General features: G+C 54.8%; 45 protein-coding genes and 1 tRNA gene (1 of these 46 running past the window's edge). 24 read left to right on the plus strand and 22 right to left on the minus strand.

The features are described from left to right. Nucleotides 1–119: 119 nt before the first annotated feature. Nucleotides 120–1,583 carry an amidohydrolase gene (locus tag DJ70_RS08515; RefSeq protein WP_094531960.1) on the minus strand — a complete coding sequence of 488 codons (1,464 nt, stop codon included), beginning with the start codon at nucleotides 1,581–1,583 and terminating at the stop codon, nucleotides 120–122. A gap of 183 nt (nucleotides 1,584–1,766) precedes the next feature. Here DJ70_RS08515 and DJ70_RS08520 point away from each other — a divergent pair, with 183 nt between their 5' ends. Continuing rightward, nucleotides 1,767–3,434: an HTTM domain-containing protein gene (locus DJ70_RS08520; RefSeq protein ID WP_245810771.1), complete on the plus strand. Its 1,668-nt coding sequence runs from the start codon at nucleotides 1,767–1,769 to the stop codon at nucleotides 3,432–3,434. Between the two features lie 213 nt (nucleotides 3,435–3,647). On the opposite strand, the gene DJ70_RS08525 is transcribed toward DJ70_RS08520, so the two are convergent. Continuing rightward, nucleotides 3,648–4,469 (minus strand): SWIM zinc finger family protein, encoded by an 822-nt coding sequence (locus DJ70_RS08525; RefSeq protein WP_094531962.1) that lies wholly within the window; start codon nucleotides 4,467–4,469, stop codon nucleotides 3,648–3,650. 242 nt (nucleotides 4,470–4,711) lie between these two features. On the opposite strand from DJ70_RS08525, the gene DJ70_RS08530 reads away from it, so the two are divergent. After that, nucleotides 4,712–5,722, plus strand: coding sequence for a tyrosine-type recombinase/integrase (locus DJ70_RS08530; RefSeq protein WP_094531964.1), 1,011 nt, complete (start codon nucleotides 4,712–4,714; stop codon nucleotides 5,720–5,722). Nucleotides 5,723–5,730: 8 nt separating this feature from the next. On the opposite strand, the gene DJ70_RS08535 is transcribed toward DJ70_RS08530, so the two are convergent. The 4 genes from DJ70_RS08535 to DJ70_RS18110 form a co-directional block, all read right to left on the minus strand. After that, nucleotides 5,731–7,227, minus strand: a complete 1,497-nt coding sequence (locus DJ70_RS08535; protein ID WP_094532098.1) for a deoxyguanosinetriphosphate triphosphohydrolase family protein — start codon at nucleotides 7,225–7,227, stop codon at nucleotides 5,731–5,733. Between the two features lie 11 nt (nucleotides 7,228–7,238). Then, the gene (locus tag DJ70_RS16835; RefSeq protein WP_143420984.1) at nucleotides 7,239–7,505 is read right to left on the minus strand and encodes a hypothetical protein; all 267 of its coding nucleotides are present in this window, start codon (nucleotides 7,503–7,505) and stop codon (nucleotides 7,239–7,241) included. 361 nt (nucleotides 7,506–7,866) lie between these two features. Beyond that, nucleotides 7,867–8,385 (minus strand): hypothetical protein, encoded by a 519-nt coding sequence (locus DJ70_RS08540; RefSeq protein WP_094531966.1) that lies wholly within the window; start codon nucleotides 8,383–8,385, stop codon nucleotides 7,867–7,869. 322 nt (nucleotides 8,386–8,707) lie between these two features. Beyond that, a complete protein-coding gene (locus DJ70_RS18110) occupies nucleotides 8,708–8,860 on the minus strand; it encodes a DUF7837 family putative zinc-binding protein (RefSeq protein ID WP_449272195.1) in 153 nt (50 codons plus the stop codon). Nucleotides 8,861–9,398: 538 nt separating this feature from the next. Between DJ70_RS18110 and DJ70_RS16840 the strand changes: the two genes are divergently transcribed. From DJ70_RS16840 to DJ70_RS08545, 4 genes are all read left to right on the plus strand, one after another. Next, a complete protein-coding gene (locus DJ70_RS16840; RefSeq protein ID WP_143420985.1) occupies nucleotides 9,399–9,842 on the plus strand; it encodes a hypothetical protein in 444 nt (147 codons plus the stop codon). Between the two features lie 319 nt (nucleotides 9,843–10,161). Continuing rightward, nucleotides 10,162–11,505: a helix-turn-helix domain-containing protein gene (locus DJ70_RS16845; protein ID WP_143420986.1), complete on the plus strand. Its 1,344-nt coding sequence runs from the start codon at nucleotides 10,162–10,164 to the stop codon at nucleotides 11,503–11,505. Between the two features lie 77 nt (nucleotides 11,506–11,582). After that, nucleotides 11,583–13,307 (plus strand): homing endonuclease associated repeat-containing protein, encoded by a 1,725-nt coding sequence (locus tag DJ70_RS16850; RefSeq protein ID WP_143420987.1) that lies wholly within the window; start codon nucleotides 11,583–11,585, stop codon nucleotides 13,305–13,307. 458 nt (nucleotides 13,308–13,765) lie between these two features. Next, the gene (locus tag DJ70_RS08545) at nucleotides 13,766–14,830 is read left to right on the plus strand and encodes a hypothetical protein (protein ID WP_218827799.1); all 1,065 of its coding nucleotides are present in this window, start codon (nucleotides 13,766–13,768) and stop codon (nucleotides 14,828–14,830) included. Nucleotides 14,831–15,159: 329 nt separating this feature from the next. Here DJ70_RS08545 and DJ70_RS16855 read toward each other — a convergent pair whose 3' ends face one another. The 3 genes from DJ70_RS16855 to DJ70_RS16860 all read right to left on the minus strand — a co-directional run bounded on the left by DJ70_RS16855 (nucleotide 15,160) and on the right by DJ70_RS16860 (nucleotide 17,919). Next, nucleotides 15,160–15,381, minus strand: coding sequence for a hypothetical protein (locus DJ70_RS16855; protein ID WP_143420988.1), 222 nt, complete (start codon nucleotides 15,379–15,381; stop codon nucleotides 15,160–15,162). A gap of 458 nt (nucleotides 15,382–15,839) precedes the next feature. Next, nucleotides 15,840–16,817, minus strand: a complete 978-nt coding sequence (locus tag DJ70_RS08550; RefSeq protein ID WP_094531968.1) for a hypothetical protein — start codon at nucleotides 16,815–16,817, stop codon at nucleotides 15,840–15,842. 202 nt (nucleotides 16,818–17,019) lie between these two features. Next, entirely contained in the window at nucleotides 17,020–17,919 is a 900-nt protein-coding gene (locus tag DJ70_RS16860) for a hypothetical protein (protein WP_143420989.1), read from the minus strand. Nucleotides 17,920–18,074: 155 nt separating this feature from the next. Here DJ70_RS16860 and DJ70_RS08555 point away from each other — a divergent pair, with 155 nt between their 5' ends. Continuing rightward, nucleotides 18,075–19,190 (plus strand): tyrosine-type recombinase/integrase, encoded by a 1,116-nt coding sequence (locus DJ70_RS08555; protein WP_094531970.1) that lies wholly within the window; start codon nucleotides 18,075–18,077, stop codon nucleotides 19,188–19,190. Next, nucleotides 19,190–20,734 (plus strand): recombinase family protein, encoded by a 1,545-nt coding sequence (locus tag DJ70_RS08560; protein ID WP_094531972.1) that lies wholly within the window; start codon nucleotides 19,190–19,192, stop codon nucleotides 20,732–20,734. The genes DJ70_RS08555 and DJ70_RS08560 overlap by 1 nt, the downstream gene beginning before the upstream one ends. Nucleotides 20,735–20,797: 63 nt before the next feature. Here DJ70_RS08560 and DJ70_RS08565 read toward each other — a convergent pair whose 3' ends face one another. The 3 genes from DJ70_RS08565 to DJ70_RS08575 are packed head-to-tail and all read right to left on the minus strand — an operon-like array spanning nucleotide 20,798 to nucleotide 23,567. Continuing rightward, complete coding sequence (locus DJ70_RS08565; protein WP_321169298.1) at nucleotides 20,798–21,733, minus strand: recombinase family protein; 936 nt, start codon at nucleotides 21,731–21,733, stop codon at nucleotides 20,798–20,800. Continuing rightward, a complete protein-coding gene (locus tag DJ70_RS18045) occupies nucleotides 21,730–22,500 on the minus strand; it encodes a transcription initiation factor IIB family protein (protein ID WP_094531974.1) in 771 nt (256 codons plus the stop codon). Before DJ70_RS18045 ends, DJ70_RS08565 begins: the two co-directional genes overlap by 4 nt. Next, entirely contained in the window at nucleotides 22,500–23,567 is a 1,068-nt protein-coding gene (locus DJ70_RS08575; RefSeq protein ID WP_245810772.1) for a CRISPR-associated protein Cas4, read from the minus strand. Before DJ70_RS08575 ends, DJ70_RS18045 begins: the two co-directional genes overlap by 1 nt. 136 nt (nucleotides 23,568–23,703) lie before the next feature. On the opposite strand from DJ70_RS08575, the gene DJ70_RS08580 reads away from it, so the two are divergent. From DJ70_RS08580 to DJ70_RS08610, 8 genes are all read left to right on the plus strand, one after another. Next, a complete protein-coding gene (locus tag DJ70_RS08580; protein ID WP_094531978.1) occupies nucleotides 23,704–23,952 on the plus strand; it encodes an HTH domain-containing protein in 249 nt (82 codons plus the stop codon). A 221-nt stretch (nucleotides 23,953–24,173) separates the two neighbouring features. Next, nucleotides 24,174–26,057, plus strand: coding sequence for an ATP-binding protein (locus DJ70_RS08585; RefSeq protein ID WP_094531980.1), 1,884 nt, complete (start codon nucleotides 24,174–24,176; stop codon nucleotides 26,055–26,057). After that, nucleotides 26,050–28,182 carry an AAA family ATPase gene (locus tag DJ70_RS08590; protein WP_094531982.1) on the plus strand — a complete coding sequence of 711 codons (2,133 nt, stop codon included), beginning with the start codon at nucleotides 26,050–26,052 and terminating at the stop codon, nucleotides 28,180–28,182. The genes DJ70_RS08585 and DJ70_RS08590 overlap by 8 nt, the downstream gene beginning before the upstream one ends. 6 nt (nucleotides 28,183–28,188) lie before the next feature. Beyond that, nucleotides 28,189–29,628, plus strand: coding sequence for a hypothetical protein (locus tag DJ70_RS16865; RefSeq protein WP_143420990.1), 1,440 nt, complete (start codon nucleotides 28,189–28,191; stop codon nucleotides 29,626–29,628). Nucleotides 29,629–30,429: 801 nt separating this feature from the next. Then, nucleotides 30,430–32,484, plus strand: a complete 2,055-nt coding sequence (locus DJ70_RS08595; protein WP_094531984.1) for a DEAD/DEAH box helicase family protein — start codon at nucleotides 30,430–30,432, stop codon at nucleotides 32,482–32,484. 48 nt (nucleotides 32,485–32,532) lie between these two features. Further along, nucleotides 32,533–32,715: a hypothetical protein gene (locus DJ70_RS08600; RefSeq protein ID WP_094531986.1), complete on the plus strand. Its 183-nt coding sequence runs from the start codon at nucleotides 32,533–32,535 to the stop codon at nucleotides 32,713–32,715. Further along, nucleotides 32,712–34,682 carry an AAA family ATPase gene (locus DJ70_RS08605; protein WP_094531988.1) on the plus strand — a complete coding sequence of 657 codons (1,971 nt, stop codon included), beginning with the start codon at nucleotides 32,712–32,714 and terminating at the stop codon, nucleotides 34,680–34,682. The genes DJ70_RS08600 and DJ70_RS08605 overlap by 4 nt, the downstream gene beginning before the upstream one ends. Beyond that, entirely contained in the window at nucleotides 34,679–35,134 is a 456-nt protein-coding gene (locus DJ70_RS08610; RefSeq protein WP_094531990.1) for a hypothetical protein, read from the plus strand. Before DJ70_RS08605 ends, DJ70_RS08610 begins: the two co-directional genes overlap by 4 nt. Nucleotides 35,135–35,185: 51 nt before the next feature. Here DJ70_RS08610 and DJ70_RS16870 read toward each other — a convergent pair whose 3' ends face one another. Next, on the minus strand, nucleotides 35,186–36,808 hold the full coding sequence (locus DJ70_RS16870; protein ID WP_143420991.1) for a homing endonuclease associated repeat-containing protein: 1,623 nt from the start codon (nucleotides 36,806–36,808) through the stop codon (nucleotides 35,186–35,188). An 83-nt stretch (nucleotides 36,809–36,891) separates the two neighbouring features. Here DJ70_RS16870 and DJ70_RS08615 point away from each other — a divergent pair, with 83 nt between their 5' ends. Then, nucleotides 36,892–39,798, plus strand: coding sequence for a DNA methyltransferase (locus DJ70_RS08615; protein WP_094531992.1), 2,907 nt, complete (start codon nucleotides 36,892–36,894; stop codon nucleotides 39,796–39,798). Nucleotides 39,799–39,928: 130 nt separating this feature from the next. On the opposite strand, the gene DJ70_RS08620 is transcribed toward DJ70_RS08615, so the two are convergent. Together DJ70_RS08620 and DJ70_RS08625 are read right to left on the minus strand one after the other, a co-directional pair. After that, nucleotides 39,929–40,249 carry a hypothetical protein gene (locus DJ70_RS08620; RefSeq protein ID WP_143420992.1) on the minus strand — a complete coding sequence of 107 codons (321 nt, stop codon included), beginning with the start codon at nucleotides 40,247–40,249 and terminating at the stop codon, nucleotides 39,929–39,931. A gap of 65 nt (nucleotides 40,250–40,314) precedes the next feature. Further along, nucleotides 40,315–41,181, minus strand: coding sequence for a DNA adenine methylase (locus DJ70_RS08625; protein ID WP_094531996.1), 867 nt, complete (start codon nucleotides 41,179–41,181; stop codon nucleotides 40,315–40,317). A gap of 167 nt (nucleotides 41,182–41,348) precedes the next feature. Here DJ70_RS08625 and DJ70_RS08630 point away from each other — a divergent pair, with 167 nt between their 5' ends. After that, entirely contained in the window at nucleotides 41,349–41,558 is a 210-nt protein-coding gene (locus DJ70_RS08630; RefSeq protein WP_094531998.1) for a hypothetical protein, read from the plus strand. A gap of 4 nt (nucleotides 41,559–41,562) precedes the next feature. On the opposite strand, the gene DJ70_RS08635 is transcribed toward DJ70_RS08630, so the two are convergent. The 4 genes from DJ70_RS08635 to DJ70_RS08650 form a co-directional block, all read right to left on the minus strand. After that, entirely contained in the window at nucleotides 41,563–43,110 is a 1,548-nt protein-coding gene (locus DJ70_RS08635) for a DNA-methyltransferase (protein WP_094532000.1), read from the minus strand. A gap of 567 nt (nucleotides 43,111–43,677) precedes the next feature. Then, nucleotides 43,678–44,451 (minus strand): hypothetical protein, encoded by a 774-nt coding sequence (locus DJ70_RS16875; protein WP_143420993.1) that lies wholly within the window; start codon nucleotides 44,449–44,451, stop codon nucleotides 43,678–43,680. A 312-nt stretch (nucleotides 44,452–44,763) separates the two neighbouring features. Beyond that, nucleotides 44,764–44,836 (minus strand) — tRNA-Arg (locus tag DJ70_RS08645). Between the two features lie 50 nt (nucleotides 44,837–44,886). Next, nucleotides 44,887–45,495 carry a TetR/AcrR family transcriptional regulator gene (locus DJ70_RS08650; RefSeq protein ID WP_094532004.1) on the minus strand — a complete coding sequence of 203 codons (609 nt, stop codon included), beginning with the start codon at nucleotides 45,493–45,495 and terminating at the stop codon, nucleotides 44,887–44,889. 242 nt (nucleotides 45,496–45,737) lie between these two features. Between DJ70_RS08650 and DJ70_RS08655 the strand changes: the two genes are divergently transcribed. The 4 genes from DJ70_RS08655 (at nucleotide 45,738) to pepF (ending at nucleotide 52,314) form a co-directional block, all read left to right on the plus strand. Continuing rightward, nucleotides 45,738–47,414: a COG1361 S-layer family protein gene (locus DJ70_RS08655; RefSeq protein WP_094532006.1), complete on the plus strand. Its 1,677-nt coding sequence runs from the start codon at nucleotides 45,738–45,740 to the stop codon at nucleotides 47,412–47,414. Next, complete coding sequence (locus tag DJ70_RS08660; protein ID WP_094532008.1) at nucleotides 47,415–49,901, plus strand: efflux RND transporter permease subunit; 2,487 nt, start codon at nucleotides 47,415–47,417, stop codon at nucleotides 49,899–49,901. A 43-nt stretch (nucleotides 49,902–49,944) separates the two neighbouring features. Continuing rightward, on the plus strand, nucleotides 49,945–50,418 hold the full coding sequence (gene rimI, locus DJ70_RS08665; RefSeq protein WP_094532010.1) for a ribosomal protein S18-alanine N-acetyltransferase: 474 nt from the start codon (nucleotides 49,945–49,947) through the stop codon (nucleotides 50,416–50,418). A 96-nt stretch (nucleotides 50,419–50,514) separates the two neighbouring features. After that, the gene (gene pepF, locus DJ70_RS08670; RefSeq protein WP_094532012.1) at nucleotides 50,515–52,314 is read left to right on the plus strand and encodes an oligoendopeptidase F; all 1,800 of its coding nucleotides are present in this window, start codon (nucleotides 50,515–50,517) and stop codon (nucleotides 52,312–52,314) included. Nucleotides 52,315–52,403: 89 nt separating this feature from the next. Here the strand turns inward: pepF and DJ70_RS08675 are convergent, their stop codons facing one another. Beyond that, the gene (locus tag DJ70_RS08675) at nucleotides 52,404–52,793 is read right to left on the minus strand and encodes a DUF2237 family protein (RefSeq protein ID WP_094532014.1); all 390 of its coding nucleotides are present in this window, start codon (nucleotides 52,791–52,793) and stop codon (nucleotides 52,404–52,406) included. 264 nt (nucleotides 52,794–53,057) lie between these two features. Between DJ70_RS08675 and DJ70_RS08680 the strand changes: the two genes are divergently transcribed. Beyond that, nucleotides 53,058–54,194 carry an aminopeptidase gene (locus DJ70_RS08680; RefSeq protein ID WP_094532016.1) on the plus strand — a complete coding sequence of 379 codons (1,137 nt, stop codon included), beginning with the start codon at nucleotides 53,058–53,060 and terminating at the stop codon, nucleotides 54,192–54,194. 45 nt (nucleotides 54,195–54,239) lie between these two features. On the opposite strand, the gene DJ70_RS08685 is transcribed toward DJ70_RS08680, so the two are convergent. Further along, nucleotides 54,240–56,450, minus strand: a complete 2,211-nt coding sequence (locus DJ70_RS08685; protein ID WP_094532018.1) for an LUD domain-containing protein — start codon at nucleotides 56,448–56,450, stop codon at nucleotides 54,240–54,242. Beyond that, on the minus strand, nucleotides 56,451–56,957 hold the full coding sequence (locus DJ70_RS08690) for a LutC/YkgG family protein (protein WP_094532020.1): 507 nt from the start codon (nucleotides 56,955–56,957) through the stop codon (nucleotides 56,451–56,453). A gap of 181 nt (nucleotides 56,958–57,138) precedes the next feature. Here DJ70_RS08690 and DJ70_RS08695 point away from each other — a divergent pair, with 181 nt between their 5' ends. Further along, nucleotides 57,139–57,671: the beginning of an L-lactate permease gene (locus DJ70_RS08695; RefSeq protein WP_094532021.1), read on the plus strand. Its footprint extends 1,180 nt past the window's final position; 533 of the gene's 1,713 nt are visible here — the first part of the coding sequence; it begins with the start codon at nucleotides 57,139–57,141; its stop codon lies off the right edge, out of view.

Here is a 57,671-nt window from a genome sequence, read left to right on the forward strand (position 1 = left end):
CGCCGCGGGGCTCGCCGTCGTCGGCGTCGGACAGACGGTCGGGATCGTCGCCGCGACCCTCGGGGAGTGAGTCGGTGCGGGGAGTGAGTCGGTGCGGGGAGTGAGTCGGCGCGCGGCGTTCAGTCGTCGTCCGCGGCGCCGGCGGCCGCCGGATCGGCCTCGAGGGTCGGCTCGAAGTCGGGCCGCTCGACCCCGAGCAGCTCGTAGGGGTCGGCGTCGTCCGGCATCGCCGACTCGTACCCGTCCGCGCCGCCGCGCTCCTCGAACTCGGCGACGACCTCGGCGCGGAGCTCCTCGTCTGTGAGCAGCCGGAGGAGCGTCCCGCCGATCGCCTTCGAGGCGTACAGCATTCCCTCCGTGCCGGTGGAGCCGCTTGCGGCCACCGCCTGCCAGGAGTGCGGCGGCGTCCCGACGGGCCACGTCGCCGTCGTCATCCGCCCGAGCGGGACGATCTGGCTCACGTCGCCGGAGTCGGTGGAGTACGACCCGACCTCGCCGGCGTCGAGCGCGTCGATCGGCTCGGTGAAGTACGCCGAGTCGCGGGCGCGGTCGCGGTGATCGGGATCCAGCTCCTCGAGCTGTCCCGACACGTCGCCGAGCGACTCGCGGAGGTCGTCGGCGAGCGGGTCGTCGACGGAGAACGGACCGAGGTCGCCCATCGTCTCGCGGATGGCGTCGCCGAGCGTCTCGTTCGGCCGGACGCCGTAGATCCCGCTGATCTTGGTGACCTCGACGTCGACGTCCCCCATCAGCGCCGCGCCCTCGGCCGCCCTGCGGAACCACGCGGAGACGTCGTCGACGAGGTCGCGGCTCGGCGCGCGTACGAGGTACTCGCCCGTCGCCTCCGGCGGGACGACGTTGGCCGCGTCGCCGCCCTCGGTGATCACGTAGTGAAGCCGGACCGGGTCGGGGACGTGCTCGCGCATGTACTCGACGGCGGTGTTGAGCAGCTGGAGGCCGTCGAGCGCGCTGCGACCCGCCTCGGGGGAGGCGGCGGCGTGGGATGACTCGCCGTTGACGGTCACCTCGAAGCCGTCGACCGCCAGACACGACCCCTTCGTGGGCGCGTTGTACCAGCCCGGATGCCAGGAGACCACCGCGTCGACGTCGTCGAACGCGCCCGCGCGAGCCATGTACACCTTCCCCGCCCCGGCCTCCTCGGCGGGCGTGCCGACGTAGACGACGGAGCCCTCGAGGCCCGCGTCGATCGCGTCGGCGACCGCGAGCGCGGCCCCGAGCGAGCCGACTCCGAAGAGGTTGTGGCCGCATCCGTGGCCGTTCCCGCCCGCCTCGATCGGCTCCTTCGTCGCGCTCGCGCGCTGTGAGAGGCCGGGGAGCGCGTCGAACTCGCCCATCGTGCCGACGACCGGGCCGTCCTCGCCGTACCGGGCGACGAAGGCGGTCTCGACGTCGCCGACGCCGACCTCGACGTCGAAGCCGCGCTCCGCGAGGACGCCGATGAGTCGGTCCGCCGCGTACGTCTCCTCGAAGGCCGTCTGCGGGTGCTCCCAGATGTCACGGGCGAGGGCCGTGAGCTCCTCCCGTCGGGCCTCGACCGCGTCGGTCACCGTATCGAGTTCCATGCCAACGGATGGCGAAGACCCGTCAAAAAGGGTTCGGACGCGGCGAGACGGACGGATCGGCGGCCGGCTCGACCGCCGGCCGGACCGCCACCGTCCACGGGATTCGACGACGACGGTCCCAACAAATATACATACGGTCTTCGCGACACACTACCCAATCGGTCGTCTCTCCACCGAGATCGCATGCTGCCACCAGACATCCCACCCGCGGACGACTCCATCTCGCCCGACGACGACTCCACTCCGTCCGCGGACGACTCCATCTCGCCCGGTGATGACCGCATGTCCGCCGCCGACTCCACGACTCCGTCCGGCGGGCGCCTCGGGCGGGCGTGGGACCGTCTGTCCCCGGTCCGCGAGCGGGTGCGCAAACGGTTCGCGGTCGACACCCGCTCGCTCGCGGCCGTCCGGATCGCCCTCGCGCTGGTGATCCTGCTCGACCTCCTCCATCGCTCCCAGGACCTCGCGCTGTTCTACACCGACGCGGGCGTCTATCCGGTGGCCGCCTACGAGGCCACCTACGGTCAGTACACCGGCGTCTCGATTCACGCCCTCTCGGGCGACCTCTGGTTCCAGGCGGTGCTGTTCGTCGTCGCGGGGGCGTTCGCCGTCGCGTTCCTCCTCGGCTACCGCACGCGGCTGGTCGGGTTCGTCTCGCTCCTGCTCCTGTTCTCGCTTCAGGCCCGGAATCCGGCCGTCCTCAACGGCGGCGACCGGCTGTTCCGCGTGCTCCTGGCCGTCGCGCTCGTGACGCCGCTCGGCGAGCGCTGGTCGATCGACGCGCTCCGCCGCGGGTCGGCGCGGGAGCGGGTGGCGAGCTTCGGGACCGCGGCGCTGCTCGTCCAGCCGGTCGTGGTGTTCACGGCGAACGCGATCCTGAAACACGCCGGCCAGGAGTGGTACGCCGGCGACGGCCTCGCGATCGCCTTACACAACGACGTGATGACGACCGCGCTCGGCAAGGTCGTCGTCGACTTCCCGACGCTCCTGACGCTGCTCAACTACGGCTGGGTGGTGTTGCTCTCGGGCTCCACGCTGTTCCTCCTAGGAACGGTCGGCCGCGCCCGGATGCTCGCCGCCTTCACCTACACGAGCGCGTTCGTGGGGATGCTGTTGACGATGGCCGTCGGGCTGTTCCCCCTGCTGTTGATGACGGCGATGCTCCCGTACCTTCCCGACCTGTTCTGGGACGAACTCGCCGGACGGGTGCCGTCGGCGTGGCACGACCGCGTCCCGTCACCCGAGGCGGCAGCGGCCGCGCTCGGGCCGCTCGGGCGACCCCCGATCGAACGTCGGATCCTCGATCCCGACCGCGAGGGATGGTACGGGGAGGCGTCCGACTACGCGGTCGCGTACGCCAGGTCGCTTCTGACCGTCCTGGGCTTTTGTGTCCTGGTGTGGATCCTCGTGTTCAGCGCGAGCAGCGTCAGCGGCCAGGACGTGCCGGAGCAGATCGACTACGAGCATCTCGACCAGCAGAAGTGGGGGCTGTACGCGCCCGACCCGACGGAGTCGTACAGCTGGTACCCGTCGCGGGCGTACCTCGCGAACGGCTCGATGGCGAACGCGTTCGGCGGCGGCGAGTTGACGTTCGACCGTCCGCCGAACCCCGCGGCCGAGTACCCGAACTTCCGACACCGCAAGTTCATGTCGGCGGTGAACCAGGCCGGGCCGGACGGGATCATCGCGGAGAGCTACGCCGACTGGGTGTGTGAACGCGCCGCGGCGGTCCACGAGGAGCCGGTGAAGCGCGTGACCGTCTACCGGGTGTACCAGCTGAGCCCGATCGACGGCGAGTACGAGGATCCCGGCCGACAGATCGTGATCGAACGCGACTGTTCTGCGGCCTGATGGACCCGAGCGAGCGGCAGGCTCCGAGTGCCTTCGGACCGTTCGCTTCTCCGCGACGCCGTGTCACCTCCTTCGGCCCCTCGTTGCCGATCGTTCCCTCGTCGATGCTACCGAGCGTACCGCGCTCAACGTGACGGCCGTCTTTCATTTATGCCGTCGACGCGCTTGGCAAGCGAGTCTGAAGCGCGGCCGAAAAGTGGGGACAGCGGAGAACTACTGATCTCGGCGCTCGGCGAGCGTTTCCTCCAACTCCGCTGCTGCGCGCTCGAAGTGCTCACCGAGCACCGACGTTCCGGATGCCGCCCGGTCCTCGAGGAACGCGACGGCGTCGGCGGTCTCGTCAGCGTCGACGTCTCCCGTCGCCACGCAGTCGACGTACCCGTCGAGTGCTCGCCTGAACCCCTGTGAGAAGTGATCGTACGCCCCGTCGACGCGTTCCATGTTGTCGTCGAGTGATTCGACGAGGGCACGGTACACCGTCGCTGCCGACGCGTACCGTCCCTGATCGCGATGCTCGTTCGCGAGGCCGAACCATTCTGTGAAGTCGATCGGCTCGAAGACCACGAAGTAGTCGGGATTCGTCTCCTCGAACTCCCGATCGATCGCGGCGCGCAGATCCTCGACCGATCGCGTCGGCGATTCACCGAAGCGGGCGAAGAAGCGTTCGCGAATGCCAGCGTCGGCCGCCACCGTCTCGCGGAGGAAGGCCTGGAGATCGTCGGCGTCGGCAGCCTCGAGTGCGGCGTCGAGCCGATCACCCTCGTCCGTAGGGCAGTCGTCGACGCATCGAAGCAACACGGCGACGACGTGTTTACACGCCTTCGGCCCGTCGTACGGGCAGCCGCACCACGGGTCGAAGCCGTCGACCGCGAGGTCGACACGCACGTCGTACTGACGGCTGCCACTCACGACGGCGGTCACGGTGGTGTCAACGCGATGAATATCGAGGACGCGACCCTCAGCAAGGTACCGCTCGCCGCGTTCGAAAACCGCGTCGGTACATATCCCCAGAACCGTTTCCTCCGTCACGTCCATGAGTGTGAGCAGTGTTTCGTCGCGGTCCGGAAAAAATCGACACATGAACCTCCCCTTCGTTCGAGATCGTAACGCTCTCGATCCGAAGGAAGTCGCCATTCCACCACAGTTACGCGATTGGAACGGTACGGGCGCGACGGGCGCGCGTTCCAGCTCGTAACGAATCGTCCTTTCAGGCCTAACACGCCGAAAATCGGGCAGCTCAGATCGGGGTCAGATCGTGATTCGCGCCAGCAAGCGCGATGAACCTCGAACCAATCGACCCGGAAACAGCCGTAGAACTGTACCTCGCCGATCGCGAAGCCGAGGTGGCCAAGGCAACGCTGTACTCGCACAGCTCTCGTCTCGGTCACTTCGTTCGCTGGTGTGACGAGGAAGACATAGACAATCTGAATGAACTGAGTGGACGGATCCTACACGAGTACCGTCTGTGGCGGCGTCGCGATGGGGATCTCGCACCCGCCACGGAGAAGACCCAGATGGACACGATTCGCGTCTTCGTGAAGTGGCTCGAGAGTATCGACGCCGTTGTCGACGATCTCCACACGAAGGTCCGGTCGCCCGTGTTGCGAGACGGGCAGAACGTCCGTGACGTGATGCTTGAGTCCGATCGTGCCGAAGAGGTTCTCGGCTATCTCTCGAAGTACGAGTACGCGTCACGCCCTCACGTCGTGATCACGCTGATGTGGCACACGATGATGCGGACTGGTGCAGTACACTCGCTTGACGTCGATGACTACGACCCAGAAGGGCAGTATATCGCCGTCGTCCACCGTCCTGAGACCGGCACAACGATCAAGAACGGAACGGATGGAGAGCGACTGATCGCGTTATCGAACGAGGTATGTGGGCTTATCGACGACTGGATAGCAAATCGGCGGCCCGATGTTGACGACGAGTTCGGCAGACAACCACTAGTGTCGACATCGAACGGACGCGCGCATCGATCGACGCTTCGGGGAGACTGTTACAGATACACAAGGCCCTGCGTTTCCACTGGGGAGTGTCCACACGATCGTGATCCAGACGATTGTGACGCGATGGAATATACGGCCGCATTCGACTGCCCCTCAAGCATGAGTCCTCACGCTCTCCGACGTGGTGGGATCACTCACCATTTGAACAGCGATGTTCCGAAAGATGTCGTCAGCGATCGTGCGAATGTGACACCGGGTGTTCTCAACGAACACTACGACCGGCGAAGTCAGCGTGAAAAAATGGAACAGCGACGGGGACATCTTGATAATATCTAGAATCTAACCTAGCCAATAATATTGTTTTGAAGCGACCCGGGAGAATCTCCGCATAATCGCTTGTGAAGCCTAAGCGTCTGCTTCTCTGTTAGCGATGAAATTAAGTCTGCCACAAGTCTCGTCCGCGATGTTCCTGACTCACCGATATTTTTTAAACGGTCACGATACGGCATAGGTATCGCGCTTTTTGTAACCTTTTCTGGGTCTGCCTCCCCGTATAGTGCTTCGAATAGCTCAGAAAGAACCCTTCTTTGACCGTGTTGCTGCTGCATAAGCGTGGGATTAGATATCACGTAGAATTCAGTCAACGCTTTCAGCAGTTCAATGTGTACCCTATACCTCTCTGTATTGAGGTTGAACCCATCTTCATCTGTGGGAATCGATTCTAAATAGACTGCTTGTGGGTTTTCTTTGCGATCGGCTTCCAGAAACTTAGAAATGAGCTGGCTCGTGAATTCATTCAACTCGCGTCTCTCTGCGTCGGTTCCTTCAAATGGAGTCACAAGCGCCTTGCTGGATCCGTCAAACTCCATCGCAAAGCTAGCGAATATCTCCGCAACCTCTACCTCATTCGGGTCAATATCTGATTCTGTCTCTAGATAGTCTTCAAAATCATCTAGGTGATCTCGTGAACTGACACTATATCTCTTAAGATCATCTGGCCTACGCTTACTACTAATTTCATCTAACGATTCCCGGAATATCTCATGGAGGGGTATAATTCCACTACGATAGAAGTCTTCTAAGTCATGAACGGCATACGTGAGATCATCGGCATAATCCATTATTTGTGCTTCTAACGTCTGCCTTTCTTTTTTTAATGGACCACTGGTACGATAATCATCCAAACCATTACGTGCCCATTCAAACGCATCAGAATCTGATGGATAATATCCCCATTTCTCATCGTTATTTTCCATGGCATCGTCTCTTCTGCTCCATGGGTATTTCAACATGCCATTCAGTGTGGCACGGGTAACATTTAATCCAGAGTTTGCATCTCGATGCGCTGCAAGTCTGGTAACAACACGAAACGATTGGGCATTTCCTTCAAATCCAATCTCTGCTATGTCTTCTTCTGTAGTAGAGTAATGCTTTACAAGTCTATTCAGTTCACTCTCACCGGCGTGACCAAATGGCGGGTGGCCAATATCATGAGCATGGGCAGCAGCCTCAACGACATATGGGTCAAGAAATTTACCTAATTTATCACTCTTGTCTGGAAAATTTATCCCAGCAGTTACCTCAGGGGAAACATCACTACGTTCATGAAATATCTTGACTAATGAAGAGGCCACCTGTGCTACCTTGAGAGAATGACTCAGTCGGTCATGATACAAGTACGATTCTCCAGCGTGAGCAACTTGTGTAACTGCCTTTAATCGACGAAACTCACGTGAAAATCGCACTCTGTCTCGATCTCGCCTAGATGGTGTTCTGAACAGCCCCTCACTACCATCCTTTTGACGCTGGTATCGCTGCTTAGTTGACAGTGAGAGAGTCACAAATCGGAAGTCTAACGATCATCAGACGGCTTCTTTTGTTCTTGCTCACCCAAAAATTCATACTCGAAACTCGGGAGAGAGGCTACCATCCGGTTCTTAGATAGTTTATTCATGCTAGATCGGACTTCCTCGTGGTCGGCATCAAGTTTTGTCGAAATCTCCGATATTCTCATAGACCCTTCGTCTTCCAGTAGTTTAGCGACTTCCAGCTCGGATTCACTTAGCTTCTTGTCATACTTATCTTCGAATCTTTCAGATCCGGATTGGTTGCTGGACATCGGGGATATACTCAGGTAGTGTCTCAATATACTTAATTATATTCGAGTGTTTCTACTGGAAACATATCTGCCACACTCATAAATAATACTATATAAACATATTGTGTAAGAAGCCCCAATTACGGTTTCAGGAGCTTTCTAAACCAGTATCACACTGAAGATTCCAAACATAACAAAATCCCAACTAGTTCTCTCGATATGAAACGGTGGTTAATAATATAAGATAATGGATATGGCTGCCGGGGCCGTCAAAATATACATATGTGGCTCTGTTGAAATCCTATTCTTCAGACAGGTTCTCGTGTGAAATAGCCGGTCAGTGGAACTGCGAATTGATCGCAGCAACATCCACCGGAGGCAGTCAATGCTCGGTGACCGCTCGCTCGTGAATCCAACCGCTGACGGCGCCGATGGGAAGGGTCAGCCAGAACGTGGTGAGGAATCCGACGATGCCGACGAGCAGACCGAGCTCCACGGACGCCCTCGGCTGGGTGGGGCTGCTGGCGATCAACAGGGGGACGACCAGCAGCGTCGCGAAGACGCAGGTCAGCACCGTCGCAAGCAAGCTGGCGAGAGGTCCGCGGTACGATATTGACTCGGGAAGCAGTCGCCACGCCACGACGCCACCGGCGAAGGCGGCCGGGACGACGAGTGGAATCGCCAGCAGCCCAACATACGTGAGTTCGCCCGTGACCGCAATTGGCCCGCCAAACAGCAGCGTTTGGATGCCGGTTAGGACGACGAATGCCATCGCTGCGGCTAGTGCCGCCGTGGCGACGGCGTAGCCGGCACCGACGGCCGGTCGGCCCGCGCCGGGCAACCGACCCGGACCGTAGCGTTTACACAACGCACAGACCGTCTCCACAGCGGTCGTGCCCATACCGGTGTATTCTCTTCCACCGCGTATATTCTCACCGGCGGGACTGTTGGACGGCGCTGAGACACAAACGAGACGGTCGTGATTTTGAATGCTCTATGTCCGGAATCGACCACGTTAATCCCGATAAGCTTGGATAGTCCCAGATTTTGTGGACTGCGAACAGTCTCCCACGAATAGATGCTGTGCTGTATCGATCCGATGTATTGAGCGCAATCGAATTGAGACGGATTATCTGCTGAGGCTCTCAACAGAGTCGCTTCACACTACTCGCAGTCTTATACCGGATACGCGACGAACAGCACTTTATTCTGCTGTCTGCCGGCTACTCCGGCGCTACAACGTCCCCACACGCCGGACACTCAGTCCACACACCCTCGGTGCCGTCGTTCTTTTTATACTCAACAAGAATCCACGCTTCCGATATGTCCTCACCACACACCGGGCAACGACCGAGAGACGATTCGTCAGCGTTCATGGAAGGGGGGAAGGAGCGTGTGACAGCGTTCCTTCCAAACGAATTTCGTTCGCGGGAGAACGTAAGCCTTTGGCGGGTTTATGGGTTGAGCGCGCCGGATTTCCTGAGGATACATATCGCCAGTAGCATTAACTCACAGCCACCAAAATATCGGACTCATGAGTATCCGCACAGTACTTACTCGGCTACTGCCCGGTGACGAGACAGAGGTGATCGTGGAGTGTCGTCAGTGCGGTGAGAATCTTGCGTCGAGCGCAGATGAGTGTCCCCAGTGTGGATCAGATGAGATAGAACACTTTCAGATTTCAGAGTAGATAGCCGCATTCGGCATACCTCAGTATTCTTCAGACAAATCATCGTCCGAACGGCCGGTCACTGAAGAGTGCGAACTGATCGGTGGGAGTCCCTACCAGTCCGAAATGATGTTCTGAGCGAGGTACGGGATACAGGTATCTCATCGATTACGGTCTATACAGAAACGTACTAATATCCATTTTGTGGGTCAACTTGATTAATACGGGGCAGTAAATCAATTGATATGACGGGAGTAATGGTAACATGGGACCAGCATGAGATCCAAGCAATTGATGAAGGCGACTTTGAGTCTACAGTAGTAAATGTAATTGAGGAGTTTTTTGCTGAAGTTGATGAATACAATGGTGTTACCGTTGATTGGCGAACTCCATCAAGAGATCACGGTTCAGTATATACAGTCACTCAAGAACCACTGGTTCATCTGGATCGGAGCAGATGCTTTATTGACATAGTTGGCAAACAGCAAGGAGGAGAATACAAGATCGATTTGAAACCTTCGGGTTTCGAGATCGAAACCAAATCCACGGGATATACCGAGGAATTAACCTATCTACACTTGCGGCCCGAAGGTATTGCGGCTGATGCAAAAAATGAAGAGATGTTTCTCTCCAATATTCCAGAATCTGTTAAGAAACGAATTGTTGAGCCAATAAGGAATAGACGTTAACCGTGTCAGTGAATACAATATTGTATCTTAGAGTGGATATATTATCAGTAAGTGGATTGTCCGGAGGTTTCAGCGGTTCGTCGTTTAATTGTACTGAGCGGCCCGCTAGTTTGACAACAAGATATCTGAACTACTCCACACCACCCTCGCATCACAAAGGACTTCACGGGATGATCTATCTCTTGGTACCATAGACGTTGCTGAGCATTTGATTGCCACGGATGGGGGCATGTGGTTCTTTAGAGTAAGACTGTTTTTTATCGACATACAGAGAGCACATCCTGAGAGACGGAATGTCATCAAGGAGTTTGGACATCATATGTCTGACGAGAAACTCTACCAAGATGAAGACTGGCTTCGTGAGCAGTACCACGAACTTGGAAAGTCACAAGGCGAAGTTGCCGATTCAGCAGGCGTTACTGAGAGCACAATCAGAAGGTGGATGGACGAACACTGTATTGAGCGGCGTTCCATGTCCGAAGTGAAATCCGAGGGTGATACTGACCTCTACACAGATCCTGATTGGCTTCGGAAACAGCACTGGGAACGTGGGAAGACGATGGTTGAGATCGGTGAGTTGGCGGGTGTGAGTGGAACCACGATTAAATATTGGATGGACAAGCACGGCCTTGAGCGTCGGTCAAACTCTGAAGCACAATCTGACGGCGATAGAGAATTATACACGGATGCTGACTGGTTACGGGAGCAATACTGGGACCAAGAGAAGACAATTGCCGAGATCGGTGAATCAGCGGGTGTTAGTGACACAACAATTAAACGGTGGATGAATAGGCATGATATTGAGACTCAATCGTTCTCAGAAGCTCAGACTGACGGTAATCTTGACCCGCTGAAGGATCCTGAGTGGTTGGAAGATCAGTACTGGGGTCATGAGAAAACACTGGTTGAGATTGGGGACGAACTGGGTGTGACGGATGTAACGGTTAATGCTTGGATGGAAACACATGGAATAGGGCGTAGAGATACTACCTCATCGGAAGTTCAGTCAGACGGTAATATTGAGCCATTAAAAGACTCTGAATGGCTGAGAGAGCAGTATATTGAGAATGGACTGAGTGCAGGTGAGGTTGGTGAGAAGCTGGGAGTCTCGAAAACGCCAGTACTGAATTACATTCACGAACACGGTATTGAACCACACTCGATTGCCGAGAGAAATTCTAAAGGCGACGTTACGCCGCTTAGAGATGCTAATTGGCTCTATAAGCAATACGTGGAGAAGGAAATGAGTCAATATGAGATTGCAGACGAACTCGGTATATCTGCTCCCACTGTGCGTAATTGGCTGAATAGACATAGCATAGAGGTACGCTCTAACGAGTTTGACCCTGACCACCTCTCTCATCGTGTTCGATCGACTTGGGAACTAGCAGTAGCAAATCTGCTACGTGACGCTGGTTTAGACTACGAATATGAATCAATAGAAATTGAATACGGCGACGGGCGCACTTACACTCCCGACTTTGTGACAGATGACTACGTGATTGAGGTCAAAGGTCATATCTACTCAAACGAGTTCAAGAAGGCTAGAGCGGCGATGAAACACCTAGATACAAGAGAATATGTTGTGGTTGGGAGAGAGCTTCCCGCACATATACATATTGAATTGGAAGAACGAGCGGCGCTCCACAATCTGTTTGAGTAACCGCTTCTATTGGGGCTCCCGCCCAAGGGACTTATTGGCATACATGATGTCATTAATCATAACTGAGTGAGTCGGGTGTGAGCGATCAGTTAACCATCTCTGATTTTCAGCCCGAATCAAGTCGTGAATCTGAGATATACAAGTGCGAGATATGCGACAGAGTGTTTGGTTCAAGCAAGGGCAAGGGGATTCACAGAGCCAAAGCCCACGGTGAAGACGAGATCAAGCAGGAAATGCTCGCAGAGCTTCAGAGACTTGCTACCGAACTGGGTAAAACCCCTAGCCAGCGCGAGATGGATAAGCAGGGTTGCTTCTCGGTAAAAGCCTATCAGAACAAGTTCGGAACGTGGAACCAGTCTCTGAAAAAGGCTGACCTAGCTTTGAACAAGCAAGGCAACGTATCAGACTCCGACTTGTTAGCAGAACTGAGGCGTCTTTCCGATGAGATTGGTGAAACGCCAACGTCCAGAGATATGGCTGAGAAAGGAAAATACGCATCATCTACGTACTCGATAGCATTTGGAACATGGAATGACGCCGTCAGAGAGGCTGGTCTTGACACAATAAGACTCCGCGAAGTTCCAAATTCCGAACTACGAGATGAACTTGAGCGTCTTGCGGACCAGTTCGGACAAACTCCGACGAAAGACCAAATGGAGGAACATGGCCGTTTTGGAGCCAGTACATATTCGAGTGCGTTCGGATCATGGAATGACGCACTTAGGGAAGCCAATTTTGAACTAAACAGGGAGAAAGATGTGGATCGCAAAAGACTCCTTGATGAAATAAGACGACTCAAAGAGGTCTGTGGTAAAGTCCCCACGGCAAATGAAATGGAGCAATACGGTTGCTTCGCAGCCACCACATACAATAGAAGGTTTGGCTCATGGAATGAGGCTCTCCAAGCAGCTGGCTGCGAAGTTAATAATCGAAGTAATATACCCGAACCCGAACTATTAGAAGAAATCAAGCGGCTCAAAGAGGACCTCGGGCAAGTCCCTAGGGCGGTAGATATGGAAAAAGAGGGCCAGTTTGGTTGGGCTACATACAAGACTACGTTCGGATCGTGGAATGATGCTCTCCGAAGAGCGGGATTTGAGCTTAATAACCGTACAGAGATACCGAAGTCAGAACTGATCGGAGAGCTTGAATCTCTTAAAACACAACTCGACAGGACACCAGATCGGCGCGATATGGATCAGCACGGTCAATTTGACTCAACCACATATGCGTCTGCTTTTGGAACATGGAATGAGTCACTTCGAAAGGCTGGCTTTGAGCCGAATAAGCGACGAAATATACCTGAATCAGAGTTACTTGAAGCAATCAGAAGTCTTGAGCATGAGGTCGGTCGGACCCCCATACGAAGTGATATGAATAAGATCGGTGAGTTCAGCGGCTCTGTGTACAAACACAGGTTCGGCTCATGGAATGATGCCATTATTGCAGCTGGACTTGACCCTCACAAGATACTCCGTCCGAGCCACTTGGATCACGTAGTTCGTTCCACTTGGGAGGCGGATATTGCTGAGTTACTCTTAGATGCTGGCGTTGATTATGAGTATGAGTCGCTAGAAGTCCACTACGGAGAAGGTAGCACGTACACCCCTGATTTTGTCACGGACCAGTACGTGATTGAGGTGAAAGGGCATCTGTATGAGCCTGAGAAAGTCATAAAAAAGGCCCGATCAGCTATGTCTGACTTAGACAATAGTCAATATGTCGTCATTGGAACTGCGATCCCTGCAGATATTCATATCCCGTGGGAGAACAGGGGCCAGATCACCGAACTGTTTGACTAACCTGTTGAGCGGGACGTACTTGACACGACGTATTAGATGACTTGAATCCAAGTAAGGAATAGAAAAAGTATTGCGGAAGCCTTCCCATACCCAACATCGACTGCTCAATATCACCCTGTACTGGGCAATCCAGTCACCCGTGATCAGGAGACAACTCTATGCCACATTCGCGCGCTGTATTCAGCACGGCGCGCCAAACCTACCACCATCTGAGGATTTCAGTAGACCTATATATTGTTGTTTTATTATCGCCTCACAACTGAATTCGTAGGTTCAGAGATGTAGCTGCCAATATTAAGATCGATATTTTGATCGGTTGCATTTTTTGATAGCTGTTAGATATAGCAGGTATGGCTCGTGGACAAGATCTGTTATTCGCACACCACGGAAGTTCAAATGAAGATAATGCGACAAAAAATTTCTGTTGGCTTTTGAATCACCTCCCACAGGACGTTTCAATGAGCCTTCTACGCCCAATTGTAGAGCCGTTTGGCGGATACCAACTCTTTGAGGAACTGGACCCAAAAGAGGACGTTGAGATCGTTGCTCAGGAGAGTGCGGAGGTGACAAAGACAAGAAATGGTAGAAAGGTACTGCTCGGTCTGGCAACAGATGGTCATGCGTATTCGGAAATAAAAATAGACGAGTTCTCCCCAGAGAGTGATATTACGACAAGCAAGAGCATCCCTGATTTGGTGATTCAGTTGGGTGGTAAGCTCGTTATTGCCATTGAAGCAAAAGATGGCGGGTTTAGTCGAACTCAGTTGGAAAATCATGCTCGGTGGTTGGGAGCTGAATCGTTTGAAACGGTCACATGGCGAGATTTAGCCGGACATCTTGACTCACTACAAAATCCTTCGTCAGGGGTAGAGAGTGAGACCAAAAGCATCAATGGAACTACCATTCCTTCAAACAGCGTCAAACTACTCCTACGTCAGTACGAACGTGTCCTTCGTACTCAATTGGTCCCCGAGAGTAGGGTGATTGCCAGTTCGGAGTATTCTACTGGTGAAAATTATGTCAAATACCAGAGTGACGTAGGTAATAAACATCTTAATGACTGGGTTGGGGATGACTCAATTGACTCACCCCCAGTTCCGGTTGCCATCTGTTTTAGAGCCTCCGGAGAGAATACTAATGGCGATCGATTATGGTTCACTCGCGAAGAGTGGCTTTCGTTATTAAAATCAATCAACAAGCCTGCGTATCATCGTGGACTGTCTCAGGGGGACTTGAGTAGCATTGTTACGGACTATAATCCGAGCAACGATGAGGACATTACCATAGCACACATTGAGGACTCGGCTGGGAATGAGAAAATGATTCGCTACGGAACCGGTGGTGGGGACAGAGACTCTGCTCTACTGTATATGACCCGATCGACAGCACAAAACTCTCCACTTCGTCAACCCCCAATGTATAATGTAGATGAATTTGATAAACTCATTGCTGATAATCTACAAATAAAACATTTGTTTACTAATCCGGAGAAAGTATTTGACGAGCTTCAGTGCAAAGTCTAGAAACACGGATAGAATTCTGCCTTGTTTGGATTACAGGCTGATATGCCCTGCTGAATCTTCCTTCTGGGGATTCAGGACGTATGAAAGCCTGCTAACACAACAACTCACATCTGCGATACAATATTTCCGCTAGGATCGGCGCGATCGTGTCCACGGGGAGAGCTACAAGCAGTTACAGTGCCAGCTTAGAAACCGATCGGCAGGCGGTCAAAATGTGAACGCGTTGACTATGGTTCAAGTCCACTACAATCGACTGATGAGGGCCACTGGGCCGACTCCCCTCAGTAACTCATCCCTTTTGACAAGGCATAGAGTTCATAAGAGACTATTTATATGTCCTCATGCCGACGGTCAGGTGGATAATATTCAATCCGTTCGTCCTCAACTTCCACGCGGTTGATAGCACCTTCCTTCGAGAGTTTACGAAGTGCACCATACGGCGTTGTATCAATATTAAGCCCGTCACCGAGTTCACTTGATGTGCAACCCGGATTCTTTTTGACATAACGACGCACTCGCCGTTTCGTTTCTCGTCTTTCTTTTCTGTTCATGCGTATGCTCCCTGTGCGGTATTTATTATAATTTTATTGTGTATGATTTGTTTGGTTTTATAATGCTATTCAAATGAGGGTTGAAACGTGGTGGAGTCACTGAGACTACGAATGACAAATTGAAATCATTTCTACCCAATAATCCTCTACGTTCATGGGGTATGATAGTATAGATGGACGGCTTTGTTGAAATCCTCAGAAAATGATATACCTGAATCGAGTTCTGGTCCGTACCGGGACTCACAGGCCAGAGTCAGTCTACACCTCTCACACTTCTGTTATGAACGCGTTGCGAAGTAAAGAGGATCTATGCAGCAGTCGGCTACCAGCAGTTTCACACCAGCTTGGATGAATCAGTCGGTCAGTAGACTTGCTCATGGGGTACTACAGTGAGGAGCAGAAGCGTCTCGCGGTTGAATTGACGCTGGATAAAGCCGGGCACAGGCGACTCCCCTCGCTCACTCCCGACCACCCCCTACCTCTGTCTCTGTCTCGGTTTCCGCATCGATCTCGCCCTCCTCATCAGGATCCACCGAACCACTCTCACTGCCTCGTCCCGTCCACTCAACCACCTCCTCCTCATCACTAGGTAACTCAGCGTCATCCGGAACCGACACAAACGCATCTAAATACCGAACTGACTCTGCAACGTCCTCTGGCGGCTCCCCGATTTCCTCAACGAGCTCCCCGAACTCCATCCTCGACGCTTCCTGCACCGTCTCTAACACATTCTGATGGCGCTTCGCTCGTTTTCTCTGTTCCTTGCGCTTCTGCCGTTCCCGCTCTTTCTGCTCGTCCGTCTTCCCTATCTCCTCTAAATGCGTATTCGCCGTCCCCAACTCGTCCTCGATACCCTCGACAGCAGACACAATCTTGTCCTCATTGCTATCGCGAATAATCTGACTCATATTCTCCACGACATCGAAGTACTCGATCTCCTCGTGTTCCTCGTACTCCGTCCCGAACGGGCTTTCAAACTCAGTATCGACGTGCAAGATACCCCCGGAATCGCGCTCTTCTAGCTTCGACTCAATCCCGTGCATGTTGGTGGTGAAGGGCTTGTCGTCATCAAGCGGAAACCCAAGTTCGTACGATTCACCGGGCTGGAGTATCGACATGCGGAACTCCTGAGGATCGTCGTCGGTGTCGGCGAAATCAAGCGTGGCGTGCAAGTCGTGTGCCGCAGCATTTCCCGTGTTCGTGATTTCAACCACGAGACTGGTCGGGAACATGTTAGTGATACCGCCGCGTACTACCGGCTGGTTCGACATCTCTCGCGTGTCTGCCATTTCGTCAGTTTGTTGCTTGGTAAAGTACGTGTACGCGACTGTGACCACCACGAGCGCGGCTGAAAGGGCTATTTGCGTGGTCGAACCGGGGTTTGTGAGGATATACGACCAGACTTCGCTAAGCTGCAACACGACGGAATGAACCATTTCTGTCGGAGTTCGGTCGGTTGTATATTTTTCTTTGTGGTGACCGATACACGCCCTGTATTCAGCAAAACGTTGAGAACATATCCCCCGTTGAGAATCTCAACAAAGCCGGATGTAACTCTCATTTATAAATCACAACCGGATCAGCATACACCAGTTGTTGAGTACCCCAACAAAGCCTGAATAACAGGAACGAAGGTGCTTATTCGTCCTTTGGAACGCCCCAATGCTTCAGATTAAGCCGAGTTGGATCTTGAGTAGTAGGTGCCGTTTCTGCATAGCTGGGGATCTCCTCTTCATCAGGGAGAATTCCCTCCTCGTTCAAATAATCACGGAATAATTCTATGTATTCTCGGATATACCAGTCAGGGGGACGAGTGTCAGTTCCGAAATATGGTCTTACGAGATCCACGCGCGGGTTGGCAAGATCAAGTGAGAGCGCTTCTGCCCTTTCTCTGCTGTTCTTTATAGCGTGTTTTGCTTCTTGCACAAGAATCGGCGGTCGAGTCACGGAATTGTCTGCTTCCTTAATTGTTGTATAATCCTCATCTAATTCGATCTTATCTAGATCCGTATTGAGTATTTGCTGGAAATATTTCTCAATGAGGAGAATCTCGTTACCGTTAATCATAAAAATCCGTCTGAGGCGTTCTTCTTCGTCTTCCGGAGGTGTTGCTAGCTGTTGGTTTAGCAGCCCCATGTCACTATTTAGGAGATCTCCTCCTTCGGTACACTCAATTTTAGCTAACAGCCTTTTGGCTAGGAAGTCTTCGTTTTGAGCACGCCACTGAAGAGAACTCTCTACACCTGAATTAACTGCATAATTGAATGCTTTCTCTGAGAATCCGCTGAAGATGACCGCCATCACTTGTTCTAGAAACAGATTTGTGGCAGCAGAGGTTGAGAAATTTGGACCCCCTTTCCTTTCCTCATACTTAGAGATGGACATTTCAACGATTTCTTCGGCTGCCTCTGGACTTAGCTCACGAATATAGGATAGTTCAGCAAGGTTTTCCGCAAGATGATTCTTGACCGAGTTTTTGTCTTGACTGTTCGATTCTTCCCAATCAGCGATTGTCTCTTTCTGAGAATCTTCTAACACAAGTTGCTCTAGCTGTGGAGAGGTCTTATGTTGTCTGGATTACCGCATGCTGAGGTTCTATCATATATAGTTTTCGCAAGTCTTGATTACAGTAATTCGGCACGGTATTTTTCACTCTGTGAGTGACGAATACAACAGGGTATGAACATGGTAGTATGGAGCGAACAAGCGAAGGACTCCCCGATAGTGAAGCCCTAGATGAACTAGCTCAGACCATACTCAAAGACTACAACGCTCTGAAGCCGCTCACACCAGAGCAGGCAGTAGACAAATACCTTGAATCTCTCGAAGAGGAAGTCCTATCAAGTACAATAGCAGGGTACGAACGAGATCTTGGCCATTTCGTCAGGTACTGCGACAAGATCGACCTCGAAAACGTAAATGATCTCGGAGGTCGTGAAATTGACGGCTTCGAGAAATGGCGGCGGAACGAGTCTTCGGAAAAAGTTGACTCGTTGGCGAACAAGACGATGAGAGACGACCTCTACCTCTTTCGAGCCTTCGTCGAATATCTCGAAAAGATTGAAGCTGTCCCTCGAGGTACTGCAAAGAAGGTCGATATTCCCGAACTCTCCGGCGATGAAGGTGTTAAAAATGTCGAGCTTGAGCTCGAACGGGTTGAAGACATCGTTGAATATCTTGAGAAGTACAAGTACGGATCACGTCTACACGTCCTATTTGCAATCATCGCTGAGTGTGGGCGTCGACTCGGAGGAGTCAACTCACTCGATCTCAGTGATGCTCATCTTGAAGGTCCCAACCCCTATCTAAGATTCACTCATCATGGTGACGGTCGCACTCGTCTGAAGAACGAAACTGCGAGTGAGGAAGAAGTCAACATTAGCAAGGGGCTTGCTGAGGTCATCCAAGATTACATCGAACACAATCGGTTAGAAAAAACAGAGGGAGGTCGGAAGCCACTACTCACGACTCGATACGGTCGGCTCACAAAAACAACAATTCGCTCCTACTTCTATCGGTGGAGTCGCCCGTGTAAGATCGGCAAAGAGTGTCCAGAGGGCCGGGACGAGGCAACCTGCAAGGCGGCTTCTTCGAAAGATCACGCCTCAAAGTGCCCAGTAAGTGAGGCGACGCACGCAGCTCGACACGGGTACATCACTGAGATGCTTCGGCAGGGAGTTTCAAAAGAACTGCTGAGCGATCGGTGTGACGTCAGCGAGGAGGTCCTCGAAAAGCACTATGATGAACGCACTACCGAGGAGAAGCGCAAACATCGTCGTAAGGAACTAGAAGAGAAGGGGGGCCTCTAATGAGCCGTAAAAAAACTCGCTTTGAGGACGGCTCAGCGTCTGCACGACAAGACACACAGTCGGACGATCGGGATGGCCAGTTGCTACCAATCCTCACTGGTCGTTATGGACTGGAGCGGGTCCAGAGAGCGGTTCAAGAGCGGATTTGCCCCAAAGTACATATAAAACGTTGGATACGCCTTGCGTTCCCTAAGCGTATCCGAGGCATTATAAGTGCGATTGGGAAGAGCACAAATAGGCTAACGAATCTACCTACTCCCCTTCTCGCCTCTGCTATACTTCTAGCTCAGTCTTCGGCGCAGGTCGACCTGAACCAGTTTGTTCGACCGTCAGACAAAAGCAAAGGAGAGCAAGAACACGGAAGTAGTGTCGAATCACCCATTGAATCTAGTGAGAAAGAGGAACCAGAACAGCAGGTTCTAGTCTACCTCCGTGTGAGCACCGCTGAGCAGGAAGAGAATGGGCAATCCCTCGATTCAATGGAAGAGGAACTCTTGGCGATCCTCGATGGGATGTCAGAGACTGGCCAGTTTGGTGAAACAATAATTGACGGGGGTGAGTCGGGTACCGATTTCGATCGTGAAGGAATACAGAAGGTTGCCCGACTTGCTCAATTGGATGAAGTTACCCATCTGATTGTTGACACTATCGACCGTATTGGCAGGACCGCTCCTGAGACCTTGATGTTCATCGATCAGCTTCGGGACGAGTACGATGTGAAGTTGCTGTGCCGCGGAGAAGAGTTCGATATGTTCGTCCCGGGAGACCGAATAGAGATTATCATGCGGGCGACGATGGCGGAGTTCAGTACAATGAATCGAGCGCGATCTTCGACCCGATCGTCAGCGGATAATTTCCTAAAAAACAAACAGTGGAGTTCATGGTTCCGAGACAACATTCCGCTGGGCTACCGTTCAAGCGGTGACTGGATCGAGCCTGTCGAAGAGTGGATGCCTATCATCGAAGAGACCTACACCAAGTTCATTGAAGAAAGAGGGTATTCAGCGACTGCAGACAAAATCAATGAACAGTTCGAAGAAGAGCTTGAACGGAGAGCTCAGCTGAAAGGCAAGGAACTAGATCGAACCGATATCAAATCGATCGTGACTAACCCCGTATACATAGGTAACCCAACAATACAGGTTGACTACCTACAGCACTATGGTAAAAATCCCAGCCACGAGGATGAGAACCTAGCTTTCGTAGACGAGGATGTTTTCAATGCTGCTCAGGAGGTTGTCGCAGAACTGAGAGAAAAGTATAGTCGCGACGAATCTAAAGAAGACACTGCAAAAGACTACGTAGACCAATTCAGCCCCTACATCGTTGAGTCGGTCAGTCCAATGGTTCGACTGCAGTGTCCAGTCTGCGATGAACCGCTGGTAAGTAACGGCCAACAAAAATTACGACAAGAACAATCACAGCGGATCTATCGATGTCAGAATGAAAACTGTGAATTTGGCGATCAGAGATGGCCTACAGAAAGCGAACTGGATATGATGAGGATGCTGCACCGGTGTGATGAGCTTCATGGAATCCTCTAGTGGAGTTTTGGCGTTGTTATAAACAAACTGCTAAGAGAAGTCGGCAAGCTCAAGCGTGACTATTCAGTCGTTTTCGCGTAGGTAATCGCAATAGGATTGATACATTCGGTCCATGGTTTGACCCTTTCGCGTGGTTGGCATCGAACCCTTCACCGCACCCGTTGATTTGTACCTATGTCTTACGCGCTTTACTTCGTTGAAGAGATCTTGATCAAGAATACGATACTCAGGAACTAGTTCTGAGACACCTTCAAGCTCGTAATAGCCATAATATATTTTATTTCGAAGAATATCACCGACTGCACGTGGAGTCCATGGATTGTTTTCACGTGTTGCGCTTCCCGACTGATTAAGCCATTCCGCAACTTCTGGCATCGAACGGACCTCTAAATACTGAGAGAAAATTTTTCTCACTAATTCAGCATCCTTTTCAACAATCTGAAGTCGCCCGTCGCAGTCAATTGAATAGCCAAGTGGAGGATTGTCATTGGGCCATTTATTTTCTGCAGCTAAAGCATGGAGACCCATTCTTGTTCTCTGTCGAATCATGTCTCTTTCAAACTCTGCAGCACTCGCTATATTTCTGAAATTAAATCTTCCCGCTGCAGAAGTTGTATCAATCTGCTCAGTTATGCTGTAGAGACCGACATGAGATTGTCTCAGCTCAGACTCCAGCTGAACGGCATGCATGAGACTACGTGAGAAGCGGTCAAGCTTCCAGAAAACGATGACATTGAAGGCCTGCATCTCTGCGGCGCTAAGCATTGACTGAAACATTGGCCTATCCGGATCCTTTCCACTCTCTGCTTCATCACGGTAAATGAACACAACCTCCCAGCCAAGTGTGTGGCAACGCTCAATGGAAAGTCGTACCTGCTCATCGAGAGAATGTCCGAATGATTGCTGCGTTGACGAAGTGCGAGCGTAGACGGCAGCCCGGACCTCGGATGGGCCGTCATCATCAGGTAGACGGTCTCGCTCTGATAGGTGGTCCATCATAGTACATTGAGTTCGCGGATATCACCCACCCGCTGTCGAATCGTTTCTGACGAAATTCCAGCCGAATCGGCAATTTGTTGTTGGGTACAGTCACTAGTCAAATATATCGCTGCTGAGGCAATCCCGATCGGGCTCTTCCCGACGAGCTCAAGGCTACCGGACAACTTCTCGACGAGGTCAGACGCCGACGTATATTCGTGTTCAGAAATGCAGAGCGCCTCCGAGAGAAATGGAAGATACTCTTTCGAAGATGATGGACGATTCTCTATTTTAAGATCATCTCGCAGCGCCCTCTGACTACTGTTGAAAGCTCTCCCAGTAACCGAGGCCGCATCGGTTAGTCGAGATGTGGGTATCGGCTCATAGTCGTTCTGAGACGCAATAGAGAGGCACGCAGCGACGATACAATCCGTTGACCGACCATTGGTCGTTCCGTAACAAAATGCCTCACTGTATATTTTGGCTGCTTTCTCTCGGACTGACCGCGAAACCGCGAGTTCCGAGGACAGTCGTTCAATACACTCGAATGCGAGTGCAAGCTGTTCCTCCGTCGAGTTCCGAACTCTACAGAATGACAGCCAATCCTGTTTATTTGACTCCTGCTCTCGTTTGGACTCAATCTTCCAGTCTGGCACCTCTGGACTGGTCCAATCTCGAATGATGAATCCACAGCTTTGACAGAATCCCTTGAATCCATAGACATCGGTTTCTACCTCGTCTGATTCACACGCTGGACAATCGAGTCCCAGTTCCACTTTCTGGCTCATTATCTCGCCCCATTGGCCGTCTGTTCCTTCAGATCGGGATCGGATAGAACGACAAGTCGATCATCGTCCGCACAGGTAGGACACAATCTGTCGCCGTCACCAGATAGATGCGAAGACTCCCACTCAATACGTGTTCCACACTGATTACAGGACCAGTCGTATACCTCGTACTTTTCGCAGAGGTTGGGATATCGTTGGGCAAGTGTCGGTGTGAGCTTTGCGTCGTGAGCGTCAAGATATTCGAGAAGCGGTTGTCGGGGATACTCCTCAAATTCGGGGAGTAGTCCGTGTGACGCGCTATCTTGACACTTTATCTCGCCCTTCCCGCAGCGCTCACGATAGTCGCAGAAGTCGCACTCCCACGCGAAACGCGAGTCTGCTGGCGGAAGTTCGCTGTCGAGCCGGTACGCGGTGTGATCTGACGCCCACTCAACGACCGTCGACTGCCAGAACGCTTCGTCGAACTCCACGTCGAACACCTTGAGGTCGAACGCATCTCGACCCCCGTAGATCAAGCATCCGCGTTTCACGTTGACATCGTACTTCTCCGAGAGGCCGACCATGTAGGCGTGCAACTGCGCCTTGTGGTGTTCGTTCGGTTCGTCGAGGTACTCAAGGGAGCTCTTCGTCTTCACCTCCGTGGGCAGGACGGGTGTGCCGTCGGCATCGACGACAACCGGGTCAGTTGATCCCTTCACAGTAAGGTCGCCGGACTCGCTCTTGAGTTCGAAATCGACGTACAGCGAGTTTGTGACAAACAGGCCGTCGTCGGCGACGGTATCGCGCAGGTACGGGAGGACGACATCCTCCTCAAAACGAGAACCGACCCACAAGATCCCATGAGCCATCTCACTCTCCGCTGGCGCGTTTTCTTTCCGGTAGACGAGCTTTCTGTGGCACTGCAGCAAACTGCTGGGTGTGTGCTTCTCGGGAGGTGGTACAGGACTCGGATCGTTGTAGTAGGCACGGCCCTCCTCGATGTTCTTTCGCTCTTCAGTCGTCTGTAGCCATACACGGAAGCTTCTTGAGTCGATCCCAGCAAGTGCCGTGGCTGGTCCGGTCTCCACTGACGTGGATGACCGAAGAGTTCCGTTTCGCCGATGAGGTTGGGATTCCACTATAACTCCTACGTGGGAACTAACATAACACTTCCGTTGGTGGAACAAATAGATTTAGCCCCTCACGTCTCGCGTTTTGAATCGAATGGGTAGCGATGGCCCCGGTCGCAAGCCGACGGTATCTGACGAGGAGATACTGACAGTGTTCGTGAACGCGGAGGATCCGGTGTTGATGGCCGATGAGATTGCGGAGTCACTACCGATTGGTCGCAGAGCTGTATACAACCGACTCAGATCGTTAGAAGAGGAAGGTGTTCTTAAGTCGAAGAAGACAGGCGCAAGAAGCACAGTCTGGTGGTATCCGGGATATACCGATACGAAACGCCAAATATGAATTTCGACTTGATTGGTGACCGTGAAATTAGACCTCCTTGCACCCCTAGTTGATAATAGGAAACGAGCAATGGTCTCTTCGCTGTCCTTTGATCTAGCGAAGAACTGCATTCTAAACAGGACCGATAGTTCAAAGTGGTTCTGCAGCGACAAACCATTATCGAGATTATAGATTGGACCCGAACCAATCAAAACAACTTCAGCATATAGATATACTATAGAATGAGCACCGAAGAAAACGTCAACACTGAGTCAGATTTAGAGCAGTTACGACCACTTCTCGCGAAGCAGCACGATGACTATCGTGAGATGCTCCAAGAACCGATTGACAACTCTATATCGGCTACTGTTCAAAACGAGAGATATTACGATGACCCGGAGCCATTCACAATCCAGTTAGATTTTGAGAGAACACCAGAAACCTGCAGGGTTATAATAGCAGATGCCGGTAAGGGGATGTCCAGAGAGGTTATTCGCGATTACGTATTCAGTACTGGGGACACTAACTACTCAAACGGAATCCTCAATAATATCGGCGCGGGGCTCAAGGCGAGCATTTGTTGGTGCGAAGAATCACTTCAATCGACGCAAGGCCCAAGTGTCTACGAAAATCGCTTCCACGTCTTGTCCAGAGAGCCGGATGCATCTACAATTCAGCGAGTTGATGGTCCTATCGGTGGCGGGTTGACCGTCTACGACTCTGACGATGAGGAGTTGTGGAATGATGGCGCTGAAAAATTGTCCCATCAAGAACACGGAACACGTGTACATCTGACATGCGCTGTCGAGAACTTCGATAGTGGAGTAGCGACCATCGCTCAGAATATGTCGACCAAGATGCGGTACATTCAGGAAGAACTGGGGGTTAAATTCCAGCACTTACTCCAAGCACATGAAGACAATAATATCTTCATAACATTCCGTGATATAAACGAAGATGGAGAAATCGAAGAGGAAGATGAATATGAGGTCGTCCCAATTTCGCCGGATTTCAAAGCAAAGCCAGACGATCTCGAGATTGGTGAGATAACTGACTACGGTTCATATGATGAATTTGAAGAGGAGTTATCTGAACTTGACTCGTCTACGTACGGAGAAGAGCAATATGGGTACGAGTCGACCGTATTTGAGTTCGAAGAGACAGGCGAAAAGTATTATATATCTTATGAATACGGCGAACTGGATCTTCCCGCAATGTATGATGCGGTAGATGCTGAAGAGCGAGACCTGAAGATCACGTCACCACAAACGGAAGGATTTCGTTGGCGATACAAATGGAATCAAGAAGGGACAGGTGTCGACATCTACGGAAATGGGCGGATTCTCGATACAGCAGAGTGGGTTTTTGATCTAACTTGGAACAACCAGTACAACGGATACTGCGGAATGGTTCGGATTATTCCGGCATCTCCTACTGAGTACGAAGTTCCTACTAAAAACGATAAAACAGGCGTAGAAAAAGGCTCTAAACTTTGGCAGCGGCTCGTTGAGTGGCTAGATAGTGAACAGTTCAAGCCTGAAAGTACGTACAATGAAGGTTCTCAGTCAAAGATTGGAGACAGTTCTGACGTCGATGATGACGGTACTGATGCTGACGGCGGTGATGATGGCAGTGAAGACGCCGACAGCAGTGATATCGATAGTAACGAGGATGAGCAGGAAGAAGCAGGCACCACGGGTTCCGGTTCCAATAGTGTGACCACCGGAACCGGCGGAGCCTCCACAGCGACGGGAGAAGGCGGTGAGAATACTCCCGACGATGAGTTCGATGACCGGGTGTCGGCCGTAGCAGAGCGGCTACGAGAAGAAGCAGAGCGCGTAGACAGAGACGTTGAAGCGGATGGAGTGGACATTCAGCTCGTTTCCAAATATTCCGGTGCAGAAGACATTCTACATCTGGTTGTCGAAGATGTAGCGAAACCCGAGGATGTCTATCGAGCGATGCTCTATCAGGACCACTACAAACGGCTTGATCGCTCATATGGTGGCACCCAGATCTGGGCTTCAGAAGCAACCGACCCGGCGGAACGTGACCTCCGAGAGCTTGAAAACCGCCGTGATGAACACGGTGATCACTATGACATTGAACTGAGAACATATGAGTAAAAAATCAACCGTCCATCCGGTTCCGGGTGATGTCCAAAAGTACAATGAGACTATCATGGACATTATCAGACACGTCGACTCTGAATCTCCTGTCGAAGACGATCTTGTAGAATACCTGCTCGAAAGCGGTTTATTAGGAGACGAAGACGATACTCGGCGACAATTAACTTTCCTGCGCGAAGCAGATGTTCTCCAACAAGAAGTTAATCAATATCAGGTTGGATCAAAAGGGTATGAACTACTCGACTCGCACGATGAGGAGGCTGAGATTTTCCAGATACTAGATGACACGTATATTGGGTTCGAAGCACTTCTACGCCAGATTGAGTATCGGGGTGTCACTGAGCTTGACAATCTTAACGAGGAACTAAGATCCGAGTTGGATGTCGACTGGGAAGACAGTCAGCAGACAAAACGGCGACTAGATTTTCTCCGAGGACTCGGGTATGTCGAAACTACTGAAGGGGAGAATTATGAGATTACATCCGCAGGAACCAGTTTAATCAGAAGGCGAGGCGGTATACGGCAGTTCGAACCTCCGCCATCACCACAGTCTCTGATGGTCGAACTTCGAGAGCAGTCCCCCGTAGATTACCATTTTTACTGGTCACAATCACCCGAGCGACTCGGTGAGTTCACTGAATATATCCGAATACCAATCGAAGAGAGTGCCCTTCGGCCGCACTCCATCGGACCAAAGGACATCATTTTCCGCTATGTGGACGGCAAAGTAGTTGGATATGCACGTCTAGAGGAACCCGGAATAACAATTACCGAAGACGGAACCGAGCTGTTCCGAGCGAAGATTTATCATCGTGAGTTTGATCGTGAGGTACCGCTGAGTGACCTCCTCGCCGAACTTACAGCCATTGCAGTTGAAGATGGCGAGTCATTGGATGGTATCGAAAAATATCCTTTTAACCAAAGTGGTCTTCAAGACTGTATCCTCGGGGACATCCCCCCGCGGGCGGCTTTGCATATTCTTGAGCAAGGGAACGAGTATCAGACCTACGCCGATCTAGACTTAGAGCGAGAAATCCCAACAGAGGGGCTACTCGATGCAAATAAAATCAATCTATACTACCCGGACGAACAGCTCGACCGCATCTATCAGGAAGTCAAGGAAGCTATAGTAAGTGGTGAGCATATAATCTTTGTCGGACCCCCGGGCACAGGGAAAAGCAAACTTGCGAAGCATATTGCAGAGTCGGTTTGTGGGCCGGACGGATATGCAATGGTTACTGCCACAGCCAACTGGTCCACTTTTGATACGGTTGGAGGATATCAACCCGATCGAGAGTCTCATCTGGAATTCATTCCCGGCACGTTCCTTTCTCGATTCCAAAATAAAGACGGTATGCCTGCTAATGAGTGGTTGATCATTGACGAGATCAATCGCGCGAACATCGACAAAGCATTCGGGAGCTTTTTCTCTGCGTTAGCAGGCGATACGGTAGCCACTTCGTTCAAATCCGACAACGGAGAAGAGATTACGATTATCGGTGACGGGGATACCTCTCGGCAAGTCAAGCCTACCAATTATTTTGTACCTGAGTCGTGGCGAGTGCTAGCGACTATGAATACACATGATAAAATGACGTTATACGACTTGAGCTACGCGTTCATGCGCCGGTTTGCATTCGTTAATATTGCCGCACCCGATGAAAGCGAAATTTCTCCAGCGTTGCTCAACGACTACGTGAGCGTCTGGTCAAAGATAGGTTTGGCTAGTAACACTCAATGTGATATCCAATCAGAGTCAGATGATGAGTCAAATAATGGGGAAGGTCCTCCGCAAGATGAGACAGATGTGCTTACCCTCACCGAGTCTCAAATAGACGCTATTAGTTCATTTTGGAAAACATTTCAGCCACATCGGTCAATTGGACCAGCAATTGTTCACAATGTCGCAACGGCGGTCGCACGACAGTCTAGTGAAGAGACTGACCTGACCTCACCACTCAAAATGTATGTACTGCCGCAACTCGGCGACCTTCCCGAGGCAACCCAAGTGGATGCAATCAATGCTCTGCTTGAACACGACGGTCTCCCACTCGATCGGGATCATCTTAGGGAGTTTTCAGCCGAATACTTCGGTATAGATGAAGAAAAGCTGTCTAAATGAGTCCAGATGACTAGAGCCTCCCCCACGAAAAAAACTTCACCAGAGCAACTCGTTGAGGAGACTGCAGAAATATTTCATACATACGTCGGAAAGGGCGTCAACATCCCGGGAATCGGGGATGAGGCTACTGACCCAGATTTGAACGTGGATGGGCTTCAATCGTTGTTACGGGTTCACTTCGTACTGACTGGGTCCGATCGACCGTTTACTGGCGAACAGACGGACCCCACTGTTGTCCCGTTCATGAAGGGATTGTCTGAGCGCATTCGCCGTTTGCAACGGTCAACGTACCAAGAATCACAACTTGTGAAAGGAGGCATTGAGGGGAAAGTCGATTGGGGGGAGACAGTTGAAATGTATGCTAACCGTGGATTTGTCGATAAATCCCGATTTGTTTGTTCTCAACCACAAACCGAATATGATACCCCGGAGAACCGAGTACTAGTTCGCTTACTCGAAGAGATACAGTCGATTTTCGAAAATGAGTTAGAATCTGCCGTTGAAGACCCTGATAGCTATACATGGCTTAAAGAGTGGGTGGTAGAACCGAACCTCCTAAGAACACTGGAAAATGTACTGACACAGAATGTGTATCTAAGAGACATTAACCCACCTGAACGAATCTCCCCTCGTGATATAACTGCGGTAAAACGCTCTCGGAGGCCTCTATACCGAGAAGCAGCCAAGCTCCTCGAAAATTATTACAAACTCCAGAATAATGATATCAGCTTGGACGAAGCTCGCGATATCCTTACTAACGTTTACGTTAGACCAGATACTGATAAAGGTGGTCGGTTGTTCGAGCTTTATTGGACATTTGAACTACTCAAGCAGTTTTCTGAGAGGCAGCTCCGAGTAGTAAAATCAGGGACAGATCTAATTGCCTCCTGCATGGCGGAAGATGAGCACTATGAGCTGTATCACCACTCGGAGGGGCCGGATGGCATGACGTTTCGTGCTAAATTCTCAGATGTCAGTGAAGAACTAAGCCTCCTAGAGGGTCGTGAGAACGTGAGTTTTTTTGAACGACTCTATGCTGTCCATCATGACGCGCGAGAATATTCGAAAGAAGCTCTGGCAAGTGAAAGGCGACAGGATCTTTGGTCAGGTGTCCCGGATATCGTTTTAGTTCGCTACGATGAAAATGATAATTTGTCGGGAGTATTTATTGGCGAGTGTAAGTATTCTCGTAATATTCAAGAAATAAAGAAAGGCATAGCCGAGTTACTCGAATACATGTACTACGGAAAGTACAGGGATTCGTACTTCATGAATCCGTCCTCAAGTGAGGTGTCTGGAGATGAGACGATACCCGTTGAGGGCTGTGTATTTGTCGATCAACTTCCAGAGGGGGCATCTGATGATGGACTGCCTATCTCCCTCGTCGATCGAGGCACCGATTATAGTATACCTTGGTTGAGTAGTACCGAGAATAGACTGTCATGATCGTTAGTATATATAGACATACCAATTAATATTTTTTTAAATAACGGAGTCGTGCCGCCTAGTAGAGATTTCAACCTATTTTAATATATTTTTGTCAAAACGACTACTTTGTTGAAATACTCAATATTTGAAACAGAAGTTACGAGGTTGTATTATGACCGTAGTGTAGAGGAGTCAGATCAATCTAGTAAGTGGGAACAATTTAGAAACATATCTCAGGGTCACTCAGTGGTTGTTAGTTTGACCTTGATCCATAGGTTAAGATGGATTAGGAATACAAGTCCTCTATAGAACCGTGAAATTCGATATTTGGCCAACAACTGGTGGTTTTCAAGCATGAGTAGCGAGACTTGCGAATCGGCCGTAGAACTCGAAATGCTGGCATCCGGGATGGCGAAGCAGCATGAAAATTATTTCCAAGCCTTACAGGAACTCATCGATAACGCGGTTGCTGCGAAGGTAGATGATGAATCCTCAAGTCGAAGAAGACGGGTACAAGGAGCACAGTCTGGTGGTATCCGGGCTACACAGAAACGGAAGGGGGCTCATAGCTTCGATTTGTAATATTACACCAAGCCTATCTTGTACCTCATTTTTGCACGCTAGGTCAGAGCACAACAGAAGCTATGAGAAAAGTGTGCGACATCGGTCATGGATCGGTATAATACACTCGTACACACAGAATTATTTCAGTAAATGCGTGCTGTGAGAGAATTTTGACTCATAATAAAATCCTACCTGCTACACGGTACGGGTGGTCAACAGATTTATTCGGGCAGTTGGTTAGATTACTCTATTCAAATGACGGATGATGACCTATTCACTTCACTGGACATTCCACGTGTTATTGATACGTCCGATGTCAACTTTGTTGATGAGTTCTACAATCCGCTTTTATCACGATCTGTCGAATATAAGCGTGGTGTCGGATATTTCACGACGAATTGGCTTCGTTCTGCATCCAGAGGAGTTGCCAAACTTGCGGAGAACGGAGGCACCGCGAAATGGATAATGAGTCCTATATTAGAACAAGAGGATTGGGAGGCACTCAAATTGGGTCAGGAAGCGAAACACGATGAGGTGCTTCAGCAACAGTTGGCCGATACCGTACGCGATTTACAATATGATCTTGAGTACCAAACCCGGAATGCCATCGCGTGGATGATCGCTGACGGGCTGCTGGAAATTCGATTTGCGATCCCGAAAGACGATCTACATGGCGATTTTCATGACAAATTTGGCATTTTTCGTGATACAGAGGGGAACCAGCTTGCATTCCACGGGTCAAAAAACGACAGCGCCCATTCATTCGAGAATTATGAAGCATACACTGTTGATTGCGGTTGGTTGAGCGATCGAGATGCAGAAGGGGTAACACTACAGGAAAAACGGTTTGATGAGATTTGGTCTGGTTCAAAAGAGAACGTCGAGGTGGTTTCGCTTCCCGAGGGAATCAGGCAAGATATCGCGAGTCTCCGAGATCATGAACATCGTCCATATCCCGATCCAGAACAATCTGACAATGGCATTACTCTCAGGCCTTATCAGCGAGAGGCCGTCGATAACTGGTTTGCAAACCAGAGACAAGGGCTCTTCCGAATGGCTACCGGCACGGGGAAAACGTTCACAGCCCTCGGTGCCATGGATGAGTTTCTTGAATCAAGATCCACTCCCACACTCGTAGTCATCGCGGTTCCGTACACCCACCTCGCAGACCAATGGAATACTGAGATTGCCAAGTTCGGCTACAATAACCCGAAGTTCCTCTATGGTTCAGCGAATACACAGTGGAAAGAGGATCTGTCGCGTATTCTTTCAGATCTTACGCTTGGAATGGGATCCGACCAGTTGGTAATAACAACTCACACGACGCTTGCAAATGAGTACTTCCGAGATCAGATTGAACGATCAAACTGTGACGCATTGTTAATCGCTGATGAGGTTCACGGTCTCGGATCCGAACATCAACGCACAGCCCTACTGGAGGAATACGAGTACCGAATTGGCTTGTCGGCGACTCCGAAACGACACTACGATGAGGAGGGGTCAGAACATATTCTTGATTACTTTGGAGGGATCGTTTTTGAGTATGCGTTAGGAGAAGCAATCCCCGAGTTTCTTACTCCGTACGATTACTATCCAACTATCGTTGAGTTAACAGAAGAAGAGCTCGAGGACTATAATAATCTCTCAAAGCGTCTCGCAACTGCGGCCGCTAGTGATGATGCTGATGAGGAGTTGGTAAATCGGCTAGCGATGAAGCGAGCAAATATCATTAAGAGTGCTGAAAATAAATACGTCAGTCTCCGGTCGGTCTTAAATAGGATTGGTGAGCCCGACCACCTGCTTGTGTACACAAATTCGGGACAGATTGATCACGTTCAAGATATCTTGAACGAGATGGGTATTCGCCAGCACAAATTCACATATCGTGAGGACAACGACGAACGACAAGGGCTACTCACCAATTTTGATAAGGGTGAAATAGACGCTCTCGTCGCGATGCGGTGTTTGGATGAAGGCGTTGACGTTCCATCAACCAAGCAAGCGATACTTATGTCGAATACGGGAAACCCGATGCAATTTATTCAGCGACGTGGTCGGGTACTTCGGAAATACCCGGGCAAAGAAAAGGCAATTATTTACGACTTTATTGTCGTGCCGACAATGAATCCAACAGAAAGTGTCGCTGAATCCGAGAGGGGCATTCTTCGTAAAGAACTTCGACGTTTCGAGGAATTTGCAAAAAACGCTCGTAACGAGCACGGTGCTCGAAACAAGATCGAAGGGATCCGGATGGAATACGGAATCGTTGAGGGCAACGATGAGGACACCGACAGCGAGAGATCTTCTTAAGAAGAAGACATTTAAGTGGTATACTTCGGATCATTCTATTAGATACCAATGAACAAGTCCGACGTCAATAGTCTCATCTTGGAGCATGTCGACAAGATTGAAGATGATAATAAACGTCAATTCATTAATGAGATCCTGACCTTTGAGCGATCAAAGATGGATCGAGAGCGTCCACACTTCAAGGATGAATACGACGATCTCATTGAAGAATACATGGACACAGACGAATGACAAATTTACAGATCCTATCGATCACTCTGAAGGATTATCGTCAGTACAAGGGAGAGCAGACGATAGATCTCCGAAAACGCGGTGAACACCACATCAACGTCATTGAAGGGCAAAATGGCGCAGGAAAATCTAATATTCTAAATTCAATTACTTTCTGTTTCTACGGGACCGAAGAGCATCTGAAGGAAGAGAAAGAAGGTGGACTAGAGACCTTCCCACTGGTAAATCGTGATCGACTTGAGGATCTTAATGATGGCGGGAAGGCAACGGGCTACGTTGAGATCGAACTTGGTGAAACCGAGCCAGAGTATGTTTTCAAACGCGAGTTCACTACGATAAAGACTGATGGGGGCTTCAACAGCGTTGTCGGGGATCTCAATCTTCAACGTCGGGTCAACCGTGATTGGAAGCCAGTGGATAACCCGAACACGTATCTGAATGAGATATTACCGACTCGGGTTCATGAATACTTTTTATTCGATGGTGAGCGCCTCCACAAGTTCTTCGAGGAAGGCTACCCTGAACGGGTCCGCACTGCCATCCTTGACGTGTCACATATTGAGCTGCTAAATCGAGCACTAGAGCATCTCGACAAGATGGACACGGAGATTGGTCGCAAAGCGTCTAACTTCGAAGGTGAGGCGAAGCGGCTGAAAGAAGAACTTGATGAAACAAAGCAGAAGCGCGAACGAAAAAAAGAGCGGATAGATGAGCTTGAACGGGATATTGCAGAAGCCCAATCAAATATTGACCGGATCGATGGAAAACTGCGTGACAGCAGCGATGCCGCAGTTCGTGAAAAACAGGAAAGAAGAAAGTATCTCAATCAGCGTCTAGACCAGCTAAATGATGAAATTAGTGAGTTGAAAAATGAAACCACCGAGGGGATGGTGGAGGCAGGACCTATCGTCTATAATTTGAAAGCATTGGACTTCACCCATCAGCAGTTCGCAGAACTCGCCCAAGCGGGTCAGCTTCCCCCAAAAATACAAGATTGGTTCGTTCAAGAGCTGCTCGAAAGTGGTGAATGTATTTGTGGAGCTGATCTGGATTCAGACGAAGAAAAACGCCGTCATCTTGCAGAGCTTGAGCAGGAGATGTCCTTAGTGATGCAGGAGAATCTCGAAGGAAAAGCCGAGATTCCTCGGATCATAGACGATGGAAAGGATCTAGTTGAAGATATCATTTCCAATCGAAAGAAAATATCCGAAAAGCAAGATGAGCTGGGGGAGGTTGATAGAGAGCTCCGAGATATCTCAAACGAACTCAAGAGTTACGACCTTCCTGAAGATGTCGATGTGAGCAGTCTTGAATCCCAGCGTAGCGAAATTGAGGGAAGAATCAGCGAAATGCGTCAAGAAATTGGAAGGGTTGAACACGAGATTGAAACACTGGATGAGAAGGTCAATGAACTCGATAATAAATGGCGTGAGGAAGCCGCCAAGGAAACCAAACACCGGACGATGATGAGGAAGTTGGATTTCGTTGAAGAAGCTCATGAAGAGTTGACTGAAATCAAGAGTACGATTCTCGCACAGATTAGGGAAAACACCGAGGAGAATATGAATCGATACTTCAATGACCTCATCTGGAAAGATGAGGATTACACCGTTGAGCTAGGAGACGATTATACTGTTAGTGTCTATGGTAGACATGGCGATAATAAGATCGGGTCGCTGTCTGCTGGTGAGAAGCAAGTACTTGCTCTCTCGTTTATGTCTGCGCTGACTAAGATTAGTGGATTCAATGCTCCCATCGTGATTGATACACCGCTTGGGCGTATTTCGAGCAAACCAAAGAAGCGTATCGCTCAGAATCTTCCGTCCTATTTGGTGGACACCCAAATTACCTTCCTCATGACTGACGAGGAGTATACTGACGAAGTACGTGCACATCTTCAAAACAGTGTGGCGAACGAATATCTTCTCGATTATTCAAATGAAATCACAGAGGTGAAAGAAAAATGAGTGACCAGAGTCCTGAATCTGGATACGAAAAAACAAAAGCTGGCCGCGATGTCGTGGTGGATCAACAGGCACGAGATTACTTCGATACTCTGGTTGGAGAAGAGGACTCCCCGTTTTACAGCGTACAGCGAATCGACTTATTCATGTTCGCGCTTGGATACGGACGAAAACGGTCGGGGCGAATAGAACTAGGGTCTGGACGCCATGCCTTGTTTAATCGTCCATCACTCTCCGATCAACAGGAATGGATTATCAAATCGATTGCCGCGTACGAAGAGAGAGACCCTCAGGTTCTTCGCGATCAAAAGAGGGTCTATAAGATTGCGCAAGAGTATGTCCGGGGTGGCATCGAGGAACTGCACAGCCTCTACGTTCGTCCGGGAGATGGGTTTAGTGAACTCACAACCGACGTTGTTCAATTAGGACAAGGATTCTACGATTTCGACGACTGATATCAGGGATTCCTACTAACTGCCGATTATTTCATCGAACTAAAATCAGCTTTATTCTATTAATTCCAGAGCGTTATCGACAGACCCGAAAACCTCCTCAAAATAAGACTCAGGGTACCGAGCGAATGTTCGAATATCGGCGCTCGTAGTCCGTCCTGCCACTGCCTCATCAACCCATTCCACTTCTGCTTGAAGCGTCTCAGCATCTGGGAGTTTATATTCCTCCCACAGACTGCGAATCTCGGAATTATCTAGATTACTGACTCCTGCCCTCTCTAGGGCAACCCCCCACCCTCCAATATGATTTTTAACTGTTTGAGAGGTCATGTCCGCAATATTGTCGAAATCTCTTGAAGCTGGGACTGCGCCGATCCGGATCGTAACTCGACGAATTTCCTCGAGCAGTTCTTCTTTTGTGTATCCCTGCGCTGATTCCTCGTCGTCAATTGCGGCTTCAGGGTTATAACCCGCTTCTTGTAGTGCATTTAGCCATGTATCAAAAGCTTCCCTGACCGTTACTACTGAGAGAATCGATTCCTGCTCAAAATCAGATGTGCTCGGCGGGTCAGATGGGGGGACACCTATCCGCTCCAATTCGTGAATAACACCACTGCCATCAGGTGAAACGTCTACATCGGCGTCATCCGGCTGGTCTGTGCGTCTTTCAAACGCATCATCGGTAATCCCAGCTAGATCAAAAGCCGTCCCAAGACTTCCGAACCGATCCTCAACAGTCAATGCGTAAAGATCAGTATTTTTCCAGACATCAATTGGCTCAGGAACCTTACCAACTTTCGCAGCGTATTCCACCAATTTATCAAGGATTTCAACTCGTGTGAACTTCCTATTGGATCGCTTTTCCCAATCAACTGATGTTAGATTTGCTGCGTCTATTACGCCATTCCACGAAGTAAAACGTATCTCGTAGGCCCTAATTGGGTATGAGCCATAATGGCGTACAAACTGTTCTGATGGTGGTTCCCCAAACAGTTTGTCTAATTCTCGAATGTAATCTAATAGTTCTTCAGTGGTATACTCTCCTGCATTGGTTTGCGTTGGTTCCTGTCGGTCATTGTCTATCGATTGCTCAACAGAAGTGTTCCAAACGAATTTAGACTCGGATTGAGATGGGTCTTCCACTCCCTCCGATTGCTGTGATGTTACAGTCTCTGAGACACCAAATTCATCAAGGCGCTCCTTCGCGGTGCTCCATTGACCAAAATATCGGGCATACATGCTGTGGCTGTATTTTCCAAGGGAATTTACCTCTGATTGAGTTGGCTTCTTTCCCAGCTCATCGGTGACGCGTTGAAGTTCGGCGAGGAGTTCTTTCTCTTTGTCAATACCCGCTACATCAAGCGCTTCATCCCATGAGCCAAATTCATTCTGATACTTAGCAGCAGAATAATTGGTCATCTCCGAAACGTCAGAGGGATACGGTATTCGGTCGAGAGCCGAATCCAGCCGCAGCAATTCTTCTACTAATTCCTTTCGTGAGGGTGATTCAGACAGCTCTCTTTCCCCGGATTCCTGTTCGGGTTCCCTCTTCACTATTCTAAATGTGTAGGTCCAATTAGAAAACCCTTGCCCGTAGATTATTTGCCCACAGACCGGGCTGCAGTCGTATTTCAGTAAAGAACAAGCGTACGTCATAATGCTCTCAACTAGATCCATAGATTAAACTCGGATAAGGGAGAGAAGCAAGCAAAGAGCCACAATGAAGATTGATATTGAATTTACGAAGGAGGCTTCAATTCATGAATAGCGAAACGTGTAAATCAGCGGTAGAGCTGGAAATGCTGGCCTCCGGAATGGCAAAGCAGCACGAAAACTTTCTGGATGCCACTCAAGAACTCGTTGATAACTCGGTGGCTGCAGTCGTTGACGGAGAGAGCTACTTCGATGAGCCTGATGAACGGATTAATATCTCTATCTCGTTTGTTCGCGGGGAAGAAACGGTAACTACGTACATCTCGGATAATGGTCCCGGCATCACAAGAGAAGACCTCCAGAATCATGTTTTCCGAACAGGTAATAAGGAAATATCGGAGGGGATACTCAATAACGTCGGATGGGGATTGAAAGCGAGTTTAGCTTGGTTTGAGGAATCCCTCAAACAGCGTGACCTCGAAGATGACACTCACTGGTTTTCACTAGTTACCCAGACAACTGAAAGTGATTGTCTACGCGTTGACGGCCCAATAACCGGTGATTTACCCATAGTCGACGCGACAGAAAGTCAGTGGAAGATTGGCGTTCCAGACGGTGTTGATCCATTACTACAGGCTGACCACGGAACGCGCATCCATGCGACGTGTGCACGTTCGCAGTTCGATTCTGATGTCTGGCCCTCGGCTGACTCACTTGGAACGAAAATTCAATACATACGTGAGCGACTCGGCGTCATGTTTCGGCGCTTACTCTCTGCCCGCGATGACAATCAAATAGTCATACATTATCACGACCTACCCTCCAACGAGCAGGGAACGTTTGAGGTACCCCCTATCAGTCCTTCTTATACTGACGAAACAGAGCAGAAGTCTCGCCAATTCCACGTGTCCACTCCTCAAGGAGATCGGTATCAAGTACGGTATGAGGCTGGTACGCTGGATATTGACTCGATGACCAAATGGGCGGAGAAAGAATATCCTGATTTACTCACTCAAAGCGGGAAATTCAGATATCGGTATCGGCCAAGTCAGAACAGGCAAGGTATCGACATTTACGCGAACGGCCGAGTACTGATGACCTCAGTATTTGAGGACCTATTTGACCTGACGCGCAATAATCAGTATAATTACTTCGGAGGCACGCTCCGGATCTTCCCAATCGGCGATACTGATGAAGTGCCGACTGACAATAAGAAGACACGGCTGGATACGAACAGCGAACTCTGGCGTAAGATAAGAGAAGAACTCTCTGACGAGGAATTACTTCCAGAAGGAAGAGAGTACGGTAAGAGAGTCTCGTCGGGTGGCGCGTCGACAACCAATCAAATACCAGAAGAGGAGGAGTCGGCAGAAGAACTCGCAAGCACACCCACATTTGATTCGAACTCAGATATTTTCGGTCTTCACCACGGTGACGCGAAGTCGATCATTCCAGCAATAAGAGACCATGCAACAGACACGCTGAACGAACAAGCGGAGTTCGTTGATACAACAATCACCTCCCCGCCGTACTACGATCTCAAGGAATATGGTTCAAGCGAGGAAAATGAAATAGGACAACACGGATCCTATGTTGAATATCTCCAAGAGCTCCAAAACCTCTTTTCCGAGGTATACTCGGTCACCAGAGATGACGGCTCACTCTGGGTTGTCGTGAATACTTTCCGACGCAATCGCGAAATCGTCCAGCTTCCATTCGACATCGCACGTATTTGTCAGAACCTCGATCAGGGACTAGAGTGTTCAAATTGTGAGAATACGATACTAAGAGGTGTTGAGGAGCTAGATAGCCGACAGACAGCGTGCCCTCACTGCGGCCACACGACGGATAACGATGAGTCGTGGATCCTCCAAGACATCGTCATCTGGAATAAGAACCGCGCTCTTCCGTATACGAAAGAGGGGAGACTACGGAACGTATTCGAGTATATCCTCTGTTTCAGCAAAAATCCTGAATTTGAGCTGCAGATGGATCGTATCCGAGAATCGGATCCCGCCCAATTCAAGAAATGGTGGGCTGATTTCCCCGAACGTTACCATCCACTCGGGAAGCTTCCTGAAAATATCTGGGAGTTTGAACCACCGACACGAGGGTCATTCACTGGAGAGGTAGACGTGTTTGATCACCCCGCAGCGTTTCCTCCAGAGCTAATCGAACAGATTCTCACACTCTCTACTGAGAGTGATGACATCGTGCTAGATCCCTTTGCTGGCTCTGGTGTTGTGCTGGGACAATCAGAGCTGATGGATCGGAGACCAATCGGTGTTGAGCTAAATAAAAAGTACTGCGATGTTTATCCTGCTCTGAGGGAATATCTGGAGGATCAGCACGAAGAGCAGGATCAGGTTGCGTCACAGGAGAATCTGGCTCAGATCATCTGCGGATTACGCCAAACAAAGTATGCGCGAGAATTGCTCCGAACAATGGCGGGAGAACTCGGCCTCTCAAGCCCCTCACAATTGGATGTACATACTACCTTCCTCGTGAGTCGGGAACTCGGGTACCAGTCGGTGGAGAATGATGTCCACGGGCAGATAGATCTAATTCTTCTTGTTGATGATGAGACGACCGCCCGACAGGCATTAGACTACGATGAAAAGGCGGAAGAAGTCACGACCATCCAACCTTGCTCTGGCTTCGGGATTCGTGCTCGGACATTAGTTCTGACAGTAGAAGAGTTCATCAACGAAATCGCTAATGATACCTATACACATCTGCCAGAGGAACTCTTCATTTACGAGGATGGTAGACATTACGTGTATTCAGAAGGTATCTCGTACGACGAATGGCGAAAGCTGAATGACGGCTCTGATCAGTGGACGGAGCGGTATTCTGATGACAAGATTCCTCCAATTGTCTCTAACATCGGGATGGAAATAAATCACCCAAAGCACTCCATGGAAACTGTCTCAAGAGAGTTGTCTGGGAACCATGAGATGCAATTACACAGATCCGAGGGAGGTCATCGTAAACACATAATCCGAAGAAGCTGAACATCAGGACCCACAAAGCGAGTTAAATCCTATCGTCGATAGATATGGAAGTGTCCGAAGAATAGAATTTCAACGAAGTCGCTTATTACAATCCGTTATGAGGAGAAGACGAGCTACCGACGGTGGTAAATCAAAGGTATCCCCGCGATTGCAACTGGTTTTTCGCATCCTCTAGATCAATTTGGATATCGACGATCTCATCATTTGAGTTGAATACGACCTCACCGACATCGATCGGTGAATGCGAGTAGTCACCTTCGACGGGGAGATGATCCGTTACCATTCCGCCATCCTGTCGATCAGCCTGAAAGAACTTCGCCTCGATGCGTTCGAGTTCCTCAAAGAATATCTCAGGAACTCCTTCCTCATCAGAAACCCAGCAGTGGTACTGGTCCGAGTCCGTACGGTGTGCTGTAAGAGTGAACCTTTGTTTTGATACCTTGTTGCTCATGTTGGCTCTGTTGCCCTCGTACTGCATATCATCCTCTGTCAGAGTGGACTGGGAACATACGAGGGTTAAACATAGTTTCCTAAATCCTGTTGTTGCTGGTCATCAGTCGGTACGTTTGTAATAATAACTTCCGCCACGTCATCGCGATTGTCTGCATCACTGTTCACCATTCTCGTTGCGTCGACGATATCAATCGTAAATCCGGACACGTTCTCGTAGAGTTCGCCAACTGGTGGTGAGTTCGAGATAACGACGTACACCCCGTTTTTACTTAGTTTGACAGCGAAATCGCGTAGTCGTCGCTGGTCGTCTTTGTCAAACCCATCTGATTGGTACTGGGTAAAATCCGCAGTCTGAGACACAGGCTGATAGGGTGGATCGAAGTAGACGAGGTCACCCTCATCAGCGTCGTCTACGACATAGTCGAAGTCCTGATTATGAATCTCGATGTCATCAAGTATGTTGCTCGCTTTCCGAATTTGTCGTTCCCGAATGAAATCTGGATTTGTGTGTCGACCAAATGGAACGTTGAAGCCCCCAGATTGGTTCTCCCGGTATAGTCCATTGTATCCGGTTCGATTTAGGTAGAGCATCAAGCTCGCCTCCTCTACTTGTTGTTCGAGGGAACGGTCGTCGAGCTTGTGGAGTTCATTGAACCGGTCGCGAGCATCGTAATAGTACTCTTCCTCATACTCGTGGCGGTGGTTCTCTTCGATTAATTGTTCGGGGTGATCGCGGATGACTTCATAGAATGTAATCAACCGTCGATTGAGGTCATTTATTGTGCCTTCGGAGGGTTCAATATCAAAAAAGACCGCACCGCCGCCGATGAACGGCTCATGATATTTGTCATACGAGATGGGAAATCGCGAGCGAAGCTCCTGAAGGAGTTGTCGCTTCCCTCCAACCCACTTGAGAATCGGCTCAGCCATCTACCGATTTTATCGGTCGTTGGGTGATAAACCCCGAGGGCTTCGACAAAGACTGATCGTCGACTCCAAATGGTACCTTGCGATGTCTAGTGGATAATATAACTGTGCGAGCGGATCAATACTGCTGGAAACAATAATTAAGACAGTTCATACTCATCACTCGCGTAATGGCTAGCACTGAAGACGAGTTCCTGACGCAGGATATCTACGAAGAGAAGGCGATGCTCATTGTCGAACAGCTGCTCGAAAAGGGAACAATTGAAATGAAGCACGATGAGCCGGTGCTACATCACGTTCCATCGGGAGCACGGTTTGAGTCAGCAGTGAATATGGCCCACTTCCACAAAGGCTGGGAGGCGCGGGGGGAGGAGTCTTAGTAATTTAATCAAAACTGCTGAAGTCTACCTGATGCCCCTCGGCGTCTTGCTTGCGTTTGTCCATTGGGTTTTCAGCCTGAATATTTATATTCGAGATTAGTGGCGGCCTGCTCTTTGACCAGTATCGCTTCCACTCGCCGGCCTCAACGAGCGCCTTCCAATCAGCTGGCGTGAAACTGTGCTCTGCCCAGTTGTGAGCGCCGTCGATGTACAGATGGTACTCATTCTCTAGGTCAACGTCGCGTTCCGGGAGACGCTCGCTGAGATAATCATGGAGAGTGATGAACTCTGGATTAAATTCAACTCCGTAGTAATCACCGGAACCTTTGTTCTCCGACAACATTCCTTCCCTCGCGGCATCAATGTCAACGTTCTTGAAATCAGACCCAGATTCGCACACATAGAGCAGTTCGGCTTCGGGTTCATCGACCTCGCCAAACTGTGCCGGGTCGCTGACGGCGTGAATAAACTCGATTTGCCCTTCGCGGATATCGTGCTCTTCTGAGTTTATGAACTCCTTGTACAGTTCAAGCGCGTACTTGTGAACTCGGAGAGTGTAGATTTTCCGTGCAAGTTCAGCTTGTTCATCACGGAGTGTCGACTGAACCGTCCCAACCTCACGAAGGGCGGTAGGACGGACATGTTCTTCGTAATAGTCGATATACTCCTCGTTCAACTCAAACCCAAGCGGCTTTCGATCGAGGGCCTCCGCAATAGCGAGTGTCGTCCCAATTCCGGCGAAGGGATCGAATACGACGTCGCCGGGATCGGAAGCGAGGCGAACAATCCGCTCTACAAGCCCTTCCGGGAACGGGCTCGGGTGGAAACTTTTTTTCGGTCCCCACTGCCCCTGCTTCGGGATCGGGAACTCCCAAACGTTGCTCGGGACGATTCCCTTCGGATTGTATCGTTCGGGGTAATTCACCCACCACTGCTCGAACTCGTCGGTATTGGTGATCCGAATCGCGTCTTTGTTGTACTTGAAGTCGTCTGTCTTGGAGAACATCGTCACATGCTCATACACGTTGCGCAAACGACCTTTCTGGTGCCACGGACGTGTCCGGAGCTTATCCCAGATGATATTGTCCTCCATCCGCCATGACTCCGGCAGCGGATCATAGACCTCTCCACACGTCCTACAAATTAGCGTCCCATCTGCACGATCGCGACGAAGAACTCCCTCGCAGTTCTCCTCTAGACAGGTTTCGTAGTTTGGTAGGTTTTCTAGTTCGTCGGCGATATCGAACGGCAGGCGGACGACACGGCCTCCAGTCTTGTACGTATCAGTGACGATCCAGAGCGTACAATCGTCGGAGGCGATATCATAGCATTGTCTGTAGATCTCGCGAATGTCGTCAAGAAAATCCTCATAATTCTGCTTACCTACCTGTTCCTCGTGCTCTCCGTAATCTACTAAGTCGGCGTAAGGGGGAGAAGTAATGATTGTGTCGACGAGACCGTCGGTATCATCAAACTCCTCCTCTAACCTCGACTTCAGCTCCCGCGAATCATGTTGATAGATACGAAAGCGAGAGTCAAGATCGTCGCTCATTTCTTATCAATCTCTCTAGTAGGACTGGTCATAAAGGAGTTGATAAGGCTTGAGAGAGTTCTCTGTTGATGTCTTGAATACACAACAAGAGACACGATTGTTGCTGTGGAACAAGTTATTGACCTGTCCCATCGAGCAATTCTCTTGTTGATCTTCAATTCCAGCCATAACTAACAGGATGGAGCAGTACAAGCAGTAGACAATGAGACGATTTGAGGTGGGGGATCAAGTTCGCATTGATATTCCAGATAGGGAGGATCCAGATCACAGTCGTCTCCATCGGAAAACCGGGATGATTGTCGAAGTTTTTGAAGACGACGCGGGAAGCGAAACGGGAGATCCACGTGATTCCCATCTATTCCGTGTTGACACAGGCGATGGCAATACCGAAAATCTTCGATGGCGGGATCTTCGACCGGTAGAAAATAATTCCAGATGAGTTTGGTTTACAATTCATCTCTTTGTTGTTATCGAACCTCTAGACCTGTTTAAGTCTGAAACACCCGATTGACGAAGGTGGGAGTTGACGGCTGGAAATCCTACCAAAAGTTCTCAAACACGACCGAATTAGGCCTCTTGCTGAATTAACTGTCGTAGTGCGTTGATTAGACTGTCTGACTTATAGAACAGGTCGAAGTTGTTCGTGATCAGTTGGGTAAAGTAGTTTGTGGGATCATCAAATAGTCTGCCGACTACAGGTAACCCGGGGAGAGCGTTAAGAAAATAAAAGAATCCGACGAGGAACAGTCCTGTCTGACCTAACAGTGAACGGTTCCATACGCCGTTTCCAACAATCTGCGCTCGTCGACGTGTCTGTACCCATCCCTTTCCGACGCGAAGCTCTTCGCTCAGCGTTTGATGAACTAGAGTGTCCACATGTAGGAACCACAGGTAGATGACACCCAGTGCGATAACTGTGACAGGGACACTTGCTTCAATTACCGCGAGCAGGTGTAACCCGTCCATGGCAACAGAATAGACCCACCGAGCAGAAAACAACCCAGAGACTACCGCAACGACGGTTAGCGCCTTGCTCAGCCACCCAAGGATTTTCTCTGGGAGAGTAAGCAGAGAAGTCACCGTTTCATGGGAATCATAGTTGGGAATCCGACTGTGAGGCTTGACTGCCCATTCTCGCAAGTCAGGGTTGCTATACTCGCTGAAAGCGTCCTGAAGCTCGTCGATATCTGAATACGCAGTAGCGTAGATATCAACTACCTGCTTCCGTGCAGTTTTCAAATCCTTAATTGGGACGAGAGCAAGAAGCAGCTGAGTCCACAACTTGCTGATCTTACTCCGAGGAAGTATGTGAGCCGGGTGTGTTTCAGATTGGCTCGGCATAGTTCTATTACAGTGACAAGACTGATAAAACCGTCCGTGAAGAGACATAAATTCAGTATCTAAAAATGGATCCTCAGCGCGGTGCTAGTTGCTTAGTGAGTCTGATTTGGTCTGTACCCTACTTACCATCAAGTTCCTACGAGGGAAGCAAATCGACCAATTCAATACCTCTCACCACCGTTTGGATGTACGCGAATCGCAGGAAGGCTTCGACCCCCGTTACGCGACGTAACGAAATCACTCGCAGATCGCAGTTGTCCTTTATAAGGAACGTACTGCCGTCTGTCGGATTTGGATCGTTACGAAACGGAACGGGCGCGACGGGATTTGAACCCGCGGCATCTTGGTCCGGAACCAAGTGCTCTGTCCGCTGAGCTACGCGCCCTCACTACGTCGTCGTTCGGGCGGGCGTTTAACGCTTCTGACTCCCGTCGCTCAGTCGACGAACAGCCCGTCGACGATTGTCTCGATCAGGGCCGCCTCGACCTCCTCGTACTCGGAGACGTGGAGGACGGCGATGGGGGAGTCCTGCGCGCGGGTGACGAAGATGAGCGAGCGGAGCAGCCCGTTTATGAGGTCGGGGTCGTCATACCGGACCTCGTCCATCGCCGCCCAGCGACTGGCGTAGGGGAGGTCGGCCTCGCGCGGGTGGGAACCGAGCGACTCGCGGTCGGCCTCCGAGAGTTGGTCGTACAGTTGCTGGAGTTCGCCCCCGACGATCAGCCGGGAGGCGAGCGGGTTCGTCCGGACCTCCCGAAACGTCGTCCGGAGCATCGTTCTCACCTCCTCGCGTGGCGTCTCGGCCTCCGAGACCGCCGCGTCGATGTGGGCCTCGATCCGCTCCTGTTCGGCGTGGAGGACGGCGACGTACAGGGCCTCCTTCGAGTCGAAGAACTGATAGAAGGTGCTGGTGCCGATGCCGACCGCCTCGGTGACGTCCTTGATCCGGGTGCGATCGAAGCCGAACCGGGCGAACAGCTCGCGACCGTCCTCGACGAGCTGTGACCGGATCCGGTCGCGCTCGGACTCGGAGAACCGACTCATTGGTCTTCGCTCGTGTGATCGCTGCGGGGCGATGTTCCTCTGGCCATGCCGGCACTACGAATCCAAAAACAAAGGAGTTATTGATTCGTGGATTCTCCTACGAACGTGAATCAGACGCAGGACCACGCCGGACGTCGACCCGTCCGAGAGCCGACGAGGTCGGGTCGACGTTCGGCGGAGCAGGCGGTCTCGAGTCGGACCGAACGGCAGCGATCCTCCGCTTCCGTCGATCGGAGGGACGGATGAACGCGCGGTCGATCCTCGTCGCCCTCGTCTCCGTGACGCTGTTGACGAGCGGGACCGCCGGGCTCGCCGTCGCGGCGACGACCGGCGGCGGACCGTCGGACGTCGGCGACGCCGCGGCCCCGACGACGACGACGCTCCAGCAGTCCGGCGGACTGATCCGCGGCTCCCCGGACCTGGCGGTCAGCACGTCGGACCCGACGCTCAACCCGGGCCGGACGAACACGCTTCCGCTCCAGATCACCAACGACGGCGACCTGGATCTCGGCACCGCGTCGTCGCGCTCGGTGGTCACGACCGCGCGGAACGTCCGCGTCGAGGCGGACGCCGAGGAGACGCCCCTGACCGTCGAGACCGGGACCCTCGCGATCGGCGCCGTCACGGAGAACAAGCCGGGGAAGGCGCCGATCGCCGTGAGCGTCCCCAGCGACGTCGCGGAGGGAACCTACACGATCGACGTCGAGGTGAAGTACTCCTACACCTTCCAGCAGTCGGGCGGCGTCACGTACGACCGCGAGGGAACGCTCACGACCGAGATCGACGTCGAGGTCGACGGCGACGCGCGCTTCGAGATCACGAACGCGACGACCGACGCGAAGGTCGGCGAGACCGGCGTCGTCGAGGCGGAGGTGCGCAACGTCGGAGCCGACGGCGCGCGCGACCTGACGGTGGCCATGTCGTCGTCGAGCCCCCAGGTCACGTTCGGCGGAACCGCGAGCGACACGGCACAGATCGACGCGCTCGCCCCGAACGAGACCGCGACCGTCCGCTACGACGTCGCCTTCACGCCGGGCGCGTCGGTCCGGGAGTACGTCCTCGACGGCACCGTCCGGTTCGAGACGCCGGAGGGGTACCCGCGCGTCGACGAGGACCCGTCCGTCGGCGTGACGCCGCGAACCGAACAGCGGTTCAGCGTCGACGACGTGGAGGCGGACCTCTACGTCGGCGAGCAGGGCGAGCTGTACGGAACGGTGACCAACGAGGGGCCGGATCCGGCACGCAACGTCGTCGTCCAGTTCGCCGAGGAGTCGCCGAACGTGATCCCGCGCGAGTCGTCCGTCGCGGTCGGCACGCTCGCCGCGGGCGAGTCCGGTTCCTTCCGGCTGCCGATCGAGGTCGGCGGCGAGGCGGAGCCGATCGACCGGACCTCCGACGTCGTCGTCCAGTACCGCAACGAGGAGAACGAACGCCGGGCGTATCGGGACCTCGAGCTGCTGTACTCCGTCGAGCCGCAGCGCGACCGGTTCGGCCTCTCCGTCGAGACGCGCGAGATCGAAGCCGGCGGGCAGGTCGACCTGACCGTCGAGGTGACGAACGAGCTGGACGAGCCGGTCACGGACGTGGAGGCGCGGCTGTTCGCTGACAGCCCGCTCGAAAGCGACAACGACGAGGGGTTCGTGTCGACGCTGGAGCCCGGCGAGTCGACGACGATGACGTTCGACCTCTCCGCGGAGTCGTCGGGGGTCGCGAAGACGTACCCCGTCTCGTTCGACTTCCGGTACGACGACGCCGACGGCGACAGCCAGCTGTCGGACACGACCCGCGTCCCGATAACCGTCGTCGAGCCCGAGGAGAGCTCCCCGCTGTCGGGCATCGGAACGCTCCCGCTCGTGCTCGGCGTCCTCGTCGTGCTCGCCGCCCTCGGGGGCGGCCTCTACGTCACACAGCGAGAATAGATGACCCGAGCCGGACGGTGGATCGAGGACGCCACCACGCGACTCAACGAGGTCATCGTCTCGCGGCCGCGGGCGGTCGTCGTCGCGTTCCTGCTCGTGACCGCGGTGTTCGCCGGCGGGATGACCGCCGTCGAGACGCAGACGAACCCGACGGAGGGGTTCTCCGAGGACCTCCCCGAGCAGGAGGCGCTCGACGCGATCGAAAACGAGTTCGACGAGCCGTTCACGACCGAGCCGGAGACGACGCAGCTGATCCACGGCGGCACCGACGTGCTCACCCGCGAGGAGACGCTGACGATGCTGCGGCTGTTGGAGCGGATCGACTCCCGCGAGGACCTCCACATGGAGTCCGCGAACGGTCCCGCGACGGCCATCGCCGGGGCGATCGACCCCTCGGCCGAGAGCCCGTCGGCGATGCGGGCCGCGGTCGCGGGCGCGACGGACGCCGAGTTCCGTCGGGTCGTCCGGCGGCTGAGCGAGCGTCCGGAGTTCGACGCGGCCGTCTCGGACGACTTCAACCCGACCGAGGCGTCGGCCTCGACGACGATCACCGTCGTCAGACACGACGTGCCGCAGGGGTTCGACGACCTCCAGTCGGTCCAGACGGAGATCCGGACGCTCGCGAACGACGAGCCGGCCGACATCCGGACCTTCGGGACGGGCATCATCAACGCCGAGACGGGGCGGGTCATCGCCGACTCGCTGCTCATCGTGATGCCCGTCGTCGTCGTCCTGCTTCTGGGCTTTCTCGTCGTCGCGTATCGCGACCCGATCGATCTGGCGCTCGGGCTGTTCGCGCTGTTGATGACGCTGATCTGGACGTTCGGCTTCCTCGGCTTCTCCGGGATCCCGTTCGACCAACAGCAGATCGCCGTGCCGGTGCTGCTGCTCGCGGTCGGGGTCGACTTCGGGATCCACTTCATCAACCGGTACCGCGAGGAGACCGTCCAGGGGTACGACCCGGTGCCGGCGATGCGGACCGCGGCGAACCAGCTCGCGATCGCGTTCGTCATCGTCACCGTCACCGCGGTGTTCGGGTTCGGCGCGAACGTGACCTCCGGGCTCGACCCGATCCGGAACCTCGGGATCGTCTCGGCGGTCGGCATCGTCTTCACGTTCCTCATCTTCGGGCTGTTCCTCCCGGCCGCGAAGCTCGAACTCGACCGGCTCCGCGAGCGGTACGGCGTGCCGGAGTTCGGTACCACCCCGATCGCCTCCGAGGAGTCCGCGCTCGGCCGGCTGCTGGCCGTCTCGGTGACGGTCGGGAAGCGCGCGCCGGCGGTGTTCGTCGTCCTCCTGCTTCTCACCGGCGGGGCGTTCGGCGCGTACGGGGCGGGCGTCGACACCACGTTCGAACAGGAGGACTTCCTCCCGCCGGAGGAGGAGCCGGGATACGTCGAGTACATCCCCGAGCCGTTCGCGCCGGGCGAGTACACGGTCACCGAGACGCTGAGCCTGCTCGAGGACAGCTTCTCGGCGAGTCAGGACGCGTCGCTCACGGTGTACGTCGAGGGGCCCTTCGAGGAGGACCACGCGCTCGAGGCGCTCGCCGCGCCGACCGACGACCCGCCCGGCACGCTGGCGGTCGGCGAGGGCGGGCGGGCGGAGACGACGAGCATCGTGACCGTGATCCGGTCACGTGCCGAAGCCGACGAGGAGTTCGCCGCGCTCGTCGCCCGCAACGACCTGAACGGGAACGGGATCCCCGACCGCAACCTCGAGCGGATCTACGCGGAGCTGTTCGACTCGCCGGCCGCCTCGGAGGCGAGTCGCTACCTCACCGACGACCGCCGCGGCGCGCAGGTCGAGTACACGGTCGAGAGCGGCGCGACCCAGAGCGAGATCTCCGCCGACGGCCGGCAGCAGGCGGAACGGTACCGCTACGCGGCGACCGCGACGGGACAGATCGTCGTCTTCGACGCGATCACGGCGATCATCTTCGACTCGGCGATCCAGGGGCTCGTGCTCGCCGTGGGCCTGAGCGGCGTGTTCCTCGTGATCACCTACGGCGTGTTGGAGGGGATGCCGATGCTCGGGATCGTGAACGTGTTCCCGATCACGATCGCCGTCACATCGCTGGTCGGGACGATGCGGTACCTCGGCTATCCGCTGAACGCCCTGACGGCGACGATCCTCTCCATCGCGATCGGGATCGGGATCGCCTACTCGGTCCACATCACCGCCCGGTTCGTCGACGAGTACCGCGAGAACGGCGACGTGGCGACCTCGCTGCGGACGACGCTCACGGGGACCGGCGGGGCGCTCGTCGGCAGCATGCTCACGACCGCGCTCGGGACCGGCGCGCTCGGGCTCGCGATCACGCCCGTGCTCGGCGACTTCGGCGTCCTGATCGCGATGAGCGTGTTCTACTCGTTCGTCATCTCGGTGATCGCGCTCCCGCCCGCCCTGTTCCTCTGGGACCGGCTTCGATCCGGCTCGCCGACCGCCGACCCGGCCGACCCCGTCGAGCCGACCGGCGAGGCGTGACCGCGCCCGTCGCGTTTATTCCGGGGGCTCCCGAAGCGCGGACGTGACTCCCGCCGAGGTGACGATCCGGCAGGCCGAACGTGCCGACCTCCTGGCGGTGCTCCGGATCGAACGCGAGTGCTTCTCGGACCCCTGGCCGTACGACGCCTTCGAGCGGCTGATCGACGCGCCGGCGTTCCTCGTCGCCGAGCGGGACGGCGAGGTCCTCGGCTACCTCGTCGGGGACGTCACCCCGAACGCGGGCCGCGACATCGGACACGTCAAGGACCTCGCGGTCCGCCCCGACGCCCGTGGGCGAGGCGTCGGGCGAGCCCTGTTGCGCGCCGGGCTGGCGCGGCTCCGGACCGCCGGGGCGGCCGTCGCCAAACTCGAGGTCCGCGAGGGGAACGACCCCGCCCGGTCGCTGTACGCGGCCGAGGGGTTCGAGCCGGTCCGGCGGGCGAGGCGGTACTACCGCGACGGCGAGGACGCGCTCGTCCTCGTCGTCGACCTCGCGGAGTGGGCCCGCGGCGGGTGACCGCCTCGCGGGTTCGGCCGCCCGCGGCCGTCCGATCTCCGGGGACCCGATACCCCTTTGACAAGGCTTAGTGCCGGGGGGGATCGACGGGGACGTATGAGTTCGGTTCCCGAGCGGTCCGAGATCGACGAGGCGTACAAGTGGGACCTCGAGAGCGTCTTCGCCGACGACGAGGCGTGGGCGGCGGCCTACGAGGACGTGGAGGGACGGATCGACGAGCTCGGAGCCTACGAGGGGCGCGTCACCGAGAGCCCGGAGACGCTCCTCGAGCTGTTGGAGCTCCGCGAGGAGGTGTTCCGCGAGCTGTCGGCGGTCGCGGTGTACGCCCGGCTCCGGAGCGCGGAGGACACGCGGGACCAGGAGTACCAGGCGATGTCGGCGCGGGCGTCCTCGCTCCAGTCCGAGGCGTCGAGCGCGATCTCGTATCTCCAGCCGGAGCTCCAGTCGCTCACGGCGGAGCGGCTCGCCGAGTTCCTCGAGGCGGAGCCCGACCTCGCCGCGTACGAACACTACCTCGAGGACGTGTTGCGGATGAAACCGCACACGCGCTCGGCGGAGGTCGAGGAGGTGCTCGCGGACCTCTCGGAGGTCACGAGCGCGCCGAGCGAGATCTACTCGATGCTGACGAACGCGGACATGACCTACGGCGTCGTGGAGGACCCCGACGGCGAGGAGGTCGAGATCACCCAGGCCAACTTCACGAAGCTCCAGACGAACCCGGACCGCGACTTCCGCCGCCGGGTCCACGAGACGTTCTACGACGAGTGGGCCGACGTCCGCAACACGGTGGGCACCTCCCTGGAGAAGGCGGTGCGCGAACACGTCGCGAGCGCGGGGATCCGCGACTACGACACCGCCCGCGAGGCCGCCCTCGACGGCTCGAACGTCCCGGTCGCGGTGTACGACACGCTCGTCGACACGGTCGGCGGCAACCTCGACACCCTCCACCGACACGCCGAGTTGAAACGGCGGGCGCTCGGCGTCGACACCCTGGAGAGTCACGACCTCTACATGTCGTTGACGGGCGATCAGGGCCCCGACGTGGAGTACGACCAGGCGGTCGAGTGGGTCGTCGAGGCGGTCGCGCCGCTCGGCGAGGCCTATCAGGAGCGGATGGCGGAGGGGCTCGAGAGCCGGTGGGTCGACGTCTACGAGAACCGCGGGAAGCGCTCCGGCGCGTTCTCTTCCGGCACCTACGACACCCAGCCGTACATCCTGATGAACTACCAGGACGACGTGGCCTCGATGTACACGCTGGCACACGAGCTGGGCCACTCGATGCACTCGGAGCTGGCGAGCGACGCCCAGCCGTGGCACGACGCGAGCTACGAGATCTTCGTCGCCGAGATCGCCTCCACGGTCAACGAGACGCTCCTCACCCACCACTTGCTCGAGACCGTCGAGGACGAGACGCTCCGCACGCACGTGCTCGACGAGTACCTCGAGCGGTTCCGGTCCACCCTGTTCCGCCAGACCATGTTCGCGACGTTCGAACAGCGGATCCACGAGCGGGTCGAGGCGGGCGAGGCGCTCACGCCGGACGTGCTCGACGAGACCTACGCCGACCTCAAGGGCGAGTACTACGAGCCCGCGGCGCTCACCGGCGGCATCGAGCGCGAGTGGGAGCGGATCCCGCACTTCTACTACGACTTCTACGTCTACCAGTACGCGACCGGCATCTCCGCGGCGGCCGCGATCGTCGAGCGCGTCCTCGAGGAGGGCGAGTCCGCCGCGGCCGACTACCGCGAGATGCTGGCGGCGGGGGGCTCCGACTACCCGCTCGAGGTCGTCGAACTCGCCGGGATCGACATGGCCTCGCCCGACCCGATCGAGTCGGCCGTCGGGATCTACGACGACTACCTCGACGAGGTCGCGGCGCTGCTGGACCTCGAGTAGCGAGGTCTCTAGTGTGTATTGTAACCGTTTACCGGCGCTCCGCCAGGACGAGTCGGCGTCGCGCCGGAAATGACTCACAATAAACACTATCACCCGTCGTAGGCGTGGGCCTCGAGCGTCTCCAGGTCGACCGTGTCCAGCACGGCCTCGTTGGTCGCCTCGAGGACGACGGGCGGGACCGTCGTCTCCGGGAGCCGCCGGTCCCGCGTGGCCGACAGCGCCTCGACCCAGCGGCCGAGACAGAGACACCAGCGGTCGCCGGGGTCGAGTCCGGGGAAGTCGAACTCGGGGCGCGGCGTCACGAGGTCGTTGCCCCGCTCCCGGCTGAACCGCAGGAACTCCTCCGTCATCACCGCGCAGAGCTCGTGTCGCCCGCGGTCGCCGGGGTGAGTCCCGCAGCAGCCGTCGCGCTCGAAGCCGGTCGTCGGGTCCGTGCTACAGGCGGCGAGGTCCTCCCCGTGGACGTTCCGGTCGGCCATACGCTCGGGTGGAGACGCGTGAACAAAAAGCCGGCCTCGGCGATCTCCTCGTCCGCGGCGTGTCCGGAACCCACAAGCCACCTGCGGTGGCGCGTGCCTGCGAGGTCGCTTCGCGGCCGAGCAGTACCGCGCGAGGGAGTCGCGACCGAAGGGAGCGACGAGGCTGGGGAGGCGTGAGGTGCGGTGCCGTGCGGTGGGAGGTGGAGGCTTCCGAGCCGTTCACCGCGCCGGCATCGATTTACCGCCCGCCCGCGACTCGCCTCCATGGACGAACGCGTACGCGAGCACGCGGAGGTGCTCGTCGACTGGAGCGCACGGGTCGATCCGGGAGATAACGTCGTCGTGAGCGTCGCCGAGGACGCCCACGACCTCGGCGTCGCCGTCGCCGAGGCGCTCGGCGAGCGCGGCGCGGCCGTGACCACGCTGTACGGCTCCGACGAGCTGAGCCGGGCGTACCTGACGGGCCGCGAGCGTGAGAGCGCGAGCGGCGACGACGCCCCGGAGTTCCCCGACCCCGCCGTCGACCGCGCCCTCCTCGAGGCGGCCGACGTCTACCTCCGGCTCGGCGGCGGGCGCAACACGGCCGCGACCGCGGACGTGGGCCGCGAGACGCGGCAGGCCTACGCGAGATCCCGAAAGGAGGTCAGGGAGCGCCGGATGGCCACCGACTGGGTGTCGACGGTCCATCCCACCCGGAGCCTCGCCCAGCAGGCGGGGATGGCCTACGAGGAGTACCGCGACTTCGTCTACGACGCCGTCCTCCGGGACTGGGAGGCGCTCGCCGGGGAGATGGCGCGGATGAAGGAGGTCCTCGACGCGGGCGAGGAGGTCCGGATCCGCACCGAGCGCGCGGACGCGCCCGACACCGACGTGACGATGTCGATCGCGGGGCGGACCGCGGTCAACTCCGCCGCCTCCGTCGCCTACGACTCGCACAACCTCCCCTCCGGCGAGGTGTTCACGGCCCCCTACGACGCCGAGGGCGAGGTCTTCTTCGACGTGCCGATGACGATCGAGTCGACCCGCGTCCGGGACGTGCGCCTCGTCTTCGAGGACGGCGAAGTGGTCGACTTCGCGGCGGACGCGGGCGAGGAGGCGCTCGAGAGCGTGCTCGAGACGGATCCCGGCGCTCGGCGGCTCGGCGAGCTGGGGGTCGGGATGAACCGCGGGATCGACCGCTTCACCGACTCGATCCTCTTCGACGAGAAGATGGGCGACACGGTCCACCTCGCGGTCGGCCGCGCCTACGACGCCTGTCTGCCGGACGGCGAGTCGGGCAACGAGAGCGCGGTCCACGTCGACATGATAAGCGACGTGAGCGTGGACTCGACGATGGCCGTCGACGGCGAGGTCGTCCAGCGGGACGGGACCTTCCGGTGGGAGGACGGCTTCGACGGCTGATCCCCGGCGGCCCCGAGACGCCGGGTCGCGCTGTCGGGGACCGAGCTACCGCGCGTCGAGCAGCCGCACCGGGTGCGCGGGCCGGCGGGAGAGCAGCGCGTCGAGCTGTTCGAGACACGAGGTCCCGCTCGCGACGACGGCGCGGTCCGCGGTGTCGTCCGTCGTGAACTGGTCGACGAGCGACTCGCCGACGTCGACGCTGAGGTCGTAGTACTCCGACTTGTAGCCGAAGCTCCCGGCCATGCCGCAACACTCCACGTCCGAGGTCGCGACGTCGAAGCCGCGCTCCTCGAGGACCGAGACCGTGTGCGGCTCGAGGCCGAGCGTGCGCTGCTGGCAGTGGCTGTGGTAGGCGATCCGCTCGCCGTCGCCCGCCGCGAGCGCGTCGGCGTCCGCACCGTTCGCCAGGAGGCCGTGGACGTACTCCATCACCTCGTAGCTGTCCTCCCGCAGCGCGGCGTGTTCGTCCTCGGGGAGGAGCCGATCGTACTCCCGGCGGAACATCGCGAGGTCCGACGGCTCGATGACGACGACGTCGTGGCCCGCCGCGACGACCGGCGAGAGCGCCTCGTAGACGGCCTCGGCGTTCGACCTGGCCGTCGCCACCATCCCCTGTGAGAGCGGGGCCCGTCCGCTCTCGCCCGCGGCCGGGACCTCGACGCGGACGTCCAGCGCCTCGAGGACGCGGACGGCCGCCTTCCCGCGTTCGGTCCGCACGTAGTTCGTGTACGCGTCGGGGTAGAGCGCGGCCGTCCGCCGCGCCTCGTCGGGGGCCACCCGCGCCCCCCGATCCTCGAACCACTCGACGAGTGACTCGCGCTCGAACGCCGGGAGCTCGCGGCGGGCGTCGACGCCGAGCGTCCGCTCCATGAGCGAGCGGGCGGGATCGGTCCGGGCAACCCAGTTCGAGAGCGGCGCGAACGTCGAACCGAGCCGCGCCAGCGTATCGAAGTTTCCGAACAGCCGCTTCTGCGGGTCGAGCCCGCCGGGCTCCGCGTCCGGCGTGAGCCCCTCGACGAGGAAGTCGAAGTCGCCCTCCGCCCCGCGGTTGATCCGGTCGCGGACGACGGTGTTGATCCACGGGATGTCGATCTTCACCGGACACTGGTTCACACACCGGCTACACCCCGTACAGAGGTCGTTGAACTCGGCGGCGCTCTCCTCCCCGTGGACGCCCGCCTCCCAGCCGGTGGCGATGCCGCCGGAGTACGTCTCGCCGCCGAAGGCATGTCCGCCGACGTGCTGGAAGTTCGCACACGAGTTCGCACACGCCGAACACCGGATACAGTACAGCGTCTCCCGCAGGTCGTCGTCCTCGCGCATCGCCATGCGGCCGTTGTCGATGAGCACGAGGTGGAACTCGCGGTCGTCGCCCGACTCCAGGGGGCGTTCGTCGTCGGACCCCGCTCCCGCCCCGTCGCCGAACGTCGGCGAGTCGCCGGGCGGCGTGAAAAGCGAGAGGTAGGAGGTGAGGTCCTGTCCGGTCCCCGACCGGCCGATGAGTTCGACGAACGGCCGGAGGTCCTCGACGTTCGGAATCACCTTCTCGACGCCCGCGACCGCGACGTGGGTGTCCGTCGCCTGAACGCACTTCCGGGCGTTCCCCTCGCTCGTGACGAGCGCGAGCGTGCCGGTGTCGGCCGTGACGAAGTTCGCGCCCGTCATGCCGACCTCCGCGTCCAGTATCCGCTCGCCGAGGTACTCGCGAGCGAACCGGGTCAGCTCCTCGGCGGTCTCGAGCGGCTCGTCGGGCTCGAACACCTCGTTGAACAGGTCCGCGATCTCCTCGCGGGACTTGTGGATGGCCGGCGCGACGATGTGTGAGGGGGCCTCGTCGGCCACTTGGAGGACGAACTCGGCGAGGTCGGTCTCCCAGACGTCCGCGCCGCCGGCCTCGAGCGCGTCGTTCACCTCGATCTCCTCGCTCGTCATCGACTTCGATTTCACCACGCTCCGGCCGTCGACGACCTCCTCGATGTACCGGTTCGCGTCGTCGGCGTCGTCGGCGAGGTACACGCTGCCGCCGTCGGCCTCGACCGCCTCGGTGACCCGGTCGAGGAGCTCCGGGAGCCGTTCGATCGCGTCCTCCTTGATCGCGCGGGCCTCGTCTTTGAGTTCCTCGTAGTCCTCGAGGGCCGCCGTGGACTCGTAGCGGCCCTCGTTGAACACCCGCGTGTTCTCGTGGACGCTGTCGCCCTCGGTGTCGAGCAGGCGACGGATGCGTTCGGCCTTCCGCCGGCGGTCGTCGACGCTCATCTATCGGTCCTCCAGCAGCACGACCGTGACGTCCATCGGCCCATGGGCTCCCTTCACGAGCGCGCCCATGTCCGCGGTCGCGCTCGGGCCCGTCGCGATGACGGCCTGTCCGGCGCCGGAACGCACGTCCTCGGCGAGCCGGTCGAACGTCGCGTCCATGTCCGGGAGGAGGTCGCTGGCGGCGAGGACGGCGACGTGTTCGTCGGCGTAGAGGCTGACGGGCTCCTCGCCGTCGGGTCCTCCCTGGATGACGACGGAGCCGTAGTCGGCGATGCCGTACCCGGCGGCGGTGACGCCGGTCGCCGCGGCCTCGAGGTCCGCCACCGTCGGGTCGGTCTCCACGGCGGCCGGGAGCGCGACCCCCTCGAACGGGAGCGGCGTGCCGACCGCGGGCGCGTCGAGACGCGGCGCGAGCGTCGACTCGAACTCCCCGGCCGTCGTCCGAACGAGTTCGACCCCGAGGTCGGCGACCGACGACTCGAAGGTCGCGAGCGGTTCGGTTGACATGTGCCGTCGGTTCACCCAACAGCCTAATGGGCGTTTCCCTCCGGCGTCGGCGCGGGACATGTCACGGATCTCGGCCGCCGGGACCCCGTCTCTCACGCCGACATCTCGCCCGTGGTGTCAGGCGAAAGAAAGTTACATATGGGTGCTCGCGTGACGACGACACGGATCCGACATCACGACCATGACGACCGTACTCACACTCGCCCTCGTCGGCGTCATCCCGATCGGCGTCGCGTTCGTCCTGCTCGCCGGACTCCGGTGGTCCGCGGCCCGCGCGATGGGCGTCGGGTGGCTGCTCGCCGGCGGCATCGGACTCACGTACTGGCGGATGGAGGCCGACTGGCTGGTGGCGTCGGCCCTCTACGGCGCGCTTCAGGCCGTCGACATCATTCTCATCGTCTTCGGCGCCATCCTGCTCATGAACTACCTCGAGGGAAGCGGCGCGATCGCCACCATCAGGTGGTACTTCGGCCAGATCGAGGAGGACCGCCGCATCCAGGTGTTGCTCATCGGTCTGGGATTCATGACCGTCATCGAGGGCGCGGCGGGGTTCGGCACGCCGGGCGCGCTCGCCGCGCCGCTGTTCATCGGCCTCGGGTTCCCGCCGCTCGCCGCCGCGGTGTTCGGGCTCTTCTTTAACGCCCCGAACCCTCCCTTCGGTGCGGCCGGAACGCCCGTCATCGGCGGCACCGGCGCGGTCATCGAACCGGCGCT

It is taken from the genome of Halorubrum halodurans, assembly GCF_002252985.1.
GTDB classification, from domain to species: Archaea; Halobacteriota; Halobacteria; order Halobacteriales; family Haloferacaceae; genus Halorubrum; species Halorubrum halodurans.

Excerpts from the sequence above, each read along its gene's own strand:
- DJ70_RS08620 (WP_143420992.1), bottom strand. The coding sequence starts at position 40,249 with ATGAGCAACAAGGTATCAAAACAAAGGTTCACTCTTACAGCACACCGT.
- DJ70_RS08685 (WP_094532018.1), bottom strand. The coding sequence starts at position 56,450 with ATGAGCGTCGACGACCGCCGGCGGAAGGCCGAACGCATCCGTCGCCTG.
- DJ70_RS08625 (WP_094531996.1), bottom strand. The coding sequence starts at position 41,181 with ATGGCTGAGCCGATTCTCAAGTGGGTTGGAGGGAAGCGACAACTCCTT.
- DJ70_RS16870 (WP_143420991.1), bottom strand. The coding sequence starts at position 36,808 with ATGGATCTAGTTGAGAGCATTATGACGTACGCTTGTTCTTTACTGAAA.
- DJ70_RS08650 (WP_094532004.1), bottom strand. The coding sequence starts at position 45,495 with ATGAGTCGGTTCTCCGAGTCCGAGCGCGACCGGATCCGGTCACAGCTC.
- DJ70_RS08545 (WP_218827799.1), top strand. The coding sequence starts at position 13,766 with ATGAGCCTTCTACGCCCAATTGTAGAGCCGTTTGGCGGATACCAACTC.
- DJ70_RS08630 (WP_094531998.1), top strand. The coding sequence starts at position 41,349 with ATGGCTAGCACTGAAGACGAGTTCCTGACGCAGGATATCTACGAAGAG.
- DJ70_RS08675 (WP_094532014.1), bottom strand. The coding sequence starts at position 52,793 with ATGGCCGACCGGAACGTCCACGGGGAGGACCTCGCCGCCTGTAGCACG.
- DJ70_RS08600 (WP_094531986.1), top strand. The coding sequence starts at position 32,533 with ATGAACAAGTCCGACGTCAATAGTCTCATCTTGGAGCATGTCGACAAG.
- DJ70_RS08605 (WP_094531988.1), top strand. The coding sequence starts at position 32,712 with ATGACAAATTTACAGATCCTATCGATCACTCTGAAGGATTATCGTCAG.
- DJ70_RS16875 (WP_143420993.1), bottom strand. The coding sequence starts at position 44,451 with ATGCCGAGCCAATCTGAAACACACCCGGCTCACATACTTCCTCGGAGT.
- DJ70_RS08660 (WP_094532008.1), top strand. The coding sequence starts at position 47,415 with ATGACCCGAGCCGGACGGTGGATCGAGGACGCCACCACGCGACTCAAC.
- DJ70_RS16855 (WP_143420988.1), bottom strand. The coding sequence starts at position 15,381 with ATGAACAGAAAAGAAAGACGAGAAACGAAACGGCGAGTGCGTCGTTAT.
- DJ70_RS08690 (WP_094532020.1), bottom strand. The coding sequence starts at position 56,957 with ATGTCAACCGAACCGCTCGCGACCTTCGAGTCGTCGGTCGCCGACCTC.
- DJ70_RS08595 (WP_094531984.1), top strand. The coding sequence starts at position 30,430 with ATGACGGATGATGACCTATTCACTTCACTGGACATTCCACGTGTTATT.
- DJ70_RS16835 (WP_143420984.1), bottom strand. The coding sequence starts at position 7,505 with ATGTCCAGCAACCAATCCGGATCTGAAAGATTCGAAGATAAGTATGAC.
- DJ70_RS08585 (WP_094531980.1), top strand. The coding sequence starts at position 24,174 with ATGAGCACCGAAGAAAACGTCAACACTGAGTCAGATTTAGAGCAGTTA.
- DJ70_RS16865 (WP_143420990.1), top strand. The coding sequence starts at position 28,189 with ATGACTAGAGCCTCCCCCACGAAAAAAACTTCACCAGAGCAACTCGTT.
- DJ70_RS08550 (WP_094531968.1), bottom strand. The coding sequence starts at position 16,817 with ATGGTTCATTCCGTCGTGTTGCAGCTTAGCGAAGTCTGGTCGTATATC.
- DJ70_RS08655 (WP_094532006.1), top strand. The coding sequence starts at position 45,738 with ATGAACGCGCGGTCGATCCTCGTCGCCCTCGTCTCCGTGACGCTGTTG.
- DJ70_RS08610 (WP_094531990.1), top strand. The coding sequence starts at position 34,679 with ATGAGTGACCAGAGTCCTGAATCTGGATACGAAAAAACAAAAGCTGGC.
- DJ70_RS08560 (WP_094531972.1), top strand. The coding sequence starts at position 19,190 with ATGAGCCGTAAAAAAACTCGCTTTGAGGACGGCTCAGCGTCTGCACGA.
- DJ70_RS16845 (WP_143420986.1), top strand. The coding sequence starts at position 10,162 with ATGTCTGACGAGAAACTCTACCAAGATGAAGACTGGCTTCGTGAGCAG.
- DJ70_RS08615 (WP_094531992.1), top strand. The coding sequence starts at position 36,892 with ATGAATAGCGAAACGTGTAAATCAGCGGTAGAGCTGGAAATGCTGGCC.
- DJ70_RS08525 (WP_094531962.1), bottom strand. The coding sequence starts at position 4,469 with ATGGACGTGACGGAGGAAACGGTTCTGGGGATATGTACCGACGCGGTT.
- pepF (WP_094532012.1), top strand. The coding sequence starts at position 50,515 with ATGAGTTCGGTTCCCGAGCGGTCCGAGATCGACGAGGCGTACAAGTGG.
- DJ70_RS08580 (WP_094531978.1), top strand. The coding sequence starts at position 23,704 with ATGGGTAGCGATGGCCCCGGTCGCAAGCCGACGGTATCTGACGAGGAG.
- DJ70_RS08540 (WP_094531966.1), bottom strand. The coding sequence starts at position 8,385 with ATGGGCACGACCGCTGTGGAGACGGTCTGTGCGTTGTGTAAACGCTAC.
- DJ70_RS08515 (WP_094531960.1), bottom strand. The coding sequence starts at position 1,583 with ATGGAACTCGATACGGTGACCGACGCGGTCGAGGCCCGACGGGAGGAG.
- DJ70_RS08590 (WP_094531982.1), top strand. The coding sequence starts at position 26,050 with ATGAGTAAAAAATCAACCGTCCATCCGGTTCCGGGTGATGTCCAAAAG.
- DJ70_RS16840 (WP_143420985.1), top strand. The coding sequence starts at position 9,399 with ATGACGGGAGTAATGGTAACATGGGACCAGCATGAGATCCAAGCAATT.
- DJ70_RS08555 (WP_094531970.1), top strand. The coding sequence starts at position 18,075 with ATGGAGCGAACAAGCGAAGGACTCCCCGATAGTGAAGCCCTAGATGAA.
- DJ70_RS08530 (WP_094531964.1), top strand. The coding sequence starts at position 4,712 with ATGAACCTCGAACCAATCGACCCGGAAACAGCCGTAGAACTGTACCTC.
- DJ70_RS08680 (WP_094532016.1), top strand. The coding sequence starts at position 53,058 with ATGGACGAACGCGTACGCGAGCACGCGGAGGTGCTCGTCGACTGGAGC.
- DJ70_RS18110 (WP_449272195.1), bottom strand. The coding sequence starts at position 8,860 with ATGAACGCTGACGAATCGTCTCTCGGTCGTTGCCCGGTGTGTGGTGAG.
- DJ70_RS18045 (WP_094531974.1), bottom strand. The coding sequence starts at position 22,500 with ATGAGCCAGAAAGTGGAACTGGGACTCGATTGTCCAGCGTGTGAATCA.
- DJ70_RS08635 (WP_094532000.1), bottom strand. The coding sequence starts at position 43,110 with ATGAGCGACGATCTTGACTCTCGCTTTCGTATCTATCAACATGATTCG.
- DJ70_RS08565 (WP_321169298.1), bottom strand. The coding sequence starts at position 21,733 with ATGATGGACCACCTATCAGAGCGAGACCGTCTACCTGATGATGACGGC.
- DJ70_RS08520 (WP_245810771.1), top strand. The coding sequence starts at position 1,767 with ATGCTGCCACCAGACATCCCACCCGCGGACGACTCCATCTCGCCCGAC.